This is a genomic window from Synechococcus sp. W55.1 (assembly GCF_047461655.1).
Taxonomy (GTDB): domain Bacteria; phylum Cyanobacteriota; class Cyanobacteriia; order Thermostichales; family Thermostichaceae; genus Thermostichus.
The window spans coordinates 1-57315 of sequence record NZ_JANSHN010000006.1; the positions used below are offsets into that span (position 1 = coordinate 1).

Genomic DNA, 57315 nt, shown 5'->3' on the forward strand with positions numbered 1-57315 from the left:
GGCCAGGAACTTCTTGAGTTTTCTCTATCTCGTCAGTGCTCTCTTTTGGCTCAAATGAAAGATCAACACAACCTAGTCTGAGTCGAAATGACCATAAAGTAAGGTTTGAATCAAAAAAGGGATCCACTGCAGTGGATCCCTACTTAACTTAACGACTTGAATGTCAGCGTAAGGACTCTGGGAACTAGAAAGCAAACACAGCCCGCAAGACACCCACGCCGATGGTTGGATCGGTATCCCCAGACTTGCTAGGCCCACCATTGGGATTGCTCACAAAGTAGGCTGCCGGGGTAAGGGTGAGGTACTCGTTCACCGGGAAGCTGTAGTAAACATCCACGATGAAAGGACGGCTGTCAAAAACTCCCTCCTCGGTGCTGACAATCGGTTGGCCAAACACCACACCGCCCTGAGCACCCTCAATGAAGAGATCCGGGAAAGCAAAGCCAAACAGGAACCCGTTGAAATCTTCATCACCCGGATCAATGGTGCCAGCCGGTACCACGTTGGGCAAGTTGTAATCCACATTGCCAGCAGTAAACCAGCCGGATACGGTAATTCGAGGGCTAAGCTCCCAGTTGGCTGCCACCGAGAAAGCATTGACACGGGCAGAAACATCTACCCTCGTCCTCCGCAGAGGGCCACGGAAAAGGGCTGTACCGTTGGCCAAGAACTCAGGGCCATCGTTTGCCTTCTGCAGATAGGTACTGGCAAACTGCAGGTAGATCTCCAGGTTTTCGTTCGGCAGGAAGCCCAGCTCCACCGCGTGGGCACTGTCGCTACCGGTTATACCGCTGTCGCCGAAGCCGTTGCCCAAGGCTTGAGCGTTCCTGGTGCTGTAGCTGTAGGCCAAGCGTAGTTGATCCGAGAGTCGGTAGCGGAAGCCAAACAGAGCTCCACCTGGCACGTCCGCCGTGGAGTTGGGAGCATCAGCAAAGTCGGAGAGAGCTTCGAAGGGTGTGCTGTAGTTGAATACATCGAACACACCTGAGCCAACGATACCCGTGTAGATGGTAGCTGCTCGGTTGAAAGCTGGGAATTGGTAGATCAGCTTGGCCAGGGTGAAAGTGCCGCCGCCACGGCCGCCAAACTCAAGGCCGGGATCCCCATCAAAGAACTCAGTCACAGCATCGCGAGCTTGGAGACGAATGCGCAGGCGATCGCGACCCACAAAAGAAGCATCGAAGTTCAAGCGTACCCGATAGGGAAGAGTCATGTTGGCTTGGTTTTGCTCTGCTACTACCTTCCCATCAACAACTCTGTCTTCCGTGAGAGCGCTGCCTACAACAGCGGCGATGACTTGGGCATTCAACTTGGTAACCGGGTTGAAGACCTTCCCTTTCAAATCAGTAACATCGGCTTCCAGGGCATCCACCCGCCCGCGCAGGGCTGCCAGCTCAGCAGCAAATTCCTCTTGCAAGCGCTGCAGAGTGGCCAAGTCTTCCTTGGAGACTTTGTCGGCCAAACCGGCTGCAATCAACTCATTGATGCGATCCAAGCAGGCGTTCATACCGGCGGCAAACTCAAAGCGAGTCATAGCCCGGTTGCCGCGGAAGGTGCGGTCAGGGTAGCCGGCAATACAACCGTAGCGCTCCACCAAGGATTGCAGGGCTTGGAAGGCCCAGTCGGTGGGCTGCACATCCGAAAGCTCAGAGATGGAGGTGACCGGCCCGGTAGCTTGGGCATAAGCCACTCCAGGGGTCAGGATCGCTGCTGCACCCAGAGTGCCGGCCAGCAGCGTTTTCCAGTAGTTCGCGTGTTTCGCGGGCATGTTTCTCTCCTTGTTCTTTTCCTCACACCTTTTTGGCTGTAGGGATGTCTTCTAGAGGTAACCAATTGCCTAACTCAAGAACAAGTCTGGCAACTGCGGACTTCGGTGAAGACATGATGTGGAGATTATGATACAGCCGAAGTCCACATCCTCTTGCTGTCCGGTCTGCCCTACAGTTAATGCGGTGTCCCCACATCTGTGGCCAAGACATGGGTATCTGTTCCCGCCATTCTCACACCTACACCGAGCCTGTGGCAAAGACCTGGGCAGATCTCACGCAGTGCGCTTTTTGTAGCCCATGGCCTCGTCTTAAGCTCAACCTCAAGCTCTTCAATGCCAGCATCCTTATCCCCACAGAGGAGTTGATTATTCTTATTCAATGAAGGGATCCACCGTAGTGGATCCCTGCCTGGCAATTTGGCTGTAAGCGTGAGGAGCTAGGAACTAGAAAGTAAACACAGCTCGCAGAGCACCCACGCCAATTGTCGGGTCGTTGTCTCCAGGTCTGCCCCCATTAGGATTGCTCACAAAGTAAGCAGCAGGCGTCAGGGTGATGTACTCGTTCACCGGGAAGCTGTAGTAAATATCCACAACGAAGGGGCGAGTATCCCACACTCCGTCGTTGTCTGTGGTCACGATTGGCTGCCCAAATACAATCCCGCCTTTGGCACCCTCCACAAAGAGGTCAGGGAAAACAAAGCCAAAGAGGAAACCATTAAAGTCTTCCTCACCCGGATCCACAGTACCAGCCGGTACCACATTGGGCAGGTTGTAATCCACATTGCCAGCCGTAAACCAGCCAGACAAGGTAATGCGAGGGCTGATCTCCCAGTTGGCTGCGAACGTAAAAGCATTCACCCGTGCAGAGACATCTACCCGAGTTCTTCTTACCGGTCCACGGAAGAGACTTTTACCCGTGGCCAGGAAGGTGGGGCCGTCGTTCGCCTGCTGCAGGTAGGTGGAAGCAAATTGGAGGTAGAACTCCAGACCCTTTGTCGGCAAGAAGCCCAGCTCAACGACGTGGGCGCTATCATCACCTGTCAAGCCACTGTCGCCAAAGCCTCTCCCCAAGGCTTGCCCTCTTCTGGTGCTGTAGGCGTAGGCTAAACGAAACTGGTCGCTCAAACGGTAGCGAAAACCAAATAGGGTTCCGCTGGGCACATCTGCCGTAGAGTTGGGAGCATCGGCAAAGTCCGACAGGGCATCAAAGGGCGTGCTGTACTGCAGAACGCTCGACACTCCCGTACCCGTAATGCCCGTGTAGATAGTAGCAGCGCGGTCGAAAGCAGGGAATTGATAAACCAGCTGGGCAAGGGTGAAGGTACCACCCGCACCCCCCTGGAAGCCAACGCCTGGGTCACCCTCAAAGAAGGTAGTAACCGCATCGCGAGCTTGTAGGCGGATACGCAAGCGATCCCGGCCAACAAAGGAGGCATCGAAGTTCAGGCGTACCCGATAGGGAAGAGTCATGTTTGCCTGATTTTGCTCGGCTACCACTCTTCCTTGTACGACCCGGTCTTCTGTAAGAGCGCTACCAAGAATTGCGGTAATGACCTGAGCGTTAAGCTTGGTAACTGGGTTGAAGATCTTCCCTTTCAGATCGTTAATCTCAGCCTCTGCCGCATCCATCCGTCCACGCAGGGCCGCCAGCTCGGCAGCAAATTCTTCTTGCAAGCGCTGCAGCGTGGCCAAGTCTTCCTTGGAGACTTTATCGGCCAGACCAGCTGCAATCAACTCGTTGATGCGATCCAAGCAGGCGTTCATGCCAGCGGCAAACTCAAAGCGGGTCATGGCCCGGTTGCCGCGGAAGGTGCGGTCGGGGTAGCCGGCAATACAGCCGTAGCGCTCTACCAGGGATTGCAGCGCTTGGAAAGCCCAGTCGGTGGGCTGCACATCCGAAAGTTCAGAGATGGAGGTGACAGGCCCTGTAGCTTGGGCATAAGCCACTCCAGGGGTCAAGACCGCCGCTGCGCCCAGGGTGCCAGCCAGCAGCGTTTTCCAGTAGTTCGCGTGTTTCGCGGGCATGTTTCTCTCCTTGTTCTTTTCCTCACACCTTTTTGGCTGTAGGGATGTCCTCATAGAAGCGACAAACTGCCTACCTCAACAACGAGCCTGGCAATCGCGGACTCTGGGAAGACATGACACAGCCGAAGTCCACATCGTCTACCACTTTACACACTTTCTGCGCGAGACTCAATGCGAGACCCAACTGCGGTAGATGATCGAGGCTCGATATCCACTACTCTACCTCAGGGATCCGGCTCTGGCTAGCGGGTGTATCTCAAACTGAGACAGAGCTCTCAAGCTGCAAGCTCCGGTGGGGATGGGCGGTACCGGACTCGAACCAGTGACATCCTGCTTGTAAGGCAGGCGCTCTACCGCTGAGCTAACCGCCCCCGAGGGATCCCAGTCCACCGAGTTTAGCATTCCCAAGGGACTATTTCCCCATGCCCAGGCTTTGCGCCTTCTGGTACACCTTCCCCTCTGTGAGCAGGGAAGGGGCAATGCAGATCTCCACCTGCTGCATTTCTCGAAGATTGGCAGCCCCCAAGGTGGCCATGCTGGTGCGCAGGGCGCCCAAGAGGTTGTGGGTACCGTCGTCCAGGCGGGCGGGGCCGCGCAAGATTTCTTCCAAGGTGCCGGTGGATCCCACGCGGATGCGGGTGCCGCGGGGCAAGATGGGGCTGGGGGTGGCCATGCCCCAGTGAAAGCCGCGACCGGGGGCTTCATGGGCGCGGGCCAAGGGGGATCCGATCATCACTGCATCGGCTCCACAAGCGATGGCCTTGCAAATGTCGCCACCGGTCACCAATCCCCCATCGGCAATGATGGGAACGTAGGCGCCGGTTTCCGCCAAAAACTGCTCCCGTGCAGCGGCACAGTCGGCGATGGCCGTAGCCTGCGGCACTCCCACCCCCAACACGCCTCGGGAAGTACAGGCAGCGCCAGGGCCGATCCCCACCAAGACACCGGCAGCTCCGGCCTGCATCAGCTCCAGAGCGACATCGTAGGTAACGCAGTTGCCCACCACAACAGGAATGGGCATCGACCGGCAAAATTGGGCCAGATCCAGCAGTTCCATGCCTTCGGGAACCTTGTGGTGAACGGAAACCACCGTGGCCTGAACGAAAAACAGATCCCCCCCGGCTTCAGCCACCAGGGGGCCGTATTGGGCGGCGTGGGCGGGCACACTGCTGGCTGCTGCAATGGCGCCACCGGCCTTGATTTGGCGGATGCGCTCTTGAATCAGATCCGGCTTTACAGGTTCGCTGTAGAGGCGCTGCATCAGAGGCACAAACTCGTCTTTGCCCACCGACGCGATCTGAGCCAAAACCTCATCGGGATCAGCATAGCGGGTTTGGATCCCATCCAGGTTCAGCACCCCGAAGGCCCCCAGCTCCGAGAGCAAAATGGCCATTCGCACATCCACCACGCCGTCCATAGCGCTGGCGATGATGGGGATTTGCCGTTGGATCCCTCCCAGAGTGAAGTGGGTGTCCACCAGGCTGGGATCCAGCGTTCGCCTGCCCGGAGCCAGAGCGATCTCATCCAGCCCATAAGCTCGTCTCGCCTGCCGATTGCGGCCCAGTTGCACGTCCATTGTTCCCCTGTTCTGCGGATCCTTGTTCTTATCATGCCGCCAAGGGGGGATCCAAGGCCAGCGAGAGTCTTGTTCTCTTGGCTGCGATCCCGGAGCGGGTCTCAATCAGCCTCAGAGGTTCGAGGGGGCAAGGGCGTGAAAATGTGCCCTTCTTGCAGGTTGCCGAAACTGCGGCAGCGCTCGGATCCCCAGCGGAACCCGTAGAGGGCGATGTAAGCACACATCAAGGCATCCACTTGATCTTCGTAGTTTTTGAGCCGACGGCTCTTGAGGGATCCCACCTCCACTTGGAGCAACGCTTCGTGGCCCCGGAGAGCTGGGTCAGCGGCGGCTAGAGAGTGCAGATGATGCTGGTAAAGCCGCCAGGCTTGTTGCCGTTCTGGCCAGGTGCGTCGGGGGCGAGCCTTGTATTTCAGGGTGCGGCTGAGGCCGAAGAGACTGACCAAGGCGCTGTGGGGGAAGACCTCGGTCACTTGGCGGGTAAGCTTTCCTCGCTCGATGTTGGCCTGCTCCCCAAAACCATAGCGCGAGAGAGCCTGCACCAGGGCTTCTCCTCTCACTTGGCCGTTCTTTGCCAGTAACCGGCGGTTGGCCGGGTGGGCCCCGGCTGCGTAGGCGCGAAACACCCGGTTCAGTTCGGCCTCGGCCCGTCGCTGTCCGCTGAGGTTGGGGACGCGCAGGGGGGCATCCACCGCCACCAAGCAGGGATCTTCGCCCGCCTGAGCTTGAATATAGTCCAGGATCTCCTCATCCGTTTGGAGAATGCGGCTATCGACCAGATGGCCTGTCAAGTTCTGCCTGCCGGGATCCCCGAACTGGACTCGCAGCGTGGCCAGACCGGAAGGGTTGCGGGTTGACCAGGCCAGATCCAGGCCAATGCAGATCAACTGAGCCACACCGCCTTCCCCTTCTCTTCAAGTTGGACAGAATCAGAGTCGTTATCAAAAAACCAGTTTGAGGCAGTTCCCGATTGCATGGCTCTAGCGCCCTCACCCCCAGACCCTCTCCCTCTGAGAAAAGGGGTTAGGGATCAGCATCACAAACAGTTTCGCTGCTGTCTCACGGTCGTTGGGAATGATCCCGCCGGATTGCCTGCGTCTTGATGAAAATCCACAAGAAAAGGGATCCTACCAGGGGATCCCCAGAGATTCATCCAAGATGCTCAGCCCGGAAGCGGAGTGCCCCCAAACTCTTCGGTGAGCCTAAGGGATCCGCCTCCCTGTGGCAATCAACAGATCAGTAGTCGTAGTCACTCATGCCGCTGCCGCTGCTTGCCGGCGTGTTGGTTTTGGGCTCGGGCTTGTCCACCACGATTGCTTCGGTGGTCAGCACCATCCCCGCAATGGAAGCGGCGTTTTGCAGGGCGGAACGGGTAACCTTGGCCGGGTCTACAATGCCCGCTTCGAACATATCCACGAAGGCGTCGTTCTGGGCATCGTAGCCGGTGTTGAAGGGCTTGTCTTTCACCCGCTCCAGCACAATGGAGCCGTTTTGGCCGGCGTTCTCAGCAATGCGGCGCAGCGGAGCACCCAGAGCGCGGGCGACCAGGTTGGCCCCCACCAGTTCATCGCCGGACAGGTTGGCTTGCGCCCACTCGGTTACCACTGGGATCAGGTGTGCCAAGGTGGTACCGCCGCCGGGAACGATCCCTTCTTCTACCGCCGCTTTGGTGGCGTTGATGGCATCTTCCAGGCGCAACTTGCGGTCTTTCATCTCGGTTTCAGTGGCCGCGCCCACTTTGATCACTGCCACACCGCCGGAGAGCTTGGCCAGGCGCTCTTGCAGTTTTTCTTTGTCGTAGGTGGAGTCGGTTTCCTCAATTTGACGGCGAATTTGCTCGCAACGAGCTTTCACGGCCGCTTCGTTGCCTTCCGCCACGATGGTGGTATTGTCTTTGGTTACCGTGACGCGACGGGCAGTGCCGAAGGAATCGAGGCGAGCGTTCTCCAGCTTCAGGCCGCGCTCTTCGCTGATTACCTCACCACCGGTCAGGATGGCAATGTCTTCCAACATAGCCTTGCGGCGATCCCCGAAGCCAGGGGCTTTTACCGCCACCACGCTCAGCACACCCCGCAGCTTGTTCACCACCAGGGTAGCCAGCGCTTCTTTCTCGATGTCTTCGGCGATGATCAGCAGGGGACGACCGGCGCGAGCCACTTGCTCCAAAACCGGTACCAGGTCTTGAACCAGGGTGATCTTCTTGTCGGTGATGAGGATGTAGGGGTTTTCCAGAACCGCCTCCATCCGCTCGGTGTCGGTGACGAAGTAAGGGGAGATGTAGCCCTTGTCGAAGCGCATCCCTTCCGTCACTTCCAGCTCGGTGGTCATGGACTTGCCTTCTTCCAGGGAGATCACCCCCTCGCGGCCCACTTTGTCCATGGCCTCGGCAATCATACGGCCCACTTCTTCATCGTTACCGGCGGAAATGGCCGCCACCTGGGCAATGGCTTTGGAATCTTCGACCGGGCGGGCATGTTCGGCGATTTTGTCTACCAAAAACTTCACCGCCTTGTCGATCCCCCGCTTTAGGGCAATCGGGTTGGCGCCGGCAGCCACGTTTTTCAGACCTTCTTTCACCATGGCGTGAGCCAAGACCGTGGCCGTGGTGGTGCCATCCCCAGCCGTGTCATTGGTCTTGGAAGCCGCCTGCCGGATCAAGGAAACGCCTGTGTTCTCAATGTGGTCTTCCAGCTCGATTTCTTTGGCAATGGTTACCCCGTCGTTGATGATTTGGGGGGCGCCAAACTTCTTCTCCAGCACGACGTTGCGCCCTTTGGGACCCAGGGTAACGGCTACGGCTTCTGCCAAAATATCCATGCCGTGCTCTAGAGCGCGGCGGGCTTCTTCACTGAAGATGATTGATTTGGCCATAGTCAACCTCTCCGATGCAAATGCAGGTAAGGGTGAAACAGAGTCTCAAGGATTCAATCGTTCGTTGAACTGCTGCTGAATCACTGACCATTACTGAACAATGGCGAGAATGTCCCGCTCGGCCAACAGCACATATTCATCGCTGCCCAGCTTGACTTCGGTTCCGGCATACTTGGAGTAGAGCACTTTGTCGCCGGCTTTCAGTTCCATCGGGATCAGCTTGCCCTCGTCGTTGCGCTTGCCAGGGCCAACAGCAACCACTTCCCCCACCTGGGGCTTTTCCTTGGCAGTGTCCGGCAAGAAGATCCCACCTGCGGTTTTCTCGTCCTGCTGAGCGATTTTGACCAGCACGCGGTCGCCCAGCGGCTTCAGGGTAGAGACGTTAAGAGCCACTGCAGCCATGACGAATGTCCTCCGTGATCCTAACGAATTTCCATTAATTCCGCTTCCCGAGGGGAAGCGACTTAGCACTCTCGACTTACGAGTGCTAGTTTATCAGCCAACTTTCTGGCCTGACAATAGCCTTTGTCAGCGGGATCCCGCTTTTGGCAGGTGCGGTCGGGGTGCGGATCCCCCTACTTTGGGGTCTGCTGTGGGATCATGACCTGAGTTGGGCTTGGTTGAGAAGGTGTGGATCCCGTTGTTTCAGGTGGATGCGTTTACGGCAGTGCCTTTTGCAGGTAACCCCGCGGCGGTGTGTTTGCTGCCTCAGGAGCTGCCGCAGGCGCTGATGCAGGCCATTGCCGCAGAGAACAATTTGTCGGAGACGGCTTTTTTACTTCCCCAGGGATCCCAGGGCGAGGTTCCCCACTATGGGCTGCGCTGGTTTACGCCGACGACGGAGGTGGATCTCTGTGGCCACGCCACCTTGGCTGGTGCCCATGTGCTGTTCACCGAGGTGCATCCTGAGGCGGAGAGGGTAGCCTTTTCCACCCGCAGTGGCCTGTTGCAGGTGCGGCGGCAGGGGGATCGCCTGGCCATGGATTTTCCTGCTCGCAGTCCGGAACCTTGGCCAGAAGCCAAAGAGCAAGTAGCAGCAGCTTTAGGGATCCCACCCGTGGAGCTATACCGGGGGGACATGGGGGTAGCGGTGCTGGCTTCGGCGGAACAAGTGCAGCAGGTGCAGCCGGATCTGGTTCAGGTTCAAGCGCTCCCCGTTCCGGGGTTGATCGTCACAGCCTCTGGGGCGGATCTAGAGGATGGGCCGGATTTCGTCTGCCGCGTTTTCGCTCCTCGGCTGGGGATCCCGGAAGATCCAGTGACGGGATCCGCCCAGTGTCTTTTGATGCCCTATTGGGCCAAACGCCTGGGTCGCTCTGAGTTACAGGCCCACCAGCTATCCAGCCGCGGCGGGGAGCTCTGGTGTCGCGATCTCGGCTCTCGCGTGGAGATTGCCGGGCAGGCTGTGCAGGTGATCAGAGGAGAGCTGAGGCTACCTTAGAACCCTACCGAACAAAAAACACCTCGGATACCTCCGAGGTGCAGGCCAGGAAAGAGCTTGAGCTAGCCGAGGATTTCGGCGGCTTGAATGAGCTCCACCTGCTTTTTCTTCAGCACCAACAGCACCTGGGTAATGGTAATGGCTGCCAGGAAGGCCACCAGCCATTTCACCCGATCCGGGCTTTGCAGCACCAGATCCCGCTCCACCTGGCCAAAGCCGCCCACATTGGGATTGTTGGTGACGGGATCCCCTTCTTTGACGCTGTCTCCAACAGCAACCACCAGTTCCGGCCCAGGCGGCACCACCAGGTTTTGGATCCCACTTTCGGTCTCGAAGCTGAGAACTCTCGTGCCCGGCAGCTCGTATTCCGGGGGCACCAGGCTGGCCAATTCAGCCGGCAGATCGCTGATATCGGAGTTGAGGGTGGCGATGTTGACTAGACGCCCGGTGGCCGGAGCGCGGAAAACGTTGTTGTTGCTGAGGCTGCCGTCGGGGTTAAGCTGACCGCGACCTCGGTTGGCCCCGATGTAAACGCGATACTTCATGAAGGCCACCGAGGGATCCTCTTTCGGGTCAGGGGCCACCACCGGGAAGACGATTTCTTGATGCTGCTCGCCCGGCAAAGGCCCGACCAAGAGGATATTGGGCTTCGCGTCGCTGTAGGGGGTGATGTAGGTCTCGGCGGTTTCCTGCCGCTGTTCCTCGGTCATTTCGGCTTCGGTGGCCAGGCGGAAGCCCTCCGGCAAGACCACCACCGCACCCACGTTCAACCCACCCTTGCTGCCGTCTGACAGCACCTGCTGTTTGCTCAGGTCATAGGGGATCCCAACTTTGATGGTGAACACCTGGCCGGGGGTGACGGCCTGCGGCACCTCGGCGCGAGTGGGCATGGCGTTCAGGTGGCAGTTGGCACAGACAATTTTTCCAGTCGCCTCGCGGGGGTTGTCGTAGGCCATCTGGGCATAGTAGGGGTAGGCTGCCGCCGGACGTGCCCCCATCCCCAGCAACAGCAGCAGCGCGCAGAAGACCAAGCCAATTCGCTTCATAACTCTCAGCTCAGAATGGATTTCAATCACAGGTTTAGGACACAGTCTTGGAACAGCCATCTCGACGACTTGCCCCAAATCGTTCGGCAAAAGCCGGCACAGCCAGCGGGATCCCTTGCCCTTTAGGTTTCCCGGAAATCGGGGCCTTGCCAAGGGCTGAAGCGGACGTTGTCGCCATCCACAGTGGCGCTCACCAGCTCCAGCGAGCGGGGAGCCGGTCCCCGGATCACCTTGCCATTGGCCGCGTACTGGGATCCGTGGCAAGGGCACTTAAACAAGTTTTCCCCCACATTCCAGGGCACCACGCAGCCAAGGTGGGTGCAAACCGCGTTGAGGCCGTAGTTGGCCACCGCCCCGTTGTCGATCACGATGTAGGTGGGATCCCCCTTCAAACCTTGGGCCAGCACCCGATCCGTAGCGGCATGGGTGGCCAACAGTTCACTGACGCTGATGGGCTTGCCGAGGGCGTCCTGAGCTATGAGGCCCTCACCTCCTCCACCGGCAGAGGGCGGAATAAAGTACTTCACCACCGGGTAGAGGGCGCCCACCACCACGACTCCCACAGAGCCGCTGAGCAGGGCATTGAGAAGAACCCGCCGGCTCATGGGGGGCGCTTCAAAGTTGCTAACCGCTTCCGTCATAATGGCAAATGCAAACCTGAGAAGTTTTAACGTTCGTTGACAAGCGACATCATCCTAACCGACCCCTCTGGCCAATATCGTTAAGAAATGCAACGCTGGAAGAGGCCGTAGCCTTTCTTCCCAAGGTGAGCGGCCCACCCGGCAAGGTTGGAGCCAGATCCAAGCCAGCCTCAGACAAGTCTGATGAAGGGATCCGACTTTCAAGCTTTGTTGCGCGAGAAGTGGGGCTATTCCTACGACGTGCAGCTGCGCCGTATCCAGCAGAAGGTGGTGCTGCTGGTGATGTGGCGCTACCTGGAGCAGCCCTCCTTCCCCTTGAGCGAGGCGGAGTATCTGGCCCACTTGGAGAGAGTGCTGGCCCATTTGCAGGCTTGGGGGGTGTGGGAATCGGTGCGCCGGGAGATCGAGTCCACCCGTCAGAGACCTCGTATGGGCAAGGCGGTGGCCATTCCTCTGGATTTGCAGAAGGTGGGGGAGCGGGTCTCGGAGTGGTTGCTGTGAGTTCTCCTGGGGAGAAAGAAGTCCAAGCAAACCTAAGCGCTGGATTCGCCGGCTGGCCAAGAAACTCGAATCTGTCTCGGCCTAAACGGTAGACCGGGAGTTTGCCCAAAGGCCATGCCCTTTCTAGAGCGGACGCTGCTGGCGCACTTGTTCGGTTTCGGGGCGATCCTGCTGAGCTTTGGATTCCAAAAGCTGGCGGAACACCGGATCGTCCAGACGGTAGTCCCGCTGCTCGATCAAATCCCGGTCGGTTGAGTAAATGGTGTCCGACTCTTGCACAACTTCTTGACGGCGGAAGCGGCGGGCAAAGTTGAGTTTGCGCAGCAGCGCCTCTGTGGGATGCTGCAGATGCTCTCGCCAAAGCTGCCGGACACGATTGCGGCGCTCCACTCCCTGGTTACGGATTTGCAAGGCTAGCCAGCGAACGGCGGGCACCGCCAAAAACAGCGTGCCGTAGAGGAAGAGGAAGCCGATCAACGGGTAGATGAAGGCCAAAAAAGCATTGCTGCCGGCTGCCGCTGCCACCTCCTCCCGTGCCCCATAGAGAATGGCGGCCAGAAAGAAATTGAGAACTCCCAAGCCTCCTGCCAGGGTCAGTTGACCAGGCGTGGCCCGGCTGAACACCCAAGGTTTCTCCTGCAACACCTCAGGGATCCCCTTGGGCTTGCGCTCTGAGGCGGCCACCTGCAGCTCTGGGAAGCGGTAGACAATGTCCCCATCCTCGCTGACCTCCGGCTGGCCGTCGAACTTGAGCAAAATGGGCAGCATGTAATCTTCGTATTCCAAGGCCGGGGATCCCGGCTCCACATCCAGGTAGGGCAACACCTGTTCCGCTGCGATCACCCCCCCATTGGCACGAATCAGTTGGCCAATGAGGGCATAGCGCTCCTCCTCCAGGTTGGCATTGGGATCCCCGTCCCCAAAGAGGAAGCTGTACACCGCTTCCAGGAAGTTCAGCTCGGATTTTTGCGGCTGGCGGGGGCGCGTCCGACCGGAGTAGCTCCCATAGTAGGGGTAAGGATCCCAGAAGGGGTTGCCGATCCAAAGGTTGGGGAAGTAATAAAACCCTATCCCCCGCGATCGGCTGCGATTGTCCTGCTCGCGGCTACTGGCCATCTGCAAGGCAATCAACGCTAGGACAATCAAGACAATCGACACCACCAGCAGGATGCCGAAGGAGATGCGCAGCCCATAGAGGAAGCCCCCCCACAGTTTGCGCCGCAGGGCCGCCAGCTGATCCTGCTGCTCCTTGCGCTTGAGAATGCTGCGAAAATCCGGCGGGAAAACATAGGTAATCTCCCCCTGCCGGGAAACCTGGAGATGCCCCTCCGCCTTTTGGGCCAAATTCAGCAGCTCTTGTTTGGCCTCGTGTAGAGCCAAGCCCGTGCTGGATGCAATATCTCCCAGCGTGACCCGCAGGCCCAACTGCTCCACTGCATCCATCACCAATGTTTGTGTAGCCACTTTAAACCTCCGCTTTCCGCCCCCATTGTCGAGGAGCCTTTGGGATCCCTAGGACGCAGATCCGCTCCCCTGAGCTAGACCTAGCGTCTCCTCTATTCCCAGTATCTCCCCTTAACCCCGCAGCGACGAGAATCGTTGTAGATCTCACTTCCAGAACGGTTGTACCCGCCTCTAGGGCAGCCAAGCCATCACGGCCAGCAGGGTCGAGAGGATCCCGATCAACACCCAGATGAGGGGCTTAGTGTCCAACGGGGGATCCGCTGCCCGGCGGCTGAGGGGATCCCCAGATCTTGGGGAAGGGCCTTTGCGTTGGGAGCGCCCATAGGCCAAGCGGTACTCTGGGGGATCAGTTTCCTCCAGCCGGCTGAGATCGGGAATTTCGCTCAACCACTCCGCCGAACGTCGCAGACGAGGGGCTTGCCAGATGCCCAAGACATAGCGAGCCTGCTGGGCGACTTCTGGATCTGGGTTGCGCAGCAAGGTTTGAACCAACAGGATGGCCTCCTGCGTTTCGCCAAGGGCCTCTTGGGCCAGGGCCTGCCAGAGCCGTAGCTTACCCGACTGCGGATAGCGGCTTTGGGCCTGCCTAACCTGCTCTAGCGCCTGCCGATATTGTCCTCGCTCGAACCTCGACTGGATCAGGGCCAAGTGCTGAGACAATCTCAAGTCTTCGGGAAGCGTCATGCTCAGGATCCGCAGGTTAGCTAGACCGCCGGGAAGCCCCGTCCTCTATGCATCAGCATGAGTGCGGGAGTAGGTCACGTCAGCTTCTGTTCTACCCCAAACCCCACCAGCAACAGCTCCTGCAAAGGCTGACCCTGAGGGGGACGCTGGTAGGTGAGGATCTGCCGCAGGCGCAGGCGCGGATTCAGTAGAGTGATGGTATCTACGGCAACCACACGAGTGTAGGTGGTGGTCATCACCAGTTGCAGGGATCCGGGATCAAACCGGAAAGTCGCCACCATCGGGCGATCTTCCTCATAGGCCCGATCCCGCAGGTAGTCTCCCTGCAGCCCCAAGGGGGTTTCCTGCCGAGGGACGAACAGCATGTTCAGCTCTTGCCCGGCCTCCTCACCCTTTTCGGAAACCGTCTCAAAAGCCAAGTGAAAGCCCAGAAAACCATCCACGTTGTGGTTGGGGTAGTTGTTGTCGGCGAGCACCTTGTGCTTGAGCTCAGGGGTGAGGGTGCGAATGGTGAACTCGGTGCGGGAGCGCTCCACCTCGCCACGGTCTAGGTAATGGTAGGTGCGCTCTGTGCGCCAAGCTCCAATGCAGCAGTTGAAAAAGTGGTGAAATTGCTGGATAGCGTTCATGCGGGCGGGAGCGGACAGAGTCAGAGATCAGCGCTGGACGGGAAACCCTGCTTTCGATCCTAAAACGAATCGAAAACAACCAGGAATCCAAATCCTGAATGCCAACGATTGAGTTCTACCGTGGGATCCCCTTCCTCACGGGCTTTTGGCCACCCGGATCCCTTGGAGCTGCCCCAACAACTCCAGGGCTCGCTGGAGCTGGATGTCCTCGGGCCCGGCCAAGGTTTCCGCCGTCAGAGGAAGGGATCCCTCCGCCACCACCACATCGGGCTGGATCCCCTGGCGATGAATGTCGTGGCCGCTGGGGGTGAGGTACTTGGCCGTGGTCACCGCCAGCCCCGAGCCATCCGCCAGCTCCAGCAGGGATTGAATCAGACCCTTGCCAAAGGTGCGCGTTCCTACCAGTTGGGCTCGCCCACTATCCTGAAGTGCCCCGGCCAACACTTCACTGGCACTGGCGCTGCCCTGATTTACCAAGACCACCAGCGGCGCCTCTGTGAGCACCTCGCCGGTGGCGGGAATGCTGTCTTGAATGCCGTGGCGATCCGTCACCAGCACAATGTCACCCTTGGGGATCCAGAAGCGGGCGATCTCAATGGCCGCCTGCAAGAGTCCCCCCGGATTGTTGCGCAAATCGAGAATGTAGCCCCGCACCCCTTGAGCTTCTGCGGCCCGAATGGCTTGGCGGACTTGAGCGGCAGCATTGCCGTTGAACTGGCTGAGGCGAATGTAGGCCACCGATCCCTGAGGCAGCTCAAAAAAACGGGTGCGCACGGGGTTGATGGTGATCGATTGGCGTACCAGCTCCACCTCCCAAATGCGATCCTGCCGCCTCAGCTTCAAAGTAACCGGCGTGCCGCTGCGCCCCCGCATCCGCTCGGCCACTTCGTCCAGGCTCAGCCCCGCCACCGGCACCCGATCCACCGCCAAAATCTCATCCTGGGGTTGGATCCCGGCCTGCTCGGCAGGAGTGCCTTCCATGGGGGCAATCACCCGCACCGCCCCCTGCTCATCGATGGCAATCTGCAAGCCGACACCGCTCAGCTCGCCGGCTGTGGAGGTCTGCAGGCTGAGGTAGTGCTCTTTATCCAGAAAGCGAGTAAAGGGATCCCCCAGAGTGGCCAACATCTCCTCAATGGCCTGATAGGTCTGCTTGCGCTCCTTTAAGGGCCGGGAGAGAAACCGTTGCCGCACCTGCCACCAGTTTTGCCCGTTAAACCCCGGATCCACATAGGCCCGATCCACATAGGCCCAAGCCTGCGCCAGCAGTTGCTGCTCTTCTCCCCAGCGGCTGGCCTGCCCTGGACAGGCGCCAATGCCCAAACTCGCCCAGAGCAAACACCCAAGCAAGACAATGCGGATCCCCCACCCTCTCCAGCGGATCCCTGTGTATCTCGGCTTCTGCACAACCATCGATCCCAAAAAACATTAAGAAACATGAACAAAACGCAATATCGAAAACTTGCCTGGCCTCCTGGGATCGAGATCTTCGTCCCCAAGCTGAGCCCGACGCCAGGATGGTGTTAAAAGATTGTGTTACATTGCTGAGTAGAGTGGGCTTGCCCCGCCCTCGAGATCCAATTTCAAGAATTGCAGGCATTATGAGCAAAGTTTACGACTGGTTGGACGAGCGGCTGGAGATTACGCCTTTCGTCGACGACGCAACAGGGAAATTCATTCCGCCTCACGTTAACATCTTCTACTGCCTCGGCGGGGTGACGCTGGTGTGCTTCTTAATTCAGTTTGCCACCGGCTTCGCCATGACGTTTTACTATCGTCCGACGGTGGCTGAGGCCTTTGAATCGGTGAACTACATCATGACCCAGGTGAACTTCGGCTGGCTGTTGCGCTCCATCCACCGTTGGAGCGCCTCCATGATGGTGCTGATGATGATCCTACACACCTTCCGGGTCTATCTGACAGGGGGATTCAAAAAGCCCCGTGAGCTGACCTGGGTAACCGGCGTGATCTTGGCGGTGCTGACCGTCTCCTTTGGCGTTACCGGCTACTCCCTGCCCTGGGATCAGGTGGGCTACTGGGCAGTCAAGATCGTCTCAGGTGTGCCCAGTGCCATTCCGGTGGTGGGCGACTTGTTGGTGCAACTGATCCGGGGTGGCGAAGCAGTGGGTCAAGCTACCCTGACTCGCTTCTACAGCTTGCACACTTTCGTGCTACCCTGGCTGACCGCAGTCTTTATGACCATGCACTTTTTGATGATCCGCCGCCAAGGCATTTCTGGGCCTTTGTGAGCAAGGTTTGACTCCCAGACGCCTTTGACTTTCCTGGTAACTGGGATCTTTACCTGCCACTTTTTCAGAACTTTTGTCCCTAGATAAGGAGAACTCCCATGGCCGTCTCAAAACAGGTGATAGCGACCGAGGCCATTACCCGCAAGGTTGATCTAGACAACCCCAAAGTTGTAGCCAAGCTGAAGAAAAACATGGGCCACATGACCTATGGTGAGCCCGCTTGGCCCAACGATTTGCTCTTTATGTTTCCAGTGGTGATCCTGGGCACTATTGGAGTGATTGTCGGCCTGTCAGTCATGGATCCGGCAGGTGTAGGGGAGCCGGCGGATCCCTTTGCTACGCCTCTGGAAATTCTGCCGGAATGGTATCTCTACCCCGCCTTCCACATCCTGCGGATTGCTCCCAACAAGCTGTTGGGAATTGCTCTGATGTCTGCCATTCCTGTCGGTCTCTTGTTTGTGCCCTTCATCGAAAACGTCAACAAGTTCCAAAACCCCTTGCGCCGCCCAGTGGCGACAACGGTGTTCCTGATCGGCACCTTGGTCACCCTCTACCTGGGCATAGGTGCCACCTTGCCCTTGGATAAGTGGGTCACCTTGGGCTTGTTCTAAAAGAACATCTGGGACTGCAGCTTGGTGGGTTGCTCGCTCGAGAGTGCAGCAGGTCGGTGGCCGGGCTGCACTTTCTCTTTTGGAGAGCTTTTTAGAGGAGTTGTCTGCAAACCTGTGTGCCAAGGGATGGGCCAGCCCGCCGAAGTGGTAGTATCTCTACGCCCTCGTTTTCAGCTTGACTGCCCATGAGCACTTCTTCTTCAACTGCTCGAACCTATCGGATCACAGCCCTTGCCGGAGATGGCATCGGCCCCGAAATCATGCGGGTGGGACGAGCCGTTTTGGATGCAGTTGCCCGGCAGATGGGATTTGCTCTTCAGTGGCAAGAGGGCCTGATCGGCGGGGCCGCCTACGACCAGACTGGGGATCCCTTGCCGGCAGAAACCCTGAAAATGGCTCAAGAGAGCGATGCCGTTTATCTGGCTGCTGTCGGCGACTTCAAGTATGACGCTCTGCCTCCTGAGAAACGCCCGGAGCGGGCCTTGTTGGGCTTGAGGGCGGGGCTGGGGCTGTTTGCCAACTTGCGCCCGGTAAAAGTCTTCCCTCAACTGGTGGGGGCTTCCTCCCTGAAGCCAGAGGTGATCTCGGGGATCGACCTGGTGGTAGTGCGGGAGCTGACGGGGGGCATTTACTTCGGCCAACCTAAGGGAATCTTCACGGATGCCCAAGGATCTCGGCGCGGCGTGAACACCATGGTCTATAGCGAAGCTGAGGTGGATCGGATTGCCCGAGTTGCCTTTGAGCTGGCCCGCAAACGCCGGCGCAAGCTCTGCTCGGTGGACAAAGCCAACGTTCTCGAGGTGTCGCAACTGTGGCGGGAGCGGGTCAATGTCATTGCGGCTGAGTACCCGGAGGTGGAACTTTCCCACCTGTACATCGACAATGCCGCCATGCAGTTGGTGCGCTGGCCCAAGCAGTTCGACGTCATCCTCACGGGCAATCTCTTCGGCGATATCCTCTCCGATGAAGCGGCCATGCTGACCGGCTCTATTGGTATGCTGCCCTCTGCCTCTCTGGGATCCTCTGGCCCCGGCCTATACGAGCCGGTACATGGGTCGGCTCCCGACATTGCCGGACAAGACAAAGCCAACCCCATTGCCCAGGTGCTCTCCGGCGCCCTGATGCTGCGTTACTCCTTGGATCAGCCACAAGCTGCCGACCGCATCGAACAGGCGGTAGAAGCCGTTTTGGCGCAAGGGTACCGCACCCCAGACCTCTACTCTGAGGGAATGACTTTAGTGGGTTGCCAGGAAATGGGAGAAAAGTTGGTGGCAGCCCTGTCCCAGCAGCAGGCGCAATAGCCTTTTTCGGGGCCACAGGCTACAGCCAAGGCAGACGTGCGGCGATTTCCAAGCAATTTCCAATTGTGGGGATCCTTGGAGCTACGCCCAACCGGCCTCAGGGAGAAGGTCAACCTCTTCAGTCGCTTCAACCGTCTCTTCCGGTCGAGGTGTGGCTTCTTGGCAGCGCTCCATGGCTTGAAGAAGCAGGGCTTCCCCTTCCTGCACCGTCTCAATGCGACAGAGGAGAGCACGGAATTGAGAGGCTCCGGCAAAGTCTTTGATGTACCAAGTCATGTGCTTGCGGGCCTGACGGATGCCACGTTCTCCCTTGTACTCCCAGAGACCGCGCAGATGCTCTAAGGCCATTTGAATCCGCTCCAGGGGAGTGGGGGCCGGTCTTTCTTGACCGGTTTTCAGGAAGTGATCGATTTCCCCCACCAGAAAGGGATAGCCCATGGTGCCGCGGGAGCACATCACCCCATCGGCTCCGGTTTCCTCCAAACACTTCACCGCTGCGGCTGTCGAGAAAATATCCCCATTGGCGATGACGGGAATGCGCAGGTGCTGTTTGACGCGGCGGATCCAGTCCCAGCGGGCTTTGCCGTTGAAGCCTTGGGCGCGTGTTCGGGCATGCAGGGTGAGCAGTTGCGCCCCTGCCTCCTGCAGACGGTGGGCAAAATCCAAAATGTTGATCTCCTGATCTGACCAGCCCAGGCGCGTTTTCACGGTTACGGGCACCTCCACTGCGTTGGCCACCGCCTCCACAATTCGCGCTGCCGTGTCGGGATCGCGAAGCAGAGAAGAGCCGCCGCCGTTTTTGGTAATCTTGTTCACCGGGCAGCCCATGTTGATGTCCACCAAGGTCGCCCCTTCGTCCACAGCCATGCGGGCTGCTTCCGCCAGAAAGTCGGGCCGACAATCAAACAGTTGGATGCCAATAGGCTGCTCCCCCTCGCCAACCTCCATGATGCGGGGCAACTGGCGGGCATAGCGCAAGCCGGTCGCGCTGACCATTTCCGTGTAAACCAAGCTGTGGGGGGCAAAACGGCGCACCAGCCCTCGAAAGACTTGGTCGGTTACCCCTGACAGCGGCGCCTGAAAAACGCGGCTCAAAACTTTTACCCCGCCGATATTGAGGGGCTGGGACAAGCGGGCTTGGAGTTCCGGCGAAAGCTGCAGGCCCATCGGGATCCGGAGAAAGCTATCCCTCTTTGTTGACAAAGTAAAGAAGACCCATGATGCGCGCTCGTTTGATCGCGGCAGTGAGCTCCCGCTGCTGTTTGGCGGTCAGGCCGGTGATGCGGCGGGGCAAGATCTTGCCTCGCTCGGTAACAAATTTCTTGAGCAGCTCCACATCGGTGTACCTAATGGGCTCTCCCGGCTTAATGGGAGACAGGCGGCGGCGAGCGTAAACCATAGGTCAGGAGAACGGCGAAACGGCTTGAACTACTTAATCTCTTTGTGGACGGTGTGGCGGTTGCAGTGGGGGCAGAATTTCTTCAGCTCCAAGCGGGCTGTTGTGTTACGGCGGTTTTTGGTGGTGGTATAGCGGTTCACACCTGGAGAACGTTTGTTGACGTTGGTGCGGCACTCGGTGCACTCCAGGGTGATGATGATGCGGGCACCCTTTGCTTTGGCCATGACGGATCCCAAGACGAAGGTAAACGGCAATGAGGAAACTGCAATCCCAGATCCTGAGGCTGGAGATGGGGGTTTACCTCGATAAGCGCGATCACCAATTATCCAACTTTTCCTTGACGGAATCAACCCAAGTTTTCACTTGCTTGCCCGTTTGTTGCCGTAGGCTACGGGCGTTGCGATCCACATCTTTGCTCAGGCGCTGCAACTGCTTGGACAGATCCCGCACGGTGTCATTGCGCTGGGCTTGGCGCAGCAGGTCGCGAGCAGCCGATTTGACGTCGTCAGCAGCGTCCCCCTCTAGGATGTCCTGCAAAAACCGCAAGACTTTTTCATCCAGGTGATAGCCCCGCTCCGCTTCCACCACTAGGGTACGTCCGGCGCGGTCGTGAATGGTTTGGCGTTTTTCCTTGTCGAAGACGGCAAACAGCCCATCCGCAGCCAGAGGCACCAGCAGGGCCTCCGTGAGCACAAAGAGGGAGAGCACCCCCTCTCGAGCCAGAGAACGAACCAGGTGCGGCGAGGCTTCGGTCTCGGGATCCAGGGTTTTGATGTTCAGCAGCCATTTGCCGAGGCTTTGGCCCTCAGGGCGGGACTGGAAATAGCCGCGGTTCACCAGCCAGGTGGCGAAGAAGGCGATATAGCCGACCATGTCCACTGCGCTTGCATCGGATCCCACCAGAGCAGCCAAGCCTTGGGCTAGGTAGGAGATCCCCAGCCCCAGCCCAAAGTCGAGGGCAAAGGCCCCTATCCGTTTACTCCAGGGAGCCAATTTCGGCAGGGTTTCCCCCTCAGCAGCCGTTTGCGGGACTGGCCGCTCGGCTTGAACCGGGGGCAGAGAGGTGGCAGGAGGCAAAGCGCTGAAGGCTCGCCATTCGTTGGCAGTTTGATCCAGTTGTTCGGTTTTGGGCCGCTCTGGAAATGGGGGACGTTCGGGGTAGGGTCTGGGATCCGTCATTGCCGGTTGAGACAGTCAGTTCTACCATTCTAGCGAGGCAAGCCCACACCCACCGGCAGAGGGGACGGGCTGCGACGGGGGATCTCGTAGGTCAGCCGATCGCGGGCCAGCAGGGTATTGGGAAAAATGGCCTGAGCTTCTGCCAGCAGGTCTTCCAAGGTAATGGGGGCCTCTGGGGTGTAGCGGGGGCTGAAGTGGGTGAGGATCAAAGCTTGGGCCTTGGCTTCGGCGGCCACTTGGGCGGCCATGGCGGCGGTGGAATGCTTAGAGCGGCGGGCCAGCTCCAAGTCAGCCTGAGCGTAGGTAGCCTCGTGGATGACCAGATCCGCAGCCCGGGAGAGATCAACAGCATTGCGGCAGAAAATCGTGTCGGTGCAGTAGGAGAATTTGCGGCCCGGAATGGGATCCCCGACATAATCCCGTCCGTGAAAGCAGCGGCCCTGCCAGATGATGGATTGGCCGGCCTTGAGCTGCCCATACAGAGGGCCAAAGGGGATCCCATCGGCTTGGGCTTTGGCCACATTAAAGCTGCCTGGCCGATCCTGTTCCACCACGCGGTAGCCGAAGGCGGGCACCCGGTGATCCAAGGGCGCGCAGAAGACGGAGTATTCCGGCTCTTGCAGGATGAGGCCGGTTTCGACGGTGTGAACGCGGAAGCCGTAGGGGATGCGCGTCTCGCTGTAGCGCAACACGGCCTTCAGGTACTCTTCCAGGCCCGGCGGGCCGTAGATATCGATGTGCTCAGGGGTGCTGCCCAAGCCACAGGAGGCCAACAGCCCCGGCAGGCCGTAGATGTGATCCCCGTGCATGTGGGTGATGAAAATGCGGCGCAACTGGCTGGGGCGCAGCTCGTCTAGGCGCAGCAACTGGTGCTGGGTGCCCTCGCCACAATCGAACAGCCACCATTCCGACCGCTGGGGAAACTGCACCGCCACCCCAGAGACATTGCGCTGGCGGGTGGGCATGCCGGAGCTGGTGCCCAAAAAGGTGATCCGAATGGCATTGGGATCTGTCACAGGGGCAAGACCTCAAGGATTGGGATCCCTAGCTTACCAACTGCTCTCGCTGGCCGAGAAAAAACCCTTGATAGGATGGGGAGTAGAACGTACCCTTGAGCCTTCTTGTCATGATCACCCTGACCGACAGCGCCATCCAAGAGTTGAAGCGCCTGCGCAGCAAGTACGAAAAAGAGGGATCCCAGCCCATCCTGCGTCTAGGGGTCAAGCCGAGCGGCTGCTCTGGCCTCTCTTACGTAATGAACTTCGAGTCTCGGGCCAACCCTGACGATCATACCTTCGACTTTGGGGATATCCAGGTGGCGGTGGATCCCTTGAGTATGACCTTGATCAGCGGCACCACCGTCGACTTTTCCGAGGATCTGCTGGGGGGCGGTTTCCGCTTCAGGAACCCCAATGCAATAGCTAGCTGTGGGTGTGGCACCTCCTTTGCCACTGCTGAGACTGCTGCTGTCGTTGGTCACTAAAGTCTCAATCGCTGCCTCCCACCCGCCTTTGGGCGTCAACGGTTGGAGGGCTCTAGGCTGGGCAGCCAAAGGACAAACCAAGTCCATCCCTTCTGGCTGGTGACCCGGACTTGGCCCTGCAGATACTCCACCCAATGCTTCACCAAGGCCAGTCCAAGGCCGCTGCCCGGCTGCGCCCAGGGATCCTCAGAGGGCACCCGGTAAAAGCGCTCGAAAAGGTGGGGCAGGTGGTCAGGCTCGATTTGGGCGGTATTGCCGACTCTTAACTCAACCCCACCGGGAAAGGCTTGCACCTCCAAGCGGAGGGTTCCGCCCGGCTGGGTAAACTTGCAGGCATTTTCCAGCAGTTCCTTCAGGATCAGGGTTAGCTGCTGCGGGTAGCTGTAGAGCACTGCGGGAAGTGAGGTCAGCTCCGCCATCTCCAGCTTCAGTTGCCGAGCCTGAGCCCGTTCTCGCACCCCATTGAGTAGGCTTGTGCAAAGGCTGTGGAGATCGATGGCGGCAGCCGCAGAGCTCAACTCTTTGGCTTCTAGGCTCTGCAGATCCAGCAATCTGTTGATCAGCTCAATTTCAGCCTGACACTCTTCCAAAGCGATGCGGTGGTATTGGCACTGCTTCTCGTTGAGAGGAGTGCGGCCCAACAGTTCCAGGGCCAGCTTGATCTTGGTGAGGGGGGTGCGCAGCTCGTGGGAAACGCTGGCCAGAAAGCTATCCTTAAGGCGGCTGAGCTGCTGCAAGTCCTGTACCTGGCAGGCCAGCTGGGCAGTGCGTTCCTGCACTTTGGCTTCTAGGGCTTGGTTAAGTTCCCGCAGGTGGCGTTGGGCTTGGCTGGCCTGGATCAGGTGGCGGATGCGCCGCTTCAAAACCGCCCAACGAATGGGTTTGGAAATGTAATCGCTGGCCCCGGCAGCAAAGGCTTCATCCACGCAGGACTCATCTTCCAGCGCAGTGACGATGAGGATGGGCAGATCCGAGTTTTGAGCATGGAGGCGGCGACAGCACTCAAACCCATCCAAATCTGGCATGACCGCATCCAGCAACACCATATCCACTGAGTGTTGGGCGGCTAGCTGCAAGCAAGCCTCGCCGCTGCTGGCTTCTAGAACTTGGTAGCCTTCTCGCTCAAGGGCGTAGCGAACCAAGAGTCGCTGGCTGGGCTCATCGTCCGCGATCAACAACAACGGCTTCTTTTCAGGAGAGGGGGATCCCGCCTGGGCCTCAGGAACCGCCGGCGAGCTGGCCGGAGGGTGGGGATTGGGCCTCAGCATAGGCATCGAGAGGAGAGGGAGAAAAGCTCTGCACTCAGAGACTGAGGATAACTTGCCGATATGCCACCTCCAGCTTCTGCACGGCTTGCTCTATAGTATCCCATTTTACAGAACTGGCTGGCTCGGCATGAACCAGCTTTTCCAACTGCTGACACAGCTCGGCCAGACGTTTGGCGCCCAGGGTGCTGCTGCCGCCTTTGAGGCGGTGGGCCAACCGAGCAATGGCTTGGGGATCCCGCTGCTCTAGGGCCTGCCGCAGGGATCCCAGCAGAGCCTCGCTGTCTTGCCGGTAGATTTGGACCATCTCCTGCCAGGCTTGGGGGGAGCTGAAGACTGCCCGCATCTGGGCGAGGATAACGGGGTCGAGGGGCGGATCCTCTTCTTGGCTGGCCGGGATGGGAAGGGGAAGGGATCCCTGAAGAACCCGGACTAGGGTAGCCGGCTCCAAGGGTTTGGTTAGATAGCCATCTACCCCAGCAGCTTGGGCAGCAGCACGGCCTTCCGAAAACACATTGGCCGTGAGGACAACAATGCGAGGCTGGCGCTCAGGAGGCAGTTCAGCGCGGATGCGACGGGTGGCCGCAAGACCATCCAGCTCCGGCATTTGCATATCCATCAACACCAGATCGTAGGGTCGCAGGCGCAGAGCTTGGACGGCTTCCAGACCGTTGCCGACTATGTCGGGCCGGTAGCCCAATCGCTCCAGCATGAGGCGAATCACCTTCTGGTTAACCGGGTTATCCTCTGCCACCAGGATCTGAAGCGGGTAGCGGCTGGCCAGGGTCGCGTCCCAAATGGAGGGAGGAGCGGCGGGAGAGGAAGATAAGGAGGAAGGAGCTTTTTCTCCCACAAGCCCCAGCAGCAGCTTCCGCAGTTGGGAGGCTTTGACCGGCTTGGCCAAAGTGGGGAGAGGGTCTGCTGTGGAGAGGAAGTTGCGCCCCGTCAGCACTATGGGCAACAGGTGGGGTTGCGCTTTCCGCAGGTTAGCCGCCAAGGTTAGGCCATCCTGGCCTGGCAGAGTGGCATCCAGCAGGGCTAGGTCAAAAGAATGGGTTCTAGCTGCAGCCTGGGCTTCTGCCGCCAAGGCACAACAGGTTACCTCCATGCCCCAAGCGCTCAGCAGTCGGGCCAACAGCTGCCGTTGGCTGGCGTTATCTTCCACCAGCAAGATCTGCTTACCGGCCAAGCTGGGATCCGGCGCAGCTGTTGCCGATGGCTCCTGGTCTAACCTCTTCAGGGGAATGCGAAGGGGAATGCGAAAGCGAAAAGTGGATCCCTGGCCTGGCTGACTTTCCACCCCGACTTCTCCCCCCATGAGCTGGCAGAGACGCTGGCTGATGGCCAGGCCCAGACCGGTGCCGCCAAACTGGCGGCTGATGGAGTTATCCACCTGGCTGAAGGGCTTAAAGAGGCGATCCAATTTTTCCGGGGGAATGCCAATGCCGGTATCTTGCACCTGAACGCTTACCCACTGCTTTTCGGGATCCCTCTCCCCTGCCTCGACCGTCACCACTACCTCTCCCTGGGGGGTGAACTTGATGGCGTTGCTGAGCAGGTTGGCCAAAATTTGCCGCAGGCGGCCCGGATCCCCTATCAAGGTTGGCGGCAGGCTGGGATCCACCCAAGCCACCAGTTCCAGATCCTTGCTCTGGGCTTGGGCGGCCATCAAATCCAGCAGCTCTTCCACCAACTGCGGCAAGGAAAAGGGTATTTCCTCCAGTTCCAGTTTTTGGGACTCGATCTTGGAGAAATCGAGGATGTCGTTGATCAGGTTCAGCAGCACCTCGCCTCCATAGCGGATGGTCTGTACCCAATCCTGCTGCTGCGGATCCAAGGAGGTGTCCAGGAGTAGACTGGTCATCCCCAAAATGGCGTTGATGGGGGTGCGGATCTCGTGGCTGATGGTGGCCAGGAACTCGCTCTTGGCGCGGCTGGCGGCTTCGGCAGCTTCCTTGGCTGCTTTCATCTGCTCTTCTGCCAGCTTGGCTACGGTGATATCCCGTCCGGCGGCGTAGACCAGGGATCCGGCCAAAGAGGCTCGCCACTCGATGAAACGATAGCTGCCGTCCTGGGTGCGGTAGCGGTTGACAAAGTGATCCAGCTGTTCTTCTTCGACAAGCTGCTGCATGGCGGCCTGTGTGGCGGGGACATCTTCCGGGTGAACCCACTCCAAAAAGGGTCGGCTCTGCAGCTCCTGCAGGGAATAGCCCAGCGTAGTCTCCCAGGCTCGGTTAAGACGGCGAAAGTACCCTTGGGCATCGGCAATGCAGAGCAAATCCAGAGCTACCGAGAAAAACTGCTCCAGCTCCGCTTCTGCCGACTTGCGGGCAGTGATGTCCACCGCGGTAAACACCCAACACGGGATCCCGCGCAAGACAAGGGGCTGCACAAACACGTCTTCCCAGACAACTCGGCCATCCTGCCGCTGCCATTGCCACTCAAAGCGGGCGGATCCCTGCTGGCGGGCCTGCTCCAAGTGGGGCTGCAAAGCAAACTCCCTCCCCTGCAAAGCCCGGCGATAGGGAGACTGCTCGCAAGCGTCGAAGGCCCGCAGCTCCTCCAGGCTGGAGAAGCCATAGGCCGAAATGGCTTGGGAGTTGGCCTCCAGGATCTCGCTCGTCTCTGCATGGCGGATGAGGATGGCCACAGCGGCATTCTCAAACAGAGCCCGGAACTTCTGCTCGCTTTCCTGGACGGCCTGCTGGGATCGCACCCTGTCGGTTACATCGCGGACGATCACCACCACCTCTTGGGGGTTGAGGGGCACAATGCGCACCTCTTCGTGGCGGGTCTCCCCTTCAATCTCGATGCTTTGGTCGTAGCGCTGCCGCGTCTGGGTAGCTATAGCCTGCTGAACAAAGAAAAGCCGCCGCTCGGCCAACTCCGGTGGCAAAAGCTCCTGCAGGGATCGGCCCACGTAGGTGTCGGGTGAGCCATAGGGAAGAACCTCGCCCCCCGAGACAAAGCTCAAGCAGATGCCCTGGCTGTCCAGGCGAAAGATCAAGTCGGGAATGGTCTCTAGAATGGCTCGCTGCAGCTGTCCAGCAGCCTTCAGGGCCAGCTCCGCCTGCTTGGCTTCTGTAATATCCCGCACGATTGCCAGGACTTCCTGGCTGTTGAGAGGGACAATGCGGGCCTCTTCGTAGCGTACCTCCCCTTGAACTTCAATGCTGTACTCGTAGCGCTGTTGGGTTTGGGTGGCCAGGGCTTGCTGAACATAGAAAAGCCGCTGCTCGGCCAGCGCTGGCGGCAGAATCTCCTGGAGGGATCGACCTAAGTGGCGCTCTGCTGGGCAGTAAAGATGGACATCGCCGCCGGAAATAAAGCTCAGGCAGATGCCCTGGCTATTCAGGCGAAGGATGAGGTCGGGGATGGCTTGGAGAATGGCCCGCTGGGTGGCTTCCATTTCTCTAAGGGCCAACTCCGCCTGTTTCCGCTCGGTGATATCTCGCACCAGGATGTAAACTTTGTCTCTCCCGTGAGCGACAACGCAGGCTCTCCGATAGCAGCGGATCCCCGGCTCAATCTCAACTTCGTACTCTAGGTACTGCGGCGTCTGGCTGACCAAGGCCCCCTCCGCCAGAGATGGATACTGCTCTTTCAGCGAGCCAGTAAACACGTCTTGGGCGCGGCAACCCACGTAAAACTCAGGCGGATGTCGGGTGGGAACGTAAGGGGAAGGCTTGCAATGAAGAATGACTCCCTCGGCGCTGAGCTCAAAAATCAAGTCGGGAATGGCCTCGTAGAGGGCGCGGTAGCGAGACTCGCTTTCCTGTAGAGCCCGCTCCATCTTGACCCGCTCGCTGATGTCGCGGCTGGTGATGAGGATCCCGTCTCCCACCGGCACCACTTGGTGATGGATCCAACTGGCCTTCAAGCCCGGCTGCCCCGAAATGGGGAACTCCTCTTCCAGAGGAATGCCGGTTTCCACCACTCGCTTGTATTTCTCAAAAAAGCCCCCCCAGCGGTTGATGGGCAGCAGCTCGCACAGCCGCTGGCCGATGATCTGCCGGCGCTGGAGGGAAATGAGCTCTCCCCCCTTGGCGTTGACATCCACAAAGACAAAGTCGCGGATCTCGCGGGTAACGGGATCCCGCACCGCCTCCAGCAGGTAAATAGCATCCAAGCTGGCTTCCAAGGCTGCCCGAAAACGAGCCTCTGGGCTGGGGGTGCCTCTAGGAGGTTGGAAGGGAAATCTTCGAGAAAGGGATCCCAGGATCCCTCTGAAGACAGAAAGCGGCTGACTTTCCCCCAGGCTGACGCCAAGCAGCAGGAGAGCCAAGAAGAGGGATCCCAGCAGCCAAAAGGCAAGGCCAGAGGGATCCACCAGGCCCACCGTTTTCCCTACCGCCCATAGCTCTCTGTGCATAGAACCCAGAGATTCCTGCCCCCTTTCCACAGTATCCCAGCAAGTCTTTCCAGCTTATCTTGGAGGTCAAAAGGGGAAGCTCAGCTAACTTGCGGAAATGGCCTCTATGCAATGGGCAGGATTCCTCAAGAGTGGCTTTTTGGGGAAATGAGTCTTGGCTCAAAGCTTTGTTTCTGGGTGCAGTAGGGAGAGAGACTCTTTATTGTGAAGATGCTTTATTGTGAAAAATAATTGTGAAGATTCAGCGGGATCCCTTGCGCCAGCGGCAGTAGAGTTTTTCCAGCTCCACCCAAACCATGACCACGGTGCTGAAACCCAGGCAGATTAAAAGTTCAGTACGGCTTAGCTCCTCTGTTCCAAAAAAGCTGCGCAAGAAAGGCACATAGAGCAGAGCCAATTGCAAGAGCAGAGTGGTCAGGACCGCGCCCAGCAGGTAGGGGTTGGAAAAAGGGTTGGTCTCGATGGTGAGCTTCTCGTTGGAGCGCACGGCCAGCGCATGGCCCATCTGGGCGATACACAGGGTGGTGAAGACCATTGTGCGCCAGTGGGGGATGTAGGCTTCCACAATGGCCATCATGAGGATCGTGGAGATGGCAAAAACCACGCCGATGCGCACCATGTAGGCTCCCAGCCCCTGGGCGAAGATGCTCTCTTTGGGGTTGAAGGGGGGGCGCTGCATCACCCCTGGCTCCGCCGGTTCCAAAGCCAAGGCCAGAGCGGGCAGGCCATCGGTCACCAAGTTCATCCACAAGATCTGTAGGGGTGTCAGCGGCACATCCCCCAAGCCCAGGATGGGGGCAGCAGCCACTGTCAGCACCTCACCGATGTTGCTGCCCAAAATGTACTTCACAAAGCGGCGGATGTTGCTGTAGACCACTCGCCCTTCTTCAATGGCTGCCACGATGGTGGCGAAGTTGTCGTCCAGCAGCACCATGTCGCTGGCCTCTTTGCTCACATCGGTGCCGGTGATGCCCATGGCAATGCCGATATCCGCCTGGCGCAGAGCAGGCGCGTCGTTAACCCCATCCCCGGTCATGGCCACAAACTCGTTTTGCTTTTGCAGGGCTTGCACAATGCGCAGCTTGTGTTCGGGTGCCACGCGGGCATAGACGTTGACCGTCTGCACCGTTTGCAGCAGCTCCTCAAAACTCAGGCGGGAGAGGGTGCGTCCGTCAATGGCCTGATCTTCGGACTCGAGAATGCCCAACTCCCGGGCAATGGCCACAGCCGTGAGCTGATGATCGCCGGTAATCATCAGGGTGCGGATCCCAGCTTCTCGGCAGCGGGCCACGGCCTCTCGCGCCTCTGGTCGCGGAGCATCGTGCATCCCCACCAAGCCCAGCCAAACCAGGTTGTGCTCCACCTCTTCCCCGTTGTCCGGGATCCGCTCTAGCCTCTGGGTGGCTACCCCCAGAACCCGGATACCTTGGGCGGCCAGGCGGTTATTGGTGCCGAGGATGGCCTGGCGATCGGTTTCCGACAGTTCCTGCCAAGTTCCCCCTTTCTGGATGCGATCACACCGCTCCAGCACCAGCTCTGGGGATCCCTTGATGTAGACGCAGTAGCCGCCGTTTTCTTGGATCACCACGCTCATGCGTTTTCGTTCCGAGCTGAAGGGAAGCTCCTGCACCCGTGGGTAGCGCTCCTGTAAAGAGCCTTTGTGGAGGTTGGCCTTGGCGGCTGCCACCAGCAGGGCTGCTTCGGTCGGATCCCCCAGGATGGACCAGGTGGGCGTTGAAGGGGGAGAAGAAACTGCAGACCGTGGGTTGCGACCGGCAACGGGTTGGAGGCTGGCCTGCAACAGGGCATCGTTGCAGAACACCACGGCCCGCAAGATGGCCTGCAGATCCGGGGCGCTCCCGGGATCTATGGGCTGGCCGCCGCAGTAGAAGGAGCCCTTGGGGATGTAACCGCTGCCGCTGACGTGGTAGTGGCGGTCGGGGGTAACGATGTCGGTCACCACCATTTTGTTTTCCGTGAGGGTGCCGGTTTTGTCGGAGCAGATGGTGGTGACGGATCCCAGGGTCTCTACTGCCGGCAGGCGGCGGATCAGGGCGTGGCGGCGCACCATGCGTTGGGTGCCTATGGCCAGGGTGACAGTGATCACCGCAGGCAGCCCCTCTGGTACCACGGCCACGGCCATGCTCAAGGAAGTTTCCAAAAGCGAGGTAAAGGGGGCCATGCTCCCGGCTTGCAGCAGCCCTATCCCCACCACCAAGGCCACCAAAGCCAGGGATCCCGACACCAGCACATTGCCCAGTTGGCTCATGCGCTTCTGCAGCGGGGTGGGCTCGGTCTCCACCGATTGCAGCAAGGTTGCCACTTTGCCCAGCTCGGTATTCATCCCGATGCTGGTGACCAGGAGGATCCCTCGCCCCTGAATCACTTCGGTGCCCATGAAGGCCATGTTGCGCCGTTCCCCCAGCTCGATATCCGGCGGGAGGACGCAGTCTGCCTGTTTGGTTACAGGGGTGGCTTCTCCGGTCAAAGCTGCCTCTCGCACCTGCAAGTTCACGGCCTCGGCCAAGCGCCCATCGGCTGGGATCTGCACCCCCGCCTCCAGCAACACGCGATCCCCCGGCACCAGTTGGCTGGCCGGAACTTCTTGCCACAGGCCATCCCGCTCCACCCGCACGGTAGGGGAAGCCAGTTTTTTCAGGGCTGCCAGCGCTTTTTCCGCCCGACTTTCTTGCAAATAGCCCAGGCTGCCGTTGAGGCCGACGATCAACAAAATGGCCAGGGCATCTTTGGGAAACTCGCCTTCTTGCAAGTCCAAAGTGGCCGAGATCGCGGCTACAGCGATCAGCATCAGCAGCATGACGTTGCGGAATTGATCCAGCAGGACTTGCCAGGAGCTACGGCCAGAGGAGGTGATCAGCTCATTGGGGCCATACTCCCGCTGCCTCTGGATTACCTGCTGAGTGGTGAGGCCGCGATCGGGATCGGTCTGCAACTTCTGGATGGCGGCGGCAAGGGTGAGGCTATGCCAAGCAGGGACAGAGGAAAGGGAGGATCCATCCGGTGGGATCATTGCGGCCACTCAAGGGTTCTTGCCGAATTTTGACATACTCCCCGCCCCACAGGAGGAGGATTCTGACAGCAGCAGACCGGTGCTGGAGTAGGCCCTGAATACCTGCCTTGCCTAGCGCAAGATTTCAAAATCCAAAACGGGCTCTGTCTGGGTGACGCGGTAATATCCGGCCTGGGTACGAACCGAAGCCTGATAGGGGCTGGGCAAATCCAGCGAGCGCAGGGGTGGGATGTTGGTGCGCTGGTTCAGCAAAGTCGTGAAGAAGGCGGTGGTTTGTCGAGCCTGGGAGCGCACCACTTCTTCAGGGAAAGTGACCGGATCCACATTCCTACCTGTATCCAACAGGATCCTGTCTAGGGCATCTCCCACCGGATAAGAAGGATAGGCAATTTGGGCCAAGGCGGATCCAGCCGGGATCCCGGCGGATAGACAACCCAGAAGAATGGCCGAAGTCAGACGCATGTGCTGTGATTCCTCCTGCGCTACAGCTTTTCCTCAACACCGGAAAAAAGCGGGGTTTGAACGTTGCTCATTGACTTGGATCCCCATGAAGCCTACCTTTTGACCGGCAGCTAAGGCGGATTCTACTCGAAATGCCTCGATTGGCAACCGCCTGCAACCCAATAGAACGCCAACATGACAAAGGATCTCGCCGCCGACTAGGATCGGGATACTCTGCTTGGGATCCTTAGACCTGTGAGTGTTTGTGTTCGCATTGCCCCCAGCCCAACCGGAAATCTGCACATCGGCACCGCCCGAACGGCAGTGTTCAACTGGCTGTATGCCCGTCGCCACGGTGGCCGGTTCATTTTGCGCATCGAGGACACCGACCGCGACCGCTCTTTGCCCCGCTACACCCGCAACATTTTGGCGGGCCTGGCCTGGTTGGGCCTAGACTGGGACGAAGGGCCGGTCTACCAATCCAAGCGCATCGAGCGCTATCAAGCGGTGGTACAGCAGCTTCTGGATCGAGGGTTGGCCTACCGCTGCTACGTCAGCGAGGCGGAGCTGGAGGAGATGCGCGCTGCCCAGAAGGCCGCCGGCAAAGCCCCCCGCTACGACAACCGCCACCGCTTTCTCACCGAAGCCCAGCGACGGGCCTACGAAGCCGAGGGTCGGCAGCCGGTGATCCGCTTCAAAATCGAGGAGCCCCTGGAAGTGTCTTGGGTGGATCTCATTCGCGGCCCCATTACCTGGAACACCCAGGACTTGGGGGGGGATATGGTCATTGCCCGGGCGGATGGCTGCCCTCTCTACAACTTGGCGGTGGTGGTGGATGACATCGACATGGGCATCACCCATGTGATTCGCGGCGAAGATCACATCGGCAATACCCCCAAGCAGATTTTGCTCTACCGTGCTCTTGGCCACGAACCTCCCCAGTTTGCCCATTCTCCGCTAATCCTGAACCCGGAGGGGAAAAAGCTCTCCAAACGGGATGGGGCAACTTCGGTAGCAGAGTTCCAGCAACTGGGCTTTTTGCCGGAAGCTCTCAAGAACTATTTGGCTTTGCTCAGTTGGTCGCCCCCGGATGGGGAAGAGCTTTTCTCTTTGGAAAAGGCGGCTGCGCTGTTCGACTTTGACCGGGTTAACCGTGCGGCTGCCCGCTTTGACTGGGACAAGCTCAACTGGATCAACAGCCAGTACATCAAGCGGCTTTCTCCGCCAGAACTGGTAGAACGGCTCACCCCCTTTTGGCAGGCGGCAGGGTTTGACCTTTCCGAGGTGCCGGATCCCACCTGGTTGGAAGATGTGGCCCGCCTGATTGCCGATGGTATCGACCGCCTGGCAGAGGCTCCTCCGCTCAGCCGCTTTTTGTTTCAGGAGCCCCTCAGCTACACGTTGCCAGCTCTGGAACAGTTGCGCCTGCCTGGGGTGGCAGAGGCTATGGCTGCAATGGCCACCACGTTGGCTGCTGCCGAGCTGCCCCAGGTTTCGGCGGACAGCTTAAAACCGCTGGTGGATCAGGTGGCCAAGGGCCAGAACATGAAAAAGGGCCTGCTGATGAAGAGTTTGCGGGCCGCCCTGACAGGGGATCTGCAGGGGCCGGATTTGCTGGAATCTTTTGCCCTTCTCCAGCGGCGGGGCTGGGCCTTGGGGCGGTTAGAGGCTGTGCAGAAGTTGGTTTCTTGTTGATGGAAGTTTATCTCTTGCTGTTAAGCCTTCGGTTGCCTCTGTTGAAAGTGCTCCGCACCGCTGCCGCAATCGGGATCCCATGCTGTCACGCCAGCTACAGGCTGCAAACCAAATTGTCCAAGAACTGGTGCTGCTCTCCTCTCAGTTGTCTTCCCTATCCTCTTCGGACTCTGTAGAGACGAGGGAGCTGGAGCAGTGTGTGCTCAAGTTGGCCCAGACCTTGGTACGGCAGATGGTGGATCGTCTGGGTGCAGCCTCAGCTCGCCTTTGGTTTTTCGACCCACAGGAAGGATGTTTTCAGTCGGTGGCCCATGCCGGCCTGCTCAGTCCTGCTCATGACCAAATTCAGCGGATCTACCCTGACGACAGCCCTTTGGGACGGGTGGCCCAGGAGGGTCTGCCGCTTTTGAGCAACAATCCCGCCCAAGAAGCCTGGATGCCCGCCCCGGAGTGGGTGAAGGCCAATGGCTTGCGAGGCTTTGTTGCCTACCCGATTAACCGGGGGGAGGAGCGGCTGGGGGCTTTGGCTCTGCTGAGCCGGACACCTCTGGAAGCCAGCTTTCTGATTGTCAAACACGCGGGGGCACGGCGCATCGATCTCATCATTCAGCCCAAGGTTCAACAGGACGCCGGTTCCTCTATCAACCCTCAGGCTCCCTACACCCACTTGGAGCTGAAGATCATCGACGATGGCTGCGGTATGCCGGAGTCCAAGAGCGGGGCGGATCCCGCCCAGCCGTCTGGCCATGGACACGGGTTGCTCAACATGCGCTACCGAGCCGAGTTGATCGGGGCAAGCATTGCTTGGCGTAATCGCCGCTTTGGCAGTGGCACAGTGGTGGAACTGCGGATCTCTTTGCCGCCGAGTTCCTAATCTTGTCCCCAGCCCAGTCTTTTCAAGGTAGCGGACGCAGCATTTTCAGTCTCAACCTGTTCTATAGTCGTTTAAGCTCAAGGGTTCCCGGTTCTCTAACCTGTCTGGTGGAGGGATCCTCTCACGCTGGCAAGGCGGAGTTTTTGCGCTGTCGTTAACACTGCGAGGAGAAGCATCTGTGGCCTATCGTGTGACTTTGATCCCTGGGGATGGCATCGGCCCGGAAGTGGCCAAGGCGATGACCACGGTCTTGGAGGCTACTGGGGTTCGGTTCGAATGGATCCCGGTAGAAGCAGGAGTGGAGGTGATCGAGAAATACGGCACCCCCTTGCCGCCCCAGGTGTTGGAGTCCATTCGGGAAACCAAAGTGGCGATCAAAGGGCCGATTGGCACTCCCGTAGGTACTGGCTTTCGTTCGGTCAACGTAGCCATTCGCAAGGAGCTGGATCTCTACGCCAATCTGCGCCCGGCCAAATCCATGCTCGGTGTCAAAAGCCCTTTTCAAGACATTGACCTAGTGGTGGTGCGGGAAAATACTGAAGATCTCTATGCCGGGATCGAGTTTGAACGGGGCACGCCGGAAGCCATCCAAGCGCGGGAGGAAATGATGCGCCTCTCCGGCAAACCCATCCGCGAGGGATCCGCCATTGGCATCAAGCCCATTTCGGACTTCGGCAGCCGCCGCATTGTCAAATTTGCCTTTGAGTACGCCCGCCAGAATGGCCGCAAGAAGGTGACGGCAGTTCACAAAGCCAACATCATGAAGTTCACCGATGGCTTGTTTTTGCAGGTGGCACGGGAGGTGGCCCAGGAGTACCCCGACATCGAGTTTGAAGATCGCATCGTGGACAACATGTGCATGCAACTGATGCAAAAGCCGCAGCTCTACGATGTGCTGGTGCTCACCAACCTCTATGGGGACATCATTTCCGACTTGTGCGCGGGGATGATCGGCGGGCTGGGGGTGGCGCCAGGAGCCAACATTGGCGATGGGATTGCGGTTTTTGAGGCCATTCACGGCTCTGCTCCCAAGTACGCTGGCCAAAACAAAGTCAACCCCTGCGCTCTGATCCTCTCCGGGGCGATGATGCTGCGCTACCTGGGAGAGCGGGAGGCTGCCGCAAGGGTGGAGGCGGCGGTGCAGGCGGTGATCGCCGAGGGCAAGCAGGTCACCTATGACCTGGCCACAGGGGATCCCGTCGGCACTCAGGAAATGGCCAAGGCCATTGCTGCCCGCGTGCGGGAGATGGCTCCGCAGTAGGGTTTGGCGTCAAATGTTCTGATCCCAGGCTCCTCAAAAGGGAGGGACTGGGGGCCTCAGTACCCCAAAGCCAGATCCACCACCCCCAGCAAGGGATCCCCGGCCCGGAAGCGCCGCACATTTTCTCGCACCCGCTTAGAGAGGGCTGGGACAATCATGGCATCGGTAAGAGCAGTGTGGGGGGTAATCAGGCAATTGGGCAGACTCCAAAGGGGATGCCCCTTTGGCAGGGGTTCAGGATCCGTAACATCCAAGGCAGCCCCGCGAATGACCCTCTGCTGCAGGGCGGCCACCAAGTCGGGGGTCACGATGTGTTTTCCTCGCGCCACATTCACCAACCAACACTGGGATCCCATCTGCTCCAACTCAGCTTGGGCGATGATCCCCTCGGTTTCCGGCGTGAGGGCCAAAGCCAGGATCACCACATCTGCCCCTGCCAACACCGTTTGCCGTTCCGCGAGTGTCACCACCCGCGTGGCCCCCGGCAAGGGATCCGCCTTGCGACGCACCACGTCGATGGAGCACTGAAAAGGCTGCAACAGCTTGATCAACTCTTGGGCGATGCCCCCGGCCCCAAAAATGACCACGCGGCTGCCCCAGAGGCTGGTACCGGAGCCTTCCTGCCACGTTTGGGCCAAGGCGCGGATCTTCAAGTCGCGCAAGCCGGCCAAGGTCAAGGCCAAGGCATGTTCTGCCACCGGTTGAGCATAGACTCCCTTGCCACAAGTCCACACATAGGCAGGATGCAAAACCCCTGCCCGGACAAAAGGCTCTACCCCCGCCCAGGGCAACTGCACCCAGCGGATCCCTTTCCCTTCCGCCAGACAGCACTTCAGGCCGGGCACATCAAAGGCATCGGCCCAGACCAAGGCTTCTGCTTCTGCCAGGGGCACAATTTCGCCACCCCCTGCCAAAACAGCCTCTTTGAGCCAGGGGCGAAGATGGCCGGGTTCGACGGCAATGCGTTTGCCTTGGATGCCCATAGGAACCGTTGGATAAGGCTTTCCCCTTGCCAGGATACTGTCGGCAGAGCGAGAGATGGCATGCACGGGCAGCCGCAAAAACCGGTGATCGAGTGTTAAGGGATCCCAAAGGGATCCTGGGCCACTTCCATAGGATCGCTAGGGTGAAAATTAGGGCTGCTGTGTTGGCTCAATCCTTAAGTAGGTAGCATTCCCCAATGACCCTATCCGAACTGCTGATCTTGGTGACGCTGCTCTTTCCCGGGATCCTGTTGTCGCTCATTGTGATGGGAACCTTTGCCGCAGGGGGATAATCATCTCCCAATGACAATGGTGAAGCCCTAAAGACGTGAAGACATGTCCAAAACCAAGCTGAGCGCCTGGGTCATGGGCTGGGGGTTAGCCTGCACTGCTGCTCTCTTTTTGCCCAGCGTGGCTGCTCAAGCTCAGGTGACCCTCGGTGTGCAGCCGGTGCGGGTGGTGCAAGGGATCCCTTTGTACCAGAAGGAGGTTTGGGTTGGAGACAATCGGATCCCCGTTTCTATCGTGGTCATTTCTCTCGCAGCGGGCCAACTGCGGCCTATCTGGGCTGCACCTGCGGGGCTGGTGGGTCTGGGGGAGCTGTCTTCCTTTGGCCCCGAACAGGGAGCAGTAGCCGCCATTAACGGTGGGTTTTTCAACCGCAACACCCGTCAGCCGCTGGGGGCAATTCGTCGGGATGGCCGTTGGATCTCCAGCCCCATTTTGGGTCGTGGGGTCATCGCCTGGTCGGATGGGACGGCAGGGCAAGAAGGGGGATCCGTGCGCTTTGCCCGTTTGCGGATGCAAGCAGAGCTGCGCAATGCCATTGGGGATCAAATCCCAGTGGTGGGCATCAATACAGGCTATATCCTGCCCGGCATCTCCCAGTTCACCCCCGACTGGGGATCCACCTACACCACCCAAACGGACGACGAAATGCTCGTGATGGTGCGGGAGGATCGGGTGCAAGAGATTCTGATGGCTGGCCTGGCCGGCAGTTTAACGGTACAGATTCCCAGTGAGGGGTATGTATTGGCAGGGCGGGGGCTAGAAGGTGCCCTAGAAGCCCGCAAGCTGGTTCCTGGGGATCGCCTCAGCTTTTATCTGCGCTTGGATCCGCCTGAGCTGGAAGCCTATCCTCACCTCTTGGGCGCAGGGCCGCTCTTGCTCTTGGATGGACAGGTGGTTTTGGATGCCCGATTGGAGGGATTTCAGCCTCTCTTTCGCCGGCAGCGAGCCGCCCGCAGTGCCATCGGCCAACTGGACAGCGGACATTTGCTGCTGGTTACCGCCGGCAATGCCCAGGAAAACCAAGGGCTCACCCTGCTGGAGATGGCGCAGTTGATGCAGCAATTGGGCTGTCGCCATGCCTTGAACTTGGATGGGGGCAATGCTTCCACCTTGGTGCTGGGGGGAGAGGCCGTCAATTGGGAACACCGGCACCCAGAAGCCAGCCCAATCAACAGCGAGACGGATCCCAGTCCATCCCGGCGGCGTACACCCCGAGTTCACAATGGCCTAGGGTTTTTCCCAAGCCCAAGTCGGTGACAGAAAACTTTTGTGCCGGCGGGATGGAGTCTTTTCCCTTTGATCCAGGGATCGAGGGTGGGATCCCCGGACTTTCTGGCTGATTGGATGAGGGGTCAAGTATTCTCCAGGATTGGATCTACCTTCTCAACAAAAATCTCTCCTCGCCAGAGGAAGGACTCGGCTTTGATTGCGCAATGGGATCCCGGCAATCTCAGCACCCAAAGCCCCAGAGCTTTTTCAGGTCAATTTTAAGTGGGATCCAAACGAACGCCCAATGCTCATTTCTCATAACAGAAATAGAGATTAAATTAAGTAGAAAACATTGGCCTTGAGACCGGTAAGAAAAATGATCAAAGAGGCGATCTCTTGAAGAAGACGACCTCAGAGTATAAAAGGCACGCAATTCTTTACGCTTCTGCTAAATCAGATGCTGGTTTTCAAAAAAGTATTGTCAATAATCCATTTTTTGACGAAGATGATTGACGAATTTATATTTCTTCACTCTCGAGGTTAGAAATTAACTCCTTGGACTTTTGGTTACAATTCTCTCTACTACGAATGTTCGCTAATGTGTAGGCCTACCCGGCTCCCGACCAAATGTATAGTTATTTTAAAAATGACTATCTCTCCTGGTGGACAAGGCTTTTGGGATAGGTTGACCCTTGCTCCTCTCTCGTGGGTAGGCTGCTGGTACTGGCATTCCTGTTTGTGAGAGTCAACCTTATTTGGAAGAAATTGATCTTTTTCTCAAATTTTTATAGAGCACCTCTATACTCAAGTGAGATAGCCCCACACACAAGCTTCTGGGCTAGGCCTGAAATTTTATTGAGATCCCCTGTCAAAGCTTTTCAGGTATTGCCTCTTGTGCCAAAAGGCTAGGATGGGCAAGGATTGTATTTTCTATTACTCTATTGGGGATGATTTGTATGCCAGCTAGAAGCAGAACCGACTCATTGACGGATACGCACAGGTGGTGTTTCATGGAATCCATAGCCGACGCTCTCCACCACTTGTAGGCCTTGTAACCTAGGGCCGTGTTCTCTAGCCTGCTCGCGAGATAGAACGTGGTTTGCACTGCTTCTCCAAATCCTATGCCTTCCTCCAAGGATGCCGCTCCTGTAGCCCGCGCCAAACAGCCTGCGGCTCAAGCCAGCCCTGCTGCCGGCGAGCTTTTCCTTCAGCAGAATGGATCCCTCTCCGCCCAGTTGGTTCCCCAGGGATCCCTGCAGCTTTACACCCACCCCAGCCGGGGCATGTTTACGCCCGTCATGGCTCAGGCGATGCGCTTGGCAGGCCAGGGAACGCGGGTGCTGATCGTGCAATTTCTCAAGGGTGGGATCAATCAGGGGCCCGAAAATCGTCTCTCCCTGGGCAGATCCTTGGAGTGGGTTCGTTGTCGCCTGCACCGCTGCATCGATACACCTCACCTAGAGCCTGAGGAGCGGGTGGCATTGGATGAGCTGTGGCAATTCACCCAGGAGGCTGTCAGGAGTGGCCGCTATGACTTGGTGGTGTTGGATGAGCTGAGCTTGGCTGTGAAGTTGGGCCTGATCCCAGAAGCGGAAGTGCTGAGCTTAATCGACCAACGCCCCATCTCCATGGACATGGTGATCACCGGGCCGGAGATGCCAGATTCGTTTCTGGAGCGGGCCGACTTGATCACGCAGCTGCGCCTACGTGGCATCCCAGGCCCAGGGCTCCGCACTGCCGATGCGAATGTTGCCTGCTCTCTGGATCCCCCTCAATTCAACGGCACAAGTGCTATGCCTACGGCACCCTATGTTGCTCCGCACTGCTGACAGAAGCTGACAGAAACAGTACATATGGTAACTGTTGCTTTTCCCCCCACTCCCTAGGGAACCGGCTGCATCCATGTTAAAAAACGACCGCTGGATCTGTGAGCAAGCGCGGCGAGGGATGATCGAGCCGTTCTGCCCTGAGCTGGTGCGCGCTGTTGAATCTCGGCCCGTTTTGAGTTACGGGCTGTCTTCCTACGGCTACGACATCCGCCTGTCGCCGGTGGAGTTCAAGATCTTTCGCCATGTGCCCGGCACGGTGGTGGATCCCAAGCGGTTTAACCCCAAGAATCTGGAAGCGGTGGAGCTGCACCACGACGAGATGGGGGATTACTTTATCATCCCGGCCCATTCCTATGGGTTGGGGGTGTCCTTGGAACGGCTGCAAGTCCCGGATAACATTACCGTGATCTGCATTGGCAAATCTTCCTATGCCAGGGTGGGTCTGATTGCCAACCTGACGCCGGCTGAAGCGGGATGGCGGGGCTATCTCACTCTGGAGTTTTCCAACGCCTCCAGCGCCGACTGCCGTGTGTACGCTAACGAAGGGGTGGTCCAGCTTCTGTTTCTGGAAGGGGATCCCTGCCAAGTGACCTACGCCGACCGCGCCGGCAAGTATCAGGATCAGCCGCAGCAGGTGGTGGTGGCCAAGGTTTAGCTGCTTCCCTCAAAAGGGAGAGGGTTGGCGGGATCCGGTTGGCTATGCTGGATCCACGTAGAACCCCATCTTGATTCATCTCCATGCCTGACTCTTTTTCGCCTGCTGCCGCTCCCCCCGGTGAGGCTGAGCCTTTGGGCGATAGGGAGCCCAATCCGGATCTGCTCACAGCTTCCTACGACTACACCCTCCCTCCAGATCGGATTGCGCAAACGCCGGTGGAGCCCAGGGATCAGGCGCGGATGCTGGTGGTGTACCCGGATAGGCACGAGCATCGCCGCTTCTGCCATCTGCCTGACTACCTGCAGGAAGGGGATCTGCTGGTTCTCAACGATACCAAGGTGATCCCGGCCCGCTTGTTCGGGGCTAAGGAACCCTCTGGGGCGCGGGTCGAAGTGTTGCTGCTGGAGCCTTGCCTGGAAGGGATCCCTGCCGCCGCCCAACCTCTGCCGGATCAGGCGTGGAACTGGCGGGTTTTGGTCAGGCCGGGCAAACGGGTGAAGGTGGGGGATCGGATTGGTTTTTGGAGCAAGGAGGGATCCCCCTCTGGGCTGAGAGCCACTGTCCTGGATTTGGATCCGGAGACCGGTGGGCGAGTGGTGCAGTTTGAGTGGGAGGGGGCACAGCCTTTTGAGGAAATCCTAGAGCAGGTGGGCCGGATCCCGCTGCCTCCCTACATCAAGGCTTCCGGACAGGTTCGCCCTCAAGACTACCAAACCCTCTGGGCGAAACACCCCGGATCGGTGGCTGCTCCCACGGCAGGGCTGCATTTTACCCAGGAGCTGCTGGAGCGGCTGGCCCAAAAAGGGATCCAAACTGCCTACATCACCCTGAACATCGGCCTGGGTACCTTCCGACCGGTGGAGGCGGAGCAGGTGACCGAACATCGTCTCCACAGCGAGTGGCTCAAGGTGCCGGCAACAACGGTAGCAGCCATCCAAAAAGCCCAAGCCCGCGGGGGGCGGGTGATCGCGGTGGGAACAACCGTGGTGCGCTCTTTGGAAACCGCGGCAGCCTCTGGCACCTTGCAGCCTTGGCAGGGGAAAAGCGATCTCTTCATCTACCCCGGCTACTCCTGGCGGGTGGTTCAGGGACTGGTCACCAATTTTCACCTGCCCCGCTCCAGCTTGATGATGCTGGTGGCTGCGCTGATTGGGCGGCAAAGGCTGCTGGCTCTCTACCAAGAGGCCATCGAGCAGGGATATCGCTTCTATTCCTTTGGGGATGGCATGCTCATCTTGCCCTAGGGCTGGGGCTGCTCTCCCTGGGATCTCTTGCAGGAACCGGCCTCTGCTTCTGGGGTCGAAGGACGGTCTTGGCCGCCGGCAAACCAATTCTGGATGCGCTCCCATTCCACCTGGTGGTAGCCGTCCACCGCCCAATTGGCCCGCCGCTGCAGCATGTGCAGAGGAAAGAAGGTAGCCAGCGCCAGGACTGGGATCCCTGCCGAACGGGCTGCCTGAATGCCGGGGTAGGTGGCCTCAATGCTCAAGCACTCCTGGGCAGGCAATTCCATCCGCTGCAAAAGCAGGCGGTGCAAGTGTCCTGGGGAAAGCATTGGGCCTGCATCATCCCCCGTCACTCGGTAGGATCCCCCATCGGTCAACCGCGTCAGGGCCGGGCAGCATGGCTGGAAGCGCTCTAGAAAAGCGGCCACCTCGGCTGCCGATTGGCCGCACAGCAGGCCGACCTTCAGTTGCAGCCGCTCCAGCGTCTCCAAAGTTTCCGCCAAACCGGGAATGAGAGGCAATTCCCTCTGCCCCTGCAAAGCCTGTCGGTAGTATAGGGCCTTGCGTTTCAGCAGCTCTTCCAGTTGTTTGGGGCTGAGCACCCGCCCTTGATCCCCCCACAGAGCCGGCAGGCGCTCTCGATCCGGTCGGCCCAGGTATTGCAGCCGATAGAGCTCCCGCTGCCCAGGGGATCCCGACTTCGGCCAGCACAGGTTCCAGGGGCGCAGGTTCTCTTCCACCAGCAGTTGGTTGATGGCCTGTAGGTGCAGGCTCTCGTCATCGGCCACCACCCCACTCCAGCTCAAGATCACCCCTTGCAGCTCCATATGGGCGACATCACCCTCTGCTAACGACCGCAACCCAACTGCCGGATCCCTGCTTCAGATCACAGCAGATGGCTTGTCTATCCATTTTGAACGCGACGCTCGAACTCTTCGCGGGTGGCGTCCACCAATTGCACCGCCTCTGGATAGAGCTGAGGATGGTTTTGCTTCAGCCAACTGAGCACCCGCGCCAGTTGGGCTGCACACAGATCCAAGTCCGCTTGAAAAATAACCGCCGCTGCCATGTGCTGGGCATATTCGGGCGGGTGGCCTTGCTGCGCCAGCTCCGCCGTCAAAGCGGCCAAGGCTTGTTGACGAACTGAGGGCGACGAACTTTCGGGAGAAGACATAGGCCAAGCCCTTCAGGCGGGAGAGTAGCGGCGCAAAGCCAGCGTGACGTTGTGCCCACCAAATCCAAAGGCATTGACCAAAGCGGCCTCGACAGCCATCTGCCGCCCCTTGTGGGGTACAAAATCCAGCCCTTCGCACTCGGGATCAGGGTTGTCCAAGTTGAGGGTAGGAGGAACCCAGCCGTGGTGGATGGCCAAAGCTGTGGCCACCGTGGCAATGCCGCCCGCTCCCCCCAACAGGTGGCCGGTCATGGACTTGGTGGCGCTGATGGCCAAACGGGGGGCATGTTCGCCGAAGACCGACTTGATGGCCTGTACCTCGGCAATATCCCCTACAGGGGTGCTGGTGGCATGGGCGTTGATGTGTTGCACGTCCCCAGGTTGAAGCCCGGCATCTTTGAGGGCCAGCCGCATCGCCCGAGCTGCTCCCTCACCACCAGGGGCAGGGTTGGTCATGTGGTGGGCATCGCAGGTGAGGCCATAGCCGACTATCTCCGCATAGATCTTGGCCCCGCGGGCGCGGGCGTGCTCCAACTCCTCCAGCACCAGGATCCCTGCTCCTTCCCCCATGACAAAGCCGTCCCGATCCCGATCGAAGGGCCTACAGGCTTGCTCCGGGGCGTCGTTGCGGGTGGAAAGGGCCTTCATGGCACTAAACCCCGCCATGGACAAAGGGGTAACCGCCGCTTCCGTGCCACCGGTGATCGCCACTTGCACCTCTCCCCTCTGGATGAGCCGAAAGGCATCGCCAATGGCGTTGGAGCCAGAGGCACAGGCCGTAACTGTGCAGGAATTGGGGCCTTTGGCGCCAAAATGAATGGCCAGGTGACCTGCAGCCATGTTGGCAATCATCATGGGCACCATGAAGGGGCTACAGCGATCCGGCCCTTTCTGCAGATAGATGGTCTGCTGCTCTTCCAAGACGCGGATGCCGCCGATGCCGGTGCCCAAGATCACCCCCACTTGCTCGGCGTTGAGATCGGTGATGTGAAAGTCGGCGTCCTCCAAGGCTTGCCGGGTGGCCGCCATCGCCAGATGCACAAAGCGGTCGGTGCGCTTGACATCCTTGCGATCCAAATAGTCGAGGGGATCAAATCCCTTCACCTCTCCGGCAATACGGCAGTCGTGGCGGGAGGCATCGAAATGGGTAATCGGCCCAATGCCGGAGCGCCCTGCCAGCAAGCTCTGCCAAAACTCGGCAGGAGAGTTGCCGATAGGGGTGACCGCACCCAGGCCCGTAATCACAACGCGGCGGGTTGGTCTGTAAGCAGTGGCGGGATCTGTGGTAGCCATCGTCCGGTGTTAGCCCGGGGGTATAGAGTCAGAACTGGGGGCAGACTAGGCAGCTTTCTTCGAGAGGATGTAGTTAACAGCGTCTTGCACGGTGGCGATCCCCTCTGCATCTTCATCGGGGATCTCCAGATCGAATTCCTCTTCAAAAGCCATGACCAGCTCCACCGTATCAAGGCTGTCGGCCCCCAGGTCGTTCTGGAAATTGGCTTCTGGGGTCACTTTGTCGTCTTCCACGCCCAGTTGATCGGACACGATCTTACGAACACGGCTGTAAACTTCGTCTGCGCTCATGCTTGGAATCCCAACTCTCGATTCAGCGTGTCTTGGCCGGGCCAACCAGCGGCCAATGAAGCAATCCCTATTGTATCGGACAACGGATCCCCTCTTGTGAGCAGCCTCACCTGCATTTGCCGCTGCGGCCAGAGTATGGAGGTGTGGGGATTGAGCCGCGGCCTTTTCGGTTGCAGGAAAGAAAAGCTAGTATAGTCTACTGCATCTCTACAACTGGATCCTCAAGGAGAACTCGCTTCCATGCCCCGCGCTTACGAAACGATGCTGATTGTGCGTCCTGATGTGTCAGATGAACCCCTCGAACAACTGCTCAGCAGTCAGGAGGCGATCCTGCGAGAGAACGGAGTGAACCACGTGGAGATCACCAACAGAGGCAAGCGTCGCTTTGCCGGGTTTGAGATGAAAAAGTTTAAGGAAGGTCTGTACATCCAGTTCAACTACGAAGCCGAACCCAGTGCGGTGGCTGCCTGGGAGAAAAACCTGCGCATCAACGAGAGTGTGCTGCGCCACATGACCCTCCGCGTCGGCTAGGTTTGACGGGATCCTGGCCTGCGGGCATGATGGAAGTGCGCTGAGCTGCCCCTTATCCCTGGATGGCTCCGTTATGAACTCGATTGTGTTGATGGGCGAGGTTCTGTCTGAGCCGGAGCTGCGCTACACCCCTGATAACTTAGCTGTTGCGTCCTTGGTGATTGGCTTTCCCAGCCTGCGCCCGGATGAGCCGCCCTATCGCGTGCGCGTTTCCTCTTTTGGAGAACTGGCCAAAAGGGTGGTGGACACCTGCCATGTGGGCGACCAGATCACGGTGGAGGGCCAACTGCACATGAATGTGGTGGAGCGAGATGGGCGCAAGGAAAAGCTGGCCGAGATCACCGCGCGCCGTGTCCATCAACTGGGATCCGCTCGCGTTCTCTCCCTGACGGGGATGGGCGAACCGGCGATTGTGGAATCCTCTGAGGGGGATGTGGTTTCCCCACCGGAGCCGGACGATCTCCCGTTCTAACGGTTGCGAGACTTGCCGGGATCCCCCATGTCTCAGGAACTTGCTGCGGGTGAACCTTTGGGATCCCTGCGGGTCATCGGCTACTCGGTGCAGGGGCGTCCCATTCACCTTTGGCAGCTCACCCAAGGGATCCGCTCCTTGCTGCTGCTCGGCGGGGTACACGGGGATGAGGTGGAGGGCTATGCCCTGATCGAGCGCTATGTGGCTTCTGGGAAATGGGGATCCTTGGCCGGGAAGGCGACCTTGTGGGCGATCCCACGCCTGAACCCGGATGGCTGTGCCCTGGGGCAACGTCTCAATGCCAACGGTGTGGATCTCAACCGCAATCTGCCCACCCAAGATTGGATCCCGGCCTCTCTGGAAGCTCGTTATCCGCCCGGATCGGCCCCAGGCTCCGAGCCCGAAACGCAAGTGTTGTTGACGAGTTTGGCCCGGATTCAGCCCCAGTTTATCCTTTCTGCCCACTCCTGCCAGGCGCACCCCTGTGTGAACTACAACGGCCCTGCCCTTGAGCTGGCCCAGGTGATGGCTGCTCGCAACGGCTTGCCCGTCGCCGCCGACATTGGCTATCCCACCCCCGGTTCTCTGGGCACTTGGGCGGGGCAGGAACGGCGGATCCCAACCCTAACGCTGGAAATCCTGCGGGGCACTCCCCTCGATCAAGTCTGGCAAGAGCAGGCCGAGGCGCTGCAGGCGGTGTTGGAGTGGGCAGCCCAAGGCGATGCCTTCTGACCGGTGTCAAGATCTCTGAACTTTCGTTGCCAATCTGCCTAGTTCGTTCAAGATATCTGGGGTTTTCTCGCCCAAATCTTCTACAACACAGATAGGTGGGGCAGAGCAGAGGGGAGCTTGGAGTCGAGGGAAAAGGGGTCAGAGGTCAACCCCGAAGTCACGCTGCTTCTGCCTTGTGCCCCGCTGTTAGCCATCTGGAGGAAGCCAATATGTTCAGCAGGATTTTGGTGGCAGTGGATCGGTCGGAGCTGAGCCAGGGAGTATTTCAAAAGGCCGTCCAAGTGGCCAAGGCCATGCAGGCCCAGATGATGATTCTCCATGTTCTGTCTCAGGAAGAGCCGGGCGCCCCAGAGCCGCCGATGATCCTGGGGGTAGATTACAGCTCCACCATCAGCGCCGAGCTGTGGCAGTCCTACCGGGAGCAATGTGCCATCTTCGAGCAAAACCAGATCGACTACCTGCGCTCGCTGGTGGGGAAAGCGGCTGAGCACGGGATCCGCGCTGAGTACACCCTCAACTACGGCAACCCCGGTCGGGTCATCTGCGATCTGGCCCGCTCTTGGGAGGCGGACTTGGTGGTGGTGGGCCGCCGCGGCCACTCCGGCCTGAGCGAGCTGTTTCTGGGCAGCGTTAGCAACTACGTGCTCCACCGCGCTCCCTGCTCGGTGCTGACGATACAAGGGGAAGCCCTGAAAAAAGAAGCCCAAACTGCGGAAGAGAAGACAGCTACCCCTGCTGGCTAAGGCTCTAGGGACTCTAGGGCGAGGGAGTGGGATCTGGTCGCGTGAGCGGGGCAGAGTCCTTGCTCTCCGGCTGGCCCTCCAAGAGGCGATTCACTTCGGTTTCCAGGCTGTTGAAGGTGCTCAGCTCGATCACGGCAATGTCCGGCTGGCGGCTGCTTTGCACGTAGGCCTGCAAGCCAGAGGCGGCCAAGGTCAGGGTTAAGGGATCCTGCTCGGCGTCGGGTTTGGGCTCAAAGGTCAGCCGTAGGTCCGGATCAGACAACACCCTCTGGGCTTCTGCATCAGCTTGTTCCACAAACTCTTTGGCGCGGGCAGCATTCAGGCTGGAGAACAGAGAGCCGAGATCCACAGGCTGGCCCGGTCGCTCCGGGTTTTCCCAGCGCAGCTCCAAGGATCCCTTCTCTGAAGGCCGAGGGGTGAGGGTGACCTTTTCCCCTTGGGATTCTAAGGTGACTTGGCCCACTTGGTTGGCGTTGAGGCGGGCAATGCGGTGATCCCGCAGCTCTTCCAAGTCGGAGCGGAGAATATCGGCGGTGGAGGTGAGCAAGGTGGCTACTGCCGGGTGCTCAGAGGTGATGACGTACACCTGGCCATCTTTCTCCGATCCCAAAGCGACCTTCAGGGTTTTGCCCTCCTCCAGCTCTACCGTCAGCCGGGCGGAAGGCTGCTCCAAGCCATAGGGGGCTAGATCCGTCTGGGTCTCGGCGGGGAACTCCACGGCCTGCAGGCGGGCCAGAGTATTGAGCAAGCGGTTGACGTTGATCTCATCGGCAGGCAGCTCTCTGGGCTCGACAATCTGCCAAGTATTGTCTTGTCGCTGCAGGCGAAAAACTAAGGACTCCGCACCGCTGACGCGACCCGGATCCGCCTCTGCCAACTGCACTTGCAGGGCCTTCACCTCGGCAGTGTCAAACCGAAGCAAGGTTTTGTCCCGCAAAGCCAGTAGGGAGGGCAACAGGGATCCCTTCTGGGCACTGCTTAGAAGCACCACCTGTCCCCCTTCGGGCTGGGCGTAGAAGCCAGAGCCGTCGAAGTTGTCGTTGCCGATGGCCAGGCGGTAGGGATCCCCTTCTTTGGGGAAAAGGGCGATTTGGTGTCGCGGCTGATCCAGGCCAAAAGCGGCCAGGTCAGTGACCCCCTCCAGAGTGATTTGGGGGGTGAGGCGGGAGAAGGTGTTGAGCAACTGCTCAATGGGGAAGTCCAGCGCCGCCGACTGGATGGGACCGACGATCCGCCAGTGGGATCCCTCTTCTTCTGGATTGCGCTCCAAAAGGATTTCCAAGTACTCCGCACCGCTGCCGCGAACGGGTTCCCCCTCTTTCTGTTGGCGGATTTCAATGCGGGCGATGGTGTCGGTGGCAAAGTGGAACAGCCGCGCTCGCTCCGCCTGTTGCTCCTGACGCAGTTGCCGGATGTTGTCCAAGAGGAAGTAGCCCAGCAAACAGGCCACCGCCAAACCCAGGAGAATCCAGGTGGTTCGCTTGAACATGCCTGCTTTCCTCCAGCTCTACCGTCTTTGCCACCACAGGGCAGCTCCGGAACCCAGGGCCGCCAAGGGCAAAAGGACCGTCGATCCCAGCACCAGCCAGCGGAAGTTTTGACCGGTCAGGGTGAGACGGCGATCCGTGATGGATTTGGGGCGGATAGAGATCTGCTCCGTTTGCTCAGTCAGCCAGTTGAGGGTGTTCAAGAAGAGATCCCGGTTGCCCTGCTGCCGCAAGTTGCCGTTGAGGGCAAAGTTGACATTGCCGATCACCACCAGGCGGGCCTCCTGCGGGGATCCTGTGTCGGCCTGGTCGGCGTCCAAACGGCGGGTTAAAGCAACACCCAAGGTGAGGGGGCCGGGCTTGTCCTGATCCGGATCGAATTGCAAGGGGCCACGTTCCAGCTCAGGACTGGTCTCCCCCCAACTTTGCGGGCCGGTGCGCAGCAAGGGCGTGGCTTGGATCCCTTCCCGAGCTTGGGTTTCTACCGAACGAGCTAAGGGAAAGAGGGTCATCAGCCGCTGGGCGGCCAAGGGGGCGGTAATGGGGTGATCCCCGTAGTCAGTAACCAAAGCTACGGCTGGCCCTGTCCCCAGAAGCTGGCTGATGCTGCTCGCCTCCAGGATGATGTCATCCCCCAAGACCACGCCCCACTCTTCCAGCAAGGGATCCAGGCCGGCATCCACCCGTGGCCCAATCAACAACAGCAGCCGTCCTCCCTCGGCCAGGTAATCCTGCAGTTTCTCCACCTCGCCGGGGAACAAAGCCCGCTGTGGCCCCGCCAGCACCAGGACATTCGCATCCTCTGGGATCTCCGCTTGCACCAAGTTGAGGGGCTCTACCCGATAGCCTTCCTGGCCCAGGGCTGCCACCGCCTGAGCCAGAGTTGGGGCGCCTTCCCTCGCTTGCAGCCCCACTTCCCCATGCCCTTGCACGAAATAGGCCACTAACTCCCCTCGGTTGACCACTTTGGACAAGACAGGGGTCAGTCTGCTCTCCAGGTCAGGAGCAGGGGGCTGGGGCAGTTGTTGTCGGCTTTCTCCGGCCTCCACCACCAGGGTGTTGTTTTGCGTCACCTGCAGCCGTTGAATGGTCAAGGGATCCCGATTGGGATCCACAAACTCAAACTGAAAGCGGTTGGGGTTAAGGCGGCGATAGCGCTCCAGTTGTTCCCGCAGATTGGGATCCGGCGCAGTGGTGACCACCCAAACTTTGACCGGTTGCACCAATCCCTGCACCAATTGCCGGGTTTGGGGCGACAGGGTAAACAGGCCCTCCTCGGTGAGATCCAGCCGCAGGTCGTAGCGCACCGCCACCACATTCACCAGCACTAGAATGACGGCCATCGCCGCCACCGCCACCAGGATGTTGGCGTTGGTCTGGGTGGAACGCAGACCGAGGAAGACCCCCACCTCCTGCCGGTGGGTGATGCCCCAAACCACCAGCAGGGCCAGGCCCGTTGCCAGCATGCTCAGGGGCACAGCCGTCCAACCGGTGAAGGTAGATCCCACCACCAGGCCGATGGCGATGACGCCAATGCCCAGGATCCCTGTCCAGTCCTTTAACGCGCGCCAGTCCTTCATCACCGCACTCCTCCCATCTGACCTCAGCTCTGTTGCCAGCGCAGGCTTTCCACCGATTGCACCGTGGCAAACAGCCCCAGGACGATGATGCTCAAGAAAAGAATGAGGCTGCTGCTGCTGAGGATCCCTTGCACCCAGTTGCTGTATTGCTGCAGCAAAGACACATGCCGCAGCGTCGCGGCAATCCAGTTCTCCTCCTGGCCGGCTGCCGCGTCGATCACCCAGAGCAGCAGGATCAGGCCAAAGGTGGCCACCGCCGCGATGAGCGTGCTGTCTGTTAGAGACGAGATAAACAACCCCAAGGCCATGACACTGCCCGCCAGCAGGGTTAGGCCCACATAGCCCATCAAGGTCAGGCGGTAGTCCACTGCCGGGTTGGCGCTGCTCAGCACCAGCACGTGGTAAACCAACGGCGGCAGCAGCAGCGTGATGAAAAACACCCACACCGCCAGCCATTTGCCCACCGCCACCCCCAAGTTGGTGATGGGGGAGGTGGCCAGCAGCTCCATGGTGCCCCGCCGCCGCTCCTCGGCATAGGAACTCATGGTGAAGATGGGCAATAAGAAGAGAGAAAGAGTGCCCAAGAGGTTGAGAAACTGCTGCGACAGGATGGTGGCGGCGTCAAAAGGGTTCTCCTGGCCAAACTGGGCAAACAGATCCACCTGCTGGGAGAAATTGATCACCCGCACCAGGATATTAAAGAAGAAAAACCCCGCCAGTCCCCAAAACACCGCGGCCACCACATAGGCGATGGGCGAGGTGAAGTAGCCGCGCAATTCCTTACGAAAAATGGCAATTGCTCCGTTCATGCCGCTTCCTCCAGTAGGCCCTCGGATCCCTCTTGGGTGGTGAGCTGCAGGAAAATCTCTTCCAAAGAAGCTTGAGGACGGCCTATCTCGTAGAGGTCGATCCCCGCCTGCACCAGCGCTTTGGCTGCCTCCGGGATCCAGCCGTCCGCGGCAGCGTTGCTCTTGAGCTGCACCTGCCAAAGTGCTCCGCACCGCTGACGGAACCGAGAGGGATCCAGAGGCTGCATGCTCACCACTTCCACCTGTGGCAAAGGCTGCAGGGCCAACCGGATGGCCATTTCCTCGGTTGCCCCCACCACCAGCTTTGCCTGCTGCCGATCCTGAAGCTGGGCTGTCAGCTCAGCGGGGGTGCCGATGGCGGCCACCTGGCCGCGGTTGATGATCACCACCCGGTCGCAGGTCATGCTCACCTCCGGCAGGATGTGGGTGGAGAGGATGATCGTGTGCTCTCCCGCTAAGCTCTTGATCAGGTTGCGCACCTCGATGATCTGCTTGGGATCCAGCCCAATGGTGGGCTCATCCAGGATGATCACCGGCGGGTCGTGAACCAGAGCTTGGGCGATGCCCACCCGCTGCTTAAACCCCTTGGAGAGCTTGCGGATGAGGGTGTGGCGCTTTTCTTCCAGGCTGCACCGCCGGATCGCCTCGTCCACCCGCCTGGGCCGATCGCCAGCGCTGACCCGCTTGATCTGGGCCACAAAGTGCAGGTACGCCTCCACCGTCATGTCGGGGTAGAGGGGTGGGTTTTCCGGCAGATAGCCAATGCGCTGCCGCACCGCCATCGAGTTTTCGTGAACATCAAACCCGGCCACCCGCGCCGTCCCCTCGCTGGCAGGCAGATACCCGGCCAAAATGCGCATGGATGTGGTCTTGCCGGCTCCGTTCGGCCCCAAAAACCCCATGATCTCGCCGGCGTTCACCTGGAAGGAAACATCGCGAATGGCAGTAAAGCTGCCGTAGGTTTTGCTCAAATGCTCGACTTCGATAGCAACCGCATTTGCACGAGCAGTGGGTAAACCTGTCATCAGCAACTCCTAACCTACAGGGTCAGCGGTGGTTGGCAAACGGCCCAAGTCTGTGCAGGCTAAGGCTGAGTTGCCCATATTCCAAGAAAGACGAATGCTAGGAAGAGATTACAGGCTCGGGCAAGAACACGGGCAACCGTGCTGAGGCCACATGCCAACTTAGCATAGCGGCAGCGAGGATGCGTTGATGGAGCCGGGATCCCTTTCCCCCTTTTGATGGGGATCCATCGGTTGGCTAGTCGGCAGGGCTTGTGAGGGATCCCCACTGTTCCAGCCCCAGAACCCGGCTCTCCCCTGGATTGGCTGCCACCACCTCCCCAATGGGGAAGGCTTCGGGGAGCAGGGATCTCACCTGATTTTCCGCCTCAGGGGGGATCACCAGCACATAGCCCACCCCCAGGTTGAAGGTGCGGAACATCTCCAAGGTCTCCACCTGGCCCTGCTCTTGGAGCCAGAGAAATTCCCGTGGGACGGGCCAACTGTGGGGCTGCAGCCGTGCCGCTTGGTTCGGGGCCAAACAGCGGGGCAAATTTTCCGGGATCCCGCCGCCGGTGATGTGGGCCATGCCGTGGAGGGGAACACCGGCTGACTGCAGCCGTTGCACCGCCTGGACATAGATGCGGGTGGGGGTGAGGAATACTTCCGCCAAAGGCCGATCCCAGCCGGGAGGCCGGTGATCCCAGCGCCAACCCCGGTCGGCCACAATGCGCCGCACCAAGCTGTAGCCGTTGCTGTGTAGGCCGCTGCTGGGCAAAGCCAACAGCCGATCCCCCAACTGCACCCGCGACCCATCCAGAATGGCCGTTTTTTCCACAATTCCGACACAAAACCCGGCCAGGTCGTATTTCCCAGGGGGATAGAACCCCGGCATCTCCGCCGTTTCCCCCCCCAGCAGTTGGCAGCCCGCCTCCTGGCAGCCCGCCAAGATGCCGTCGATCACCTGCAACAGGGCTTCCGGCTCCAGCTTGCCGGTGGCCACATAGTCCAAGAAAAACAGCGGCCGGGCCCCCACCGTCAGCACGTCGTTGACGCACATCGCCACCAGATCAACACCTACCCCCCGGTGCTGACCCCACTGCTGGGCAATGTCCAGCTTTGTCCCCACCCCATCGGTGCCCGCCACCAACACCGGCGCTTGATACCCCGTCGGCAGCTCAAACAGACCGGCAAAGCCGCCGATGCCGCCCAAGGTTCCTGAAGAACCTGAGGACGGAATTTGAATCCGTTCAACGCGCTCGCGGATCCCCCTGACAAAGGCGTGGCCCAGATCGATGTCAACCCCTGCTGAGCGGTAGTCCAAAATGCCAAAACCCCTTATGCTATCAAGACTTGAGCTCCTGTGTCCGACCGTACAAACGGGTCAACTCAGAAACCTATGGTACATTAACTTCTGTTTTAACCGTCGCACTGGAAGTTGTACGAGATTGGAGAGGAGCGCGGCCTCATGCGAAATTGGAAACAGCTTGGACAGGGACTGGATCCCGCCCGCAAAATGGGCTTGGTCAGTTGTCTCTGTGTCACGGCTTTGGGCTTGCCGGCAGGCATGTTGGGCAGCTTCGCCCCGCGAGCACAAGCCTCGACGCGAACCGGATCCCTGAGCACCCGAGCAGCGGAGCTGTCATCTGACTCCCAATTGCCCTCCCCGGCCACCGACCTCGTTCCCCCTTCCCAACCCGCCACTGCTGCCGCAGCCCCAGTCAGAACGCTGCCGAGAACCCCCCAAACCCCTATCTCCGGCCACGAGGGTCTTGCCCCTGCCAAACTGGGTACCCTGAACTTGGATCATCCCTTGAACCGATCTCGCCAGGCGATCCTGCCCCGTCGAGCAGAAGAACCCATTCTCAAGATCGGCGAACAACAGCAGCACACCAACCAGCCCATCTCCACCCTCTACGACTATCAGATGGACGGGCAACAGGTGGTTACTGTCTATGTGCGGGATCTGCCCATTGTCAGTTTTGTCGAGCACCCTGGGCTAGAACCACCGCTGATGCGGGCCAGCACCCTTGTGGCCCAGCTCAACCAAATGGCCCAGGGATCCCTGAAAGACACCACCATCACCCTAGGTTGGGCAGGTTTGGAATTGGCCGAACAAGGCTTGGGTGTTCCTCTCTACACCATTCAGGTCAACAACAAGGAATTGCTGCGCATCGACGATGGAGTGCTGTTGATCGACAACCAGCGCCCGGTGGATGTGGCTGTTTTGGCTGCCAATCGTCTGCGCCGTCTGCTGCTCGATGCCCCGCCCATTGCAGCTCCGGCCCTGCCCCAGCCGGCTGCTCTGACTGCCAAAGCCACCATGGCAGGCCCCAAGTCGAAAACAGCCCCTCAGCAGGAACCCACCCCCGTCCGTGTGGTTGGGCCTGTGCAAGAGGGCATTGCTTCTTGGTATGACCTGCACCCAACCCGCCATGAGATGACGGCTGCCCACCCCACCCTGCCCTTTGGCACCGAGGTACGGGTGACCAACCTGAAAAATGGCCGCCAGGCCGTGGTGCGCATCAACGATCGCGGCCCTTTTATTCCCGGTCGGATCATCGACCTTTCCCTGCGGGCGGCAGAGGTGTTGGGGATGGTGCGCTCAGGGCTGGCGCCTGTGCGGGTGGAAGTGGTGCAACGCTAGCTAGGGCACGGGTGAAAAGCGCTTGGAATCGGGGGAATAGCGCCAAGAAATGCCCTCGGGATCCCGGCTGCGGCTCCACTCCGGAAACCCGGTTTTGAATTTCCAATAGGTAATGGCGGAAACCACCACCCCCAAACGTTCCGCCAACTGAGTCTGGTTGAGGGGGCGCAGCGGTGCCCGTGGCGCCGTAACGGCGGTGGGGCTGGGTGTGGGGGCAGAGCCTGCCGACTCTTGGGGGGCCGTGGCTGCAGGGGTGGGCGCTTCCTCCTCCAACCGGTGACTACGGCTGGGCTCCTGGGGACGCAGCAGGCTGAACTGGCTCAACAGGCCAACATTTTCCAGGTTTAAAAGATTTTCCAGGTTAGAGGTTTGGTGGATCAGCTCCAGCTCACGGCGAAACTCATCCTCCAGCACCTGCAGATAGTGCTCCCGCTTCTGCTCCGACTCGGCATCCTTGAGCAGACCCAAGGCAAAGCTGAGGTTCGAGAGGGGCTCGCTCAGATCCTGCAAGAATTTCTTGAACAGAGTGCCCTTCACCTCCGAGAACTGCTGCAGCTGCTGCAGTTTTTGCCGCAGCTCTTCGATTCTTTTTTCTTCCAGCTTGCGGTTCTCGAGGCTCTGGCGGTGGTTGTGCAGGGCAATTTCGATGGTGGTGTAGAGTTCCCGCTCTTTGAAGGGTTTGATGATGTAGCCAAAGGGTCGGGTCTCTTTGACGCGGGAGAGCGTGTCCTCATCGGCGTAGGCCGTCAGATGCACCACCGGAATGTTGAAGCGCTCGGTAATCCGCTTGGCGGCTTCTATACCATCGATATCGCCTTTTAAGACGATATCCATCAAGACCAAGTCCACCGGCATCTCTTCCAGTCTTCGGATTGCTTCTTCCCCGGAAGAAGCAATGGCGGGCACAGCGTAGCCGAATTTTTTCAGAACGTTGGCAATGTCCTTGGCGATGATCTTCTCGTCTTCGACGACCAGGATACTGCCTTTGACAAGGGGTGGAACTCTCTTCAAGGCTCGCTCCTCGGAAAGGTAATGATGAAGGTGGTACCCGGTTTGCTCCTCAATTGTATCTTGCCCTGTAGCTGATCGGTGAGGGTTGCAACCAGTTGTAAACCCAGAGATTGAGTTTCCTTGAAGTCAAAGTTCGGGGGCAAGCCAACGCCATTGTCGGAGACTCGCAACTGAGTATATTTGCGGGTTTGGCTGAAATGAATCTCTATCTCCCCGCTGCGGCCCTTCGGGAAGGCATACTTGAGGCTGTTGGTCACCAACTCGTTGATGATCAGGCCACACAAGACCGCATCGTCCAGGTTGAGGCGGATCCCTTCGGCGCGGATGTTGGCGCGAATGCTCTCGGGGTTTACCCCGTAAGAGTGAAAGAGGTTGGAGATCAAATTGTGTAGGTACTGCTTGAGATCCACAGCGGCCAGATTGTTGGATTGGTACAAACCTTCGTGGATCAAAGACATGGCTTGAATACGGCTGCCGGCATCCTTAAAAACGCGGGCGTACTTGCGGCTTTTGATCTGGTCAGCTTGGAGCCGCAGCAGGCTGGAGATAATTTGCAGATTGTTTTTGACGCGGTGGTGAATCTCCCGCAGCAGGACTTCTTTTTCCTGAAGGGCAGCTTGGATCTGCAGCTTTGCCCGTTTTTCTTCGGTAATGTCTTCGCAAATGCCGATGATGAAGAGGTTTTTGCCCTCGGGATCCCGGACTGCAGAGACTGCCAGGCGGCACCAAACCACCTTTCCGCTGCGGTGGATGTAGCGTTTTTCCAGGTGGTAGCGATCCCGTTGGCCGTTCAAAACCTCCTGGAAGAGTTGCCAATCTTCCTGAATGTCCTCGGGATGGGTGAGGTCGCAGAAGCTCATGTGGGTCAGTTCGGCAGCGCTATAGCCCAAGATCTCTTCCAGAGCGGGGTTCACTTTTAGGTAATGGCCCCGATGATCGACGATGGAAATGCCCAGGGCCGACTGCTCGAAAATGCCCCGCAAACTCAGCTCGCTTTGGCGAAGGGCTGCCTCAGCTTGCTTGCGCTCGGTAATGTCCAAAATCTGGCTTAGAAAGTAGCTGGGATCCCCTTGGGCCGTGCGCACCAGGGTGATGCGAAGAATGGCATAGACTATTTGGCCGTTCTTGTGGATGTAGCGTTGTTCCTGTTCGCACTGATGCACCTGGCCGGCCAGCAGGCGGTTGCTGTTTTCCAGAGTGGTGGCAATGTCGTCGGGATGGGTGATGTCGAGGACGGTTTTCCCTTTGAGATCCTCCAGGGTGTAGCCCAGGGTTTCGGTAAAAGCGGCGTTGATTTGCAAATAGGTGCCATCCACGTGGGTCATGGCCTTGGCAATGGGGGCCCATTCAAAGGATTGGCGGAAGCGTTCTTCACTTTCTTTGAGGGCAATTTCTGCCTCCACGCGGGCGCTGATGTCGATCACCTGGTTGAGAAACTGGGTGGGCTGTCCTTCCTCGTCGGTGAGCAGGGTGGCCTGAAACAGCACATGAACAACCTGGCCGGAACGGTGGGTGTAGCGAATCTGGCGCTGGCTGACAGA

General features: G+C 59.1%; 51 protein-coding genes and 1 tRNA gene (1 of these 52 only partly in view). 18 read left to right on the top strand and 34 right to left on the bottom strand.

Features of this window, described 5'->3' with window-relative positions:
- Positions 1 to 184: 184 nt before the first annotated feature.
- The 7 genes from NW816_RS04235 to groES all read right to left on the bottom strand — a co-directional run bounded on the left by NW816_RS04235 (position 185) and on the right by groES (position 8642).
- A complete protein-coding gene (locus NW816_RS04235) occupies positions 185 to 1768 on the bottom strand; it encodes an iron uptake porin (RefSeq protein WP_414408348.1) in 1584 nt (527 codons plus the stop codon).
- Positions 1769 to 2212: 444 nt separating this feature from the next.
- On the bottom strand, positions 2213 to 3793 hold the full coding sequence (locus NW816_RS04240) for an iron uptake porin (protein ID WP_414408349.1): 1581 nt from the start codon (positions 3791 to 3793) through the stop codon (positions 2213 to 2215).
- 299 nt (positions 3794 to 4092) lie between these two features.
- Positions 4093 to 4164 (bottom strand) — tRNA-Val (locus tag NW816_RS04245).
- A gap of 41 nt (positions 4165 to 4205) precedes the next feature.
- The gene (locus tag NW816_RS04250) at positions 4206 to 5369 is read right to left on the bottom strand and encodes a GuaB3 family IMP dehydrogenase-related protein (RefSeq protein WP_414408350.1); all 1164 of its coding nucleotides are present in this window, start codon (positions 5367 to 5369) and stop codon (positions 4206 to 4208) included.
- Positions 5370 to 5470: 101 nt separating this feature from the next.
- Positions 5471 to 6265, bottom strand: a complete 795-nt coding sequence (locus NW816_RS04255) for a DUF429 domain-containing protein (RefSeq protein WP_414408351.1) — start codon at positions 6263 to 6265, stop codon at positions 5471 to 5473.
- A gap of 340 nt (positions 6266 to 6605) precedes the next feature.
- Positions 6606 to 8240 (bottom strand): chaperonin GroEL, encoded by a 1635-nt coding sequence (gene groL, locus NW816_RS04260; protein WP_011433224.1) that lies wholly within the window; start codon positions 8238 to 8240, stop codon positions 6606 to 6608.
- A 90-nt stretch (positions 8241 to 8330) separates the two neighbouring features.
- Positions 8331 to 8642 carry a co-chaperone GroES gene (gene groES / locus NW816_RS04265; protein WP_011433225.1) on the bottom strand — a complete coding sequence of 104 codons (312 nt, stop codon included), beginning with the start codon at positions 8640 to 8642 and terminating at the stop codon, positions 8331 to 8333.
- A 226-nt stretch (positions 8643 to 8868) separates the two neighbouring features.
- Between groES and NW816_RS04270 the strand changes: the two genes are divergently transcribed.
- Positions 8869 to 9681 carry a PhzF family phenazine biosynthesis protein gene (locus NW816_RS04270; RefSeq protein ID WP_414408418.1) on the top strand — a complete coding sequence of 271 codons (813 nt, stop codon included), beginning with the start codon at positions 8869 to 8871 and terminating at the stop codon, positions 9679 to 9681.
- Positions 9682 to 9743: 62 nt separating this feature from the next.
- Here NW816_RS04270 and NW816_RS04275 read toward each other — a convergent pair whose 3' ends face one another.
- On the bottom strand, positions 9744 to 10727 hold the full coding sequence (locus tag NW816_RS04275; RefSeq protein WP_414408352.1) for an apocytochrome f: 984 nt from the start codon (positions 10725 to 10727) through the stop codon (positions 9744 to 9746).
- A gap of 122 nt (positions 10728 to 10849) precedes the next feature.
- Positions 10850 to 11368 (bottom strand): cytochrome b6-f complex iron-sulfur subunit, encoded by a 519-nt coding sequence (locus tag NW816_RS04280; protein WP_011433228.1) that lies wholly within the window; start codon positions 11366 to 11368, stop codon positions 10850 to 10852.
- Between the two features lie 183 nt (positions 11369 to 11551).
- On the opposite strand from NW816_RS04280, the gene NW816_RS04285 reads away from it, so the two are divergent.
- On the top strand, positions 11552 to 11869 hold the full coding sequence (locus NW816_RS04285; protein WP_414408353.1) for a DUF3067 family protein: 318 nt from the start codon (positions 11552 to 11554) through the stop codon (positions 11867 to 11869).
- Positions 11870 to 11992: 123 nt separating this feature from the next.
- Here NW816_RS04285 and NW816_RS04290 read toward each other — a convergent pair whose 3' ends face one another.
- The 4 genes from NW816_RS04290 to NW816_RS04305 form a co-directional block, all read right to left on the bottom strand.
- Positions 11993 to 13333 (bottom strand): hypothetical protein, encoded by a 1341-nt coding sequence (locus NW816_RS04290; protein WP_414408354.1) that lies wholly within the window; start codon positions 13331 to 13333, stop codon positions 11993 to 11995.
- A gap of 171 nt (positions 13334 to 13504) precedes the next feature.
- Positions 13505 to 14017: a tetratricopeptide repeat protein gene (locus NW816_RS04295; protein ID WP_414408355.1), complete on the bottom strand. Its 513-nt coding sequence runs from the start codon at positions 14015 to 14017 to the stop codon at positions 13505 to 13507.
- A 74-nt stretch (positions 14018 to 14091) separates the two neighbouring features.
- Positions 14092 to 14646, bottom strand: coding sequence for a phycobiliprotein lyase (locus tag NW816_RS04300; protein WP_414356093.1), 555 nt, complete (start codon positions 14644 to 14646; stop codon positions 14092 to 14094).
- Positions 14647 to 14781: 135 nt separating this feature from the next.
- Positions 14782 to 16059, bottom strand: coding sequence for a S41 family peptidase (locus NW816_RS04305; RefSeq protein ID WP_414408356.1), 1278 nt, complete (start codon positions 16057 to 16059; stop codon positions 14782 to 14784).
- A 188-nt stretch (positions 16060 to 16247) separates the two neighbouring features.
- Between NW816_RS04305 and petB the strand changes: the two genes are divergently transcribed.
- The 3 genes from petB (at position 16248) to leuB (ending at position 18807) form a co-directional block, all read left to right on the top strand.
- Positions 16248 to 16895 (top strand): cytochrome b6, encoded by a 648-nt coding sequence (petB, locus tag NW816_RS04310; protein WP_041436518.1) that lies wholly within the window; start codon positions 16248 to 16250, stop codon positions 16893 to 16895.
- 98 nt (positions 16896 to 16993) lie between these two features.
- Positions 16994 to 17506, top strand: a complete 513-nt coding sequence (petD, locus tag NW816_RS04315; RefSeq protein WP_011433236.1) for a cytochrome b6-f complex subunit IV — start codon at positions 16994 to 16996, stop codon at positions 17504 to 17506.
- A gap of 185 nt (positions 17507 to 17691) precedes the next feature.
- A complete protein-coding gene (gene leuB / locus NW816_RS04320; protein ID WP_414399133.1) occupies positions 17692 to 18807 on the top strand; it encodes a 3-isopropylmalate dehydrogenase in 1116 nt (371 codons plus the stop codon).
- Positions 18808 to 18888: 81 nt separating this feature from the next.
- Here the strand turns inward: leuB and dusB are convergent, their stop codons facing one another.
- The 5 genes from dusB to NW816_RS04345 all read right to left on the bottom strand — a co-directional run bounded on the left by dusB (position 18889) and on the right by NW816_RS04345 (position 22383).
- Positions 18889 to 19974 carry a tRNA dihydrouridine synthase DusB gene (dusB, locus tag NW816_RS04325; RefSeq protein WP_414408357.1) on the bottom strand — a complete coding sequence of 362 codons (1086 nt, stop codon included), beginning with the start codon at positions 19972 to 19974 and terminating at the stop codon, positions 18889 to 18891.
- A 16-nt stretch (positions 19975 to 19990) separates the two neighbouring features.
- Positions 19991 to 20206, bottom strand: coding sequence for a 30S ribosomal protein S18 (rpsR, locus tag NW816_RS04330; RefSeq protein WP_011433239.1), 216 nt, complete (start codon positions 20204 to 20206; stop codon positions 19991 to 19993).
- Positions 20207 to 20235: 29 nt separating this feature from the next.
- Entirely contained in the window at positions 20236 to 20430 is a 195-nt protein-coding gene (gene rpmG, locus NW816_RS04335; RefSeq protein WP_011433240.1) for a 50S ribosomal protein L33, read from the bottom strand.
- A 91-nt stretch (positions 20431 to 20521) separates the two neighbouring features.
- On the bottom strand, positions 20522 to 21385 hold the full coding sequence (locus NW816_RS04340; RefSeq protein WP_414408358.1) for an RDD family protein: 864 nt from the start codon (positions 21383 to 21385) through the stop codon (positions 20522 to 20524).
- A gap of 29 nt (positions 21386 to 21414) precedes the next feature.
- Positions 21415 to 22383: a ribonuclease Z gene (locus NW816_RS04345; RefSeq protein WP_041437346.1), complete on the bottom strand. Its 969-nt coding sequence runs from the start codon at positions 22381 to 22383 to the stop codon at positions 21415 to 21417.
- 113 nt (positions 22384 to 22496) lie between these two features.
- Between NW816_RS04345 and NW816_RS04350 the strand changes: the two genes are divergently transcribed.
- Positions 22497 to 22868: a HesB/IscA family protein gene (locus NW816_RS04350; protein WP_414356101.1), complete on the top strand. Its 372-nt coding sequence runs from the start codon at positions 22497 to 22499 to the stop codon at positions 22866 to 22868.
- Positions 22869 to 22903: 35 nt separating this feature from the next.
- Here NW816_RS04350 and NW816_RS04355 read toward each other — a convergent pair whose 3' ends face one another.
- From NW816_RS04355 to NW816_RS04370, 4 genes are all read right to left on the bottom strand, one after another.
- Positions 22904 to 24136: a response regulator gene (locus NW816_RS04355; protein ID WP_414408359.1), complete on the bottom strand. Its 1233-nt coding sequence runs from the start codon at positions 24134 to 24136 to the stop codon at positions 22904 to 22906.
- A gap of 34 nt (positions 24137 to 24170) precedes the next feature.
- Positions 24171 to 28505 carry a PAS domain S-box protein gene (locus tag NW816_RS04360; RefSeq protein WP_414408360.1) on the bottom strand — a complete coding sequence of 1445 codons (4335 nt, stop codon included), beginning with the start codon at positions 28503 to 28505 and terminating at the stop codon, positions 24171 to 24173.
- Between the two features lie 241 nt (positions 28506 to 28746).
- Positions 28747 to 31536, bottom strand: a complete 2790-nt coding sequence (locus NW816_RS04365; protein ID WP_414408419.1) for a cation-translocating P-type ATPase — start codon at positions 31534 to 31536, stop codon at positions 28747 to 28749.
- A gap of 111 nt (positions 31537 to 31647) precedes the next feature.
- Positions 31648 to 31998, bottom strand: coding sequence for a hypothetical protein (locus NW816_RS04370; RefSeq protein ID WP_414408361.1), 351 nt, complete (start codon positions 31996 to 31998; stop codon positions 31648 to 31650).
- 234 nt (positions 31999 to 32232) lie between these two features.
- Here NW816_RS04370 and gltX point away from each other — a divergent pair, with 234 nt between their 5' ends.
- From gltX to NW816_RS04385, 3 genes are all read left to right on the top strand, one after another.
- Positions 32233 to 33672, top strand: a complete 1440-nt coding sequence (gltX, locus tag NW816_RS04375) for a glutamate--tRNA ligase (RefSeq protein WP_414408362.1) — start codon at positions 32233 to 32235, stop codon at positions 33670 to 33672.
- Between the two features lie 79 nt (positions 33673 to 33751).
- Positions 33752 to 34546 (top strand): GAF domain-containing protein, encoded by a 795-nt coding sequence (locus NW816_RS04380; RefSeq protein ID WP_414408363.1) that lies wholly within the window; start codon positions 33752 to 33754, stop codon positions 34544 to 34546.
- Positions 34547 to 34724: 178 nt separating this feature from the next.
- On the top strand, positions 34725 to 35807 hold the full coding sequence (locus tag NW816_RS04385; protein WP_414408364.1) for an isocitrate/isopropylmalate dehydrogenase family protein: 1083 nt from the start codon (positions 34725 to 34727) through the stop codon (positions 35805 to 35807).
- 56 nt (positions 35808 to 35863) lie between these two features.
- Here NW816_RS04385 and NW816_RS04390 read toward each other — a convergent pair whose 3' ends face one another.
- A complete protein-coding gene (locus NW816_RS04390; RefSeq protein ID WP_414408365.1) occupies positions 35864 to 36790 on the bottom strand; it encodes a D-isomer specific 2-hydroxyacid dehydrogenase family protein in 927 nt (308 codons plus the stop codon).
- Between the two features lie 336 nt (positions 36791 to 37126).
- Between NW816_RS04390 and NW816_RS04395 the strand changes: the two genes are divergently transcribed.
- The 4 genes from NW816_RS04395 (at position 37127) to queA (ending at position 42021) form a co-directional block, all read left to right on the top strand.
- Positions 37127 to 38338, top strand: a complete 1212-nt coding sequence (locus NW816_RS04395) for a phosphodiester glycosidase family protein (RefSeq protein WP_414408366.1) — start codon at positions 37127 to 37129, stop codon at positions 38336 to 38338.
- 1073 nt (positions 38339 to 39411) lie between these two features.
- On the top strand, positions 39412 to 40119 hold the full coding sequence (locus NW816_RS04400) for a cob(I)yrinic acid a,c-diamide adenosyltransferase (protein WP_414408367.1): 708 nt from the start codon (positions 39412 to 39414) through the stop codon (positions 40117 to 40119).
- A 73-nt stretch (positions 40120 to 40192) separates the two neighbouring features.
- A complete protein-coding gene (dcd, locus tag NW816_RS04405) occupies positions 40193 to 40774 on the top strand; it encodes a dCTP deaminase (RefSeq protein WP_011433274.1) in 582 nt (193 codons plus the stop codon).
- Positions 40775 to 40857: 83 nt separating this feature from the next.
- Positions 40858 to 42021, top strand: coding sequence for a tRNA preQ1(34) S-adenosylmethionine ribosyltransferase-isomerase QueA (gene queA, locus NW816_RS04410; RefSeq protein WP_414408368.1), 1164 nt, complete (start codon positions 40858 to 40860; stop codon positions 42019 to 42021).
- Here the strand turns inward: queA and NW816_RS04415 are convergent.
- The 4 genes from NW816_RS04415 to NW816_RS04430 form a co-directional block, all read right to left on the bottom strand.
- Positions 42018 to 42830 carry an HAD family hydrolase gene (locus tag NW816_RS04415; RefSeq protein ID WP_414408369.1) on the bottom strand — a complete coding sequence of 271 codons (813 nt, stop codon included), beginning with the start codon at positions 42828 to 42830 and terminating at the stop codon, positions 42018 to 42020. The two genes, queA and NW816_RS04415, sit on opposite strands and share 4 nt — an antisense overlap.
- 77 nt (positions 42831 to 42907) lie before the next feature.
- On the bottom strand, positions 42908 to 43177 hold the full coding sequence (locus NW816_RS04420) for a hypothetical protein (protein ID WP_414330100.1): 270 nt from the start codon (positions 43175 to 43177) through the stop codon (positions 42908 to 42910).
- Positions 43178 to 43189: 12 nt separating this feature from the next.
- Complete coding sequence (gene fabF / locus NW816_RS04425; RefSeq protein WP_414408370.1) at positions 43190 to 44470, bottom strand: beta-ketoacyl-ACP synthase II; 1281 nt, start codon at positions 44468 to 44470, stop codon at positions 43190 to 43192.
- 45 nt (positions 44471 to 44515) lie between these two features.
- A complete protein-coding gene (locus NW816_RS04430) occupies positions 44516 to 44761 on the bottom strand; it encodes an acyl carrier protein (protein ID WP_041436540.1) in 246 nt (81 codons plus the stop codon).
- A gap of 240 nt (positions 44762 to 45001) precedes the next feature.
- Here NW816_RS04430 and rpsF point away from each other — a divergent pair, with 240 nt between their 5' ends.
- The 4 genes from rpsF to NW816_RS04450 all read left to right on the top strand — a co-directional run bounded on the left by rpsF (position 45002) and on the right by NW816_RS04450 (position 47239).
- Positions 45002 to 45292 (top strand): 30S ribosomal protein S6, encoded by a 291-nt coding sequence (rpsF, locus tag NW816_RS04435; RefSeq protein WP_414355685.1) that lies wholly within the window; start codon positions 45002 to 45004, stop codon positions 45290 to 45292.
- A 73-nt stretch (positions 45293 to 45365) separates the two neighbouring features.
- Complete coding sequence (locus NW816_RS04440; RefSeq protein ID WP_414332102.1) at positions 45366 to 45764, top strand: single-stranded DNA-binding protein; 399 nt, start codon at positions 45366 to 45368, stop codon at positions 45762 to 45764.
- A gap of 27 nt (positions 45765 to 45791) precedes the next feature.
- On the top strand, positions 45792 to 46496 hold the full coding sequence (locus NW816_RS04445; protein ID WP_414408371.1) for a M14 family zinc carboxypeptidase: 705 nt from the start codon (positions 45792 to 45794) through the stop codon (positions 46494 to 46496).
- A gap of 95 nt (positions 46497 to 46591) precedes the next feature.
- Positions 46592 to 47239 (top strand): universal stress protein, encoded by a 648-nt coding sequence (locus NW816_RS04450; protein ID WP_414408372.1) that lies wholly within the window; start codon positions 46592 to 46594, stop codon positions 47237 to 47239.
- 13 nt (positions 47240 to 47252) lie between these two features.
- Here NW816_RS04450 and NW816_RS04455 read toward each other — a convergent pair whose 3' ends face one another.
- The 5 genes from NW816_RS04455 to purM form a co-directional block, all read right to left on the bottom strand.
- Complete coding sequence (locus NW816_RS04455) at positions 47253 to 48728, bottom strand: DUF4340 domain-containing protein (RefSeq protein ID WP_414408373.1); 1476 nt, start codon at positions 48726 to 48728, stop codon at positions 47253 to 47255.
- 18 nt (positions 48729 to 48746) lie between these two features.
- A complete protein-coding gene (locus NW816_RS04460) occupies positions 48747 to 50306 on the bottom strand; it encodes a GldG family protein (protein WP_414408374.1) in 1560 nt (519 codons plus the stop codon).
- A 23-nt stretch (positions 50307 to 50329) separates the two neighbouring features.
- Entirely contained in the window at positions 50330 to 51115 is a 786-nt protein-coding gene (locus NW816_RS04465; protein ID WP_414408375.1) for an ABC transporter permease, read from the bottom strand.
- On the bottom strand, positions 51112 to 52140 hold the full coding sequence (locus NW816_RS04470) for an ABC transporter ATP-binding protein (protein WP_414408376.1): 1029 nt from the start codon (positions 52138 to 52140) through the stop codon (positions 51112 to 51114). Before NW816_RS04470 ends, NW816_RS04465 begins: the two co-directional genes overlap by 4 nt.
- A gap of 235 nt (positions 52141 to 52375) precedes the next feature.
- Entirely contained in the window at positions 52376 to 53440 is a 1065-nt protein-coding gene (purM, locus tag NW816_RS04475) for a phosphoribosylformylglycinamidine cyclo-ligase (protein ID WP_414408377.1), read from the bottom strand.
- A gap of 144 nt (positions 53441 to 53584) precedes the next feature.
- Between purM and NW816_RS04480 the strand changes: the two genes are divergently transcribed.
- Positions 53585 to 54763 (top strand): septal ring lytic transglycosylase RlpA family protein, encoded by a 1179-nt coding sequence (locus NW816_RS04480; RefSeq protein ID WP_414408378.1) that lies wholly within the window; start codon positions 53585 to 53587, stop codon positions 54761 to 54763.
- On the opposite strand, the gene NW816_RS04485 is transcribed toward NW816_RS04480, so the two are convergent.
- On the bottom strand, positions 54764 to 55774 hold the full coding sequence (locus NW816_RS04485) for a response regulator (RefSeq protein WP_414380964.1): 1011 nt from the start codon (positions 55772 to 55774) through the stop codon (positions 54764 to 54766).
- Positions 55771 to 57315, bottom strand: partial view of a PAS domain S-box protein gene (locus tag NW816_RS04490; RefSeq protein ID WP_414408379.1) — the 3' portion only. Its footprint extends 1524 nt past the window's final position; the window shows 1545 of its 3069 coding nt (coding positions 1525-3069); its start codon lies beyond the right edge, outside the window; its stop codon occupies positions 55771 to 55773. Before NW816_RS04490 ends, NW816_RS04485 begins: the two co-directional genes overlap by 4 nt.

Excerpts from the sequence above, each read along its gene's own strand:
- rpsF (WP_414355685.1), top strand. The coding sequence starts at position 45,002 with ATGCCCCGCGCTTACGAAACGATGCTGATTGTGCGTCCTGATGTGTCA.
- leuB (WP_414399133.1), top strand. The coding sequence starts at position 17,692 with ATGAGCACTTCTTCTTCAACTGCTCGAACCTATCGGATCACAGCCCTT.
- NW816_RS04370 (WP_414408361.1), bottom strand. The coding sequence starts at position 31,998 with ATGCGTCTGACTTCGGCCATTCTTCTGGGTTGTCTATCCGCCGGGATC.
- NW816_RS04305 (WP_414408356.1), bottom strand. The coding sequence starts at position 16,059 with ATGGTTGTGCAGAAGCCGAGATACACAGGGATCCGCTGGAGAGGGTGG.
- NW816_RS04355 (WP_414408359.1), bottom strand. The coding sequence starts at position 24,136 with ATGCTGAGGCCCAATCCCCACCCTCCGGCCAGCTCGCCGGCGGTTCCT.
- NW816_RS04295 (WP_414408355.1), bottom strand. The coding sequence starts at position 14,017 with ATGACGCTTCCCGAAGACTTGAGATTGTCTCAGCACTTGGCCCTGATC.
- NW816_RS04250 (WP_414408350.1), bottom strand. The coding sequence starts at position 5,369 with ATGGACGTGCAACTGGGCCGCAATCGGCAGGCGAGACGAGCTTATGGG.
- NW816_RS04420 (WP_414330100.1), bottom strand. The coding sequence starts at position 43,177 with ATGTCTTCTCCCGAAAGTTCGTCGCCCTCAGTTCGTCAACAAGCCTTG.
- NW816_RS04395 (WP_414408366.1), top strand. The coding sequence starts at position 37,127 with ATGTCCAAAACCAAGCTGAGCGCCTGGGTCATGGGCTGGGGGTTAGCC.
- groES (WP_011433225.1), bottom strand. The coding sequence starts at position 8,642 with ATGGCTGCAGTGGCTCTTAACGTCTCTACCCTGAAGCCGCTGGGCGAC.
- NW816_RS04415 (WP_414408369.1), bottom strand. The coding sequence starts at position 42,830 with ATGGAGCTGCAAGGGGTGATCTTGAGCTGGAGTGGGGTGGTGGCCGAT.
- NW816_RS04390 (WP_414408365.1), bottom strand. The coding sequence starts at position 36,790 with ATGGGCATCCAAGGCAAACGCATTGCCGTCGAACCCGGCCATCTTCGC.
- NW816_RS04285 (WP_414408353.1), top strand. The coding sequence starts at position 11,552 with ATGAAGGGATCCGACTTTCAAGCTTTGTTGCGCGAGAAGTGGGGCTAT.
- dcd (WP_011433274.1), top strand. The coding sequence starts at position 40,193 with ATGTTAAAAAACGACCGCTGGATCTGTGAGCAAGCGCGGCGAGGGATG.
- NW816_RS04455 (WP_414408373.1), bottom strand. The coding sequence starts at position 48,728 with ATGTTCAAGCGAACCACCTGGATTCTCCTGGGTTTGGCGGTGGCCTGT.
- NW816_RS04470 (WP_414408376.1), bottom strand. The coding sequence starts at position 52,140 with ATGACAGGTTTACCCACTGCTCGTGCAAATGCGGTTGCTATCGAAGTC.
- petD (WP_011433236.1), top strand. The coding sequence starts at position 16,994 with ATGGCCGTCTCAAAACAGGTGATAGCGACCGAGGCCATTACCCGCAAG.
- NW816_RS04465 (WP_414408375.1), bottom strand. The coding sequence starts at position 51,115 with ATGAACGGAGCAATTGCCATTTTTCGTAAGGAATTGCGCGGCTACTTC.
- NW816_RS04240 (WP_414408349.1), bottom strand. The coding sequence starts at position 3,793 with ATGCCCGCGAAACACGCGAACTACTGGAAAACGCTGCTGGCTGGCACC.
- NW816_RS04340 (WP_414408358.1), bottom strand. The coding sequence starts at position 21,385 with ATGACGGATCCCAGACCCTACCCCGAACGTCCCCCATTTCCAGAGCGG.
- NW816_RS04460 (WP_414408374.1), bottom strand. The coding sequence starts at position 50,306 with ATGAAGGACTGGCGCGCGTTAAAGGACTGGACAGGGATCCTGGGCATT.
- NW816_RS04380 (WP_414408363.1), top strand. The coding sequence starts at position 33,752 with ATGCTGTCACGCCAGCTACAGGCTGCAAACCAAATTGTCCAAGAACTG.
- fabF (WP_414408370.1), bottom strand. The coding sequence starts at position 44,470 with ATGGCTACCACAGATCCCGCCACTGCTTACAGACCAACCCGCCGCGTT.
- NW816_RS04365 (WP_414408419.1), bottom strand. The coding sequence starts at position 31,536 with ATGATCCCACCGGATGGATCCTCCCTTTCCTCTGTCCCTGCTTGGCAT.
- NW816_RS04280 (WP_011433228.1), bottom strand. The coding sequence starts at position 11,368 with ATGACGGAAGCGGTTAGCAACTTTGAAGCGCCCCCCATGAGCCGGCGG.
- NW816_RS04400 (WP_414408367.1), top strand. The coding sequence starts at position 39,412 with ATGCCTTCCTCCAAGGATGCCGCTCCTGTAGCCCGCGCCAAACAGCCT.
- NW816_RS04360 (WP_414408360.1), bottom strand. The coding sequence starts at position 28,505 with ATGCACAGAGAGCTATGGGCGGTAGGGAAAACGGTGGGCCTGGTGGAT.
- NW816_RS04445 (WP_414408371.1), top strand. The coding sequence starts at position 45,792 with ATGTCTCAGGAACTTGCTGCGGGTGAACCTTTGGGATCCCTGCGGGTC.
- NW816_RS04275 (WP_414408352.1), bottom strand. The coding sequence starts at position 10,727 with ATGAAGCGAATTGGCTTGGTCTTCTGCGCGCTGCTGCTGTTGCTGGGG.
- rpsR (WP_011433239.1), bottom strand. The coding sequence starts at position 20,206 with ATGGTTTACGCTCGCCGCCGCCTGTCTCCCATTAAGCCGGGAGAGCCC.
- petB (WP_041436518.1), top strand. The coding sequence starts at position 16,248 with ATGAGCAAAGTTTACGACTGGTTGGACGAGCGGCTGGAGATTACGCCT.
- NW816_RS04430 (WP_041436540.1), bottom strand. The coding sequence starts at position 44,761 with ATGAGCGCAGACGAAGTTTACAGCCGTGTTCGTAAGATCGTGTCCGAT.
- NW816_RS04300 (WP_414356093.1), bottom strand. The coding sequence starts at position 14,646 with ATGAACGCTATCCAGCAATTTCACCACTTTTTCAACTGCTGCATTGGA.
- dusB (WP_414408357.1), bottom strand. The coding sequence starts at position 19,974 with ATGGGCCTGCAGCTTTCGCCGGAACTCCAAGCCCGCTTGTCCCAGCCC.
- NW816_RS04235 (WP_414408348.1), bottom strand. The coding sequence starts at position 1,768 with ATGCCCGCGAAACACGCGAACTACTGGAAAACGCTGCTGGCCGGCACT.
- NW816_RS04480 (WP_414408378.1), top strand. The coding sequence starts at position 53,585 with ATGCGAAATTGGAAACAGCTTGGACAGGGACTGGATCCCGCCCGCAAA.
- groL (WP_011433224.1), bottom strand. The coding sequence starts at position 8,240 with ATGGCCAAATCAATCATCTTCAGTGAAGAAGCCCGCCGCGCTCTAGAG.
- NW816_RS04440 (WP_414332102.1), top strand. The coding sequence starts at position 45,366 with ATGAACTCGATTGTGTTGATGGGCGAGGTTCTGTCTGAGCCGGAGCTG.
- queA (WP_414408368.1), top strand. The coding sequence starts at position 40,858 with ATGCCTGACTCTTTTTCGCCTGCTGCCGCTCCCCCCGGTGAGGCTGAG.
- rpmG (WP_011433240.1), bottom strand. The coding sequence starts at position 20,430 with ATGGCCAAAGCAAAGGGTGCCCGCATCATCATCACCCTGGAGTGCACC.